The 56,573-nt window shown below is 59.4% G+C and carries 55 protein-coding genes and 1 pseudogene (2 of these 56 running past the window's edge); 19 read left to right on the forward strand and 37 right to left on the reverse strand.

Going from position 1 to position 56,573, the window contains the following annotated elements; genetic code table 11:
- From EIC84_RS02400 to EIC84_RS02415, 4 genes are all read right to left on the reverse strand, one after another.
- Positions 1–250 carry the start of an arylsulfatase gene (locus tag EIC84_RS02400; RefSeq protein ID WP_034363276.1) on the reverse strand. Its footprint begins 1,544 nt before the window's first position, so 250 of the gene's 1,794 nt are visible here — the first part of the coding sequence; the start codon lies at positions 248–250; its stop codon lies beyond the left edge, outside the window.
- Between the two features lie 113 nt (positions 251–363).
- Positions 364–1,338, reverse strand: a complete 975-nt coding sequence (locus tag EIC84_RS02405) for a VOC family protein (RefSeq protein ID WP_003070227.1) — start codon at positions 1,336–1,338, stop codon at positions 364–366.
- A gap of 23 nt (positions 1,339–1,361) precedes the next feature.
- Entirely contained in the window at positions 1,362–3,137 is a 1,776-nt protein-coding gene (locus tag EIC84_RS02410; protein WP_003070222.1) for an FAD-dependent monooxygenase, read from the reverse strand.
- Positions 3,138–3,165: 28 nt separating this feature from the next.
- Complete coding sequence (locus EIC84_RS02415) at positions 3,166–4,020, reverse strand: fumarylacetoacetate hydrolase family protein (RefSeq protein WP_003070221.1); 855 nt, start codon at positions 4,018–4,020, stop codon at positions 3,166–3,168.
- Between the two features lie 115 nt (positions 4,021–4,135).
- Between EIC84_RS02415 and EIC84_RS02420 the strand changes: the two genes are divergently transcribed.
- Together EIC84_RS02420 and EIC84_RS02425 are read left to right on the forward strand one after the other, a co-directional pair.
- Positions 4,136–4,840 (forward strand): GntR family transcriptional regulator, encoded by a 705-nt coding sequence (locus EIC84_RS02420; RefSeq protein ID WP_003070219.1) that lies wholly within the window; start codon positions 4,136–4,138, stop codon positions 4,838–4,840.
- A gap of 218 nt (positions 4,841–5,058) precedes the next feature.
- Entirely contained in the window at positions 5,059–5,553 is a 495-nt protein-coding gene (locus tag EIC84_RS02425; RefSeq protein WP_050789013.1) for a YceI family protein, read from the forward strand.
- Positions 5,554–5,692: 139 nt separating this feature from the next.
- Here the strand turns inward: EIC84_RS02425 and EIC84_RS02430 are convergent, their stop codons facing one another.
- From EIC84_RS02430 to EIC84_RS02455, 6 genes are read right to left on the reverse strand one after another with little or no spacing between them, the layout of a single operon-like run.
- A complete protein-coding gene (locus EIC84_RS02430) occupies positions 5,693–6,673 on the reverse strand; it encodes a tripartite tricarboxylate transporter substrate binding protein (protein WP_003070214.1) in 981 nt (326 codons plus the stop codon).
- Positions 6,674–6,708: 35 nt separating this feature from the next.
- The gene (locus EIC84_RS02435; protein ID WP_003070211.1) at positions 6,709–7,164 is read right to left on the reverse strand and encodes a DUF202 domain-containing protein; all 456 of its coding nucleotides are present in this window, start codon (positions 7,162–7,164) and stop codon (positions 6,709–6,711) included.
- Entirely contained in the window at positions 7,161–7,544 is a 384-nt protein-coding gene (locus tag EIC84_RS02440; RefSeq protein WP_003070209.1) for a YidH family protein, read from the reverse strand. Before EIC84_RS02440 ends, EIC84_RS02435 begins: the two co-directional genes overlap by 4 nt.
- Before the next feature lie 14 nt (positions 7,545–7,558).
- The gene (locus EIC84_RS02445; protein WP_003070207.1) at positions 7,559–8,527 is read right to left on the reverse strand and encodes a tripartite tricarboxylate transporter substrate binding protein; all 969 of its coding nucleotides are present in this window, start codon (positions 8,525–8,527) and stop codon (positions 7,559–7,561) included.
- A 28-nt stretch (positions 8,528–8,555) separates the two neighbouring features.
- On the reverse strand, positions 8,556–9,710 hold the full coding sequence (locus EIC84_RS02450; RefSeq protein ID WP_003070205.1) for an acyl-CoA dehydrogenase family protein: 1,155 nt from the start codon (positions 9,708–9,710) through the stop codon (positions 8,556–8,558).
- Between the two features lie 21 nt (positions 9,711–9,731).
- Positions 9,732–10,541 carry an IclR family transcriptional regulator gene (locus EIC84_RS02455; protein WP_003070203.1) on the reverse strand — a complete coding sequence of 270 codons (810 nt, stop codon included), beginning with the start codon at positions 10,539–10,541 and terminating at the stop codon, positions 9,732–9,734.
- A gap of 145 nt (positions 10,542–10,686) precedes the next feature.
- Between EIC84_RS02455 and EIC84_RS02460 the strand changes: the two genes are divergently transcribed.
- The 12 genes from EIC84_RS02460 to EIC84_RS02515 all read left to right on the forward strand — a co-directional run bounded on the left by EIC84_RS02460 (position 10,687) and on the right by EIC84_RS02515 (position 23,255).
- Positions 10,687–11,898: a CaiB/BaiF CoA-transferase family protein gene (locus EIC84_RS02460; RefSeq protein WP_003070199.1), complete on the forward strand. Its 1,212-nt coding sequence runs from the start codon at positions 10,687–10,689 to the stop codon at positions 11,896–11,898.
- Positions 11,899–11,906: 8 nt separating this feature from the next.
- A complete protein-coding gene (locus tag EIC84_RS02465; protein WP_003070198.1) occupies positions 11,907–12,923 on the forward strand; it encodes a YhdH/YhfP family quinone oxidoreductase in 1,017 nt (338 codons plus the stop codon).
- The gene (locus EIC84_RS02470) at positions 12,920–14,059 is read left to right on the forward strand and encodes a CaiB/BaiF CoA-transferase family protein (RefSeq protein WP_003070196.1); all 1,140 of its coding nucleotides are present in this window, start codon (positions 12,920–12,922) and stop codon (positions 14,057–14,059) included. The genes EIC84_RS02465 and EIC84_RS02470 overlap by 4 nt, the downstream gene beginning before the upstream one ends.
- Positions 14,060–14,092: 33 nt before the next feature.
- Positions 14,093–15,274, forward strand: a complete 1,182-nt coding sequence (locus EIC84_RS02475; protein WP_003070193.1) for an acetyl-CoA C-acyltransferase — start codon at positions 14,093–14,095, stop codon at positions 15,272–15,274.
- Positions 15,274–16,047, forward strand: coding sequence for a 3-hydroxyacyl-CoA dehydrogenase (locus EIC84_RS02480; protein WP_003070191.1), 774 nt, complete (start codon positions 15,274–15,276; stop codon positions 16,045–16,047). The genes EIC84_RS02475 and EIC84_RS02480 overlap by 1 nt, the downstream gene beginning before the upstream one ends.
- A gap of 507 nt (positions 16,048–16,554) precedes the next feature.
- A complete protein-coding gene (locus EIC84_RS02485) occupies positions 16,555–17,745 on the forward strand; it encodes an acyl-CoA dehydrogenase family protein (protein ID WP_003070188.1) in 1,191 nt (396 codons plus the stop codon).
- Positions 17,746–17,759: 14 nt separating this feature from the next.
- A complete protein-coding gene (locus EIC84_RS02490; RefSeq protein ID WP_003070187.1) occupies positions 17,760–18,890 on the forward strand; it encodes an acyl-CoA dehydrogenase family protein in 1,131 nt (376 codons plus the stop codon).
- Positions 18,891–18,932: 42 nt separating this feature from the next.
- Positions 18,933–20,123 carry a lipid-transfer protein gene (locus EIC84_RS02495; RefSeq protein ID WP_003070185.1) on the forward strand — a complete coding sequence of 397 codons (1,191 nt, stop codon included), beginning with the start codon at positions 18,933–18,935 and terminating at the stop codon, positions 20,121–20,123.
- The gene (locus EIC84_RS02500; RefSeq protein WP_003070183.1) at positions 20,123–20,563 is read left to right on the forward strand and encodes a MaoC family dehydratase N-terminal domain-containing protein; all 441 of its coding nucleotides are present in this window, start codon (positions 20,123–20,125) and stop codon (positions 20,561–20,563) included. Before EIC84_RS02495 ends, EIC84_RS02500 begins: the two co-directional genes overlap by 1 nt.
- Positions 20,564–20,576: 13 nt before the next feature.
- Positions 20,577–20,990 (forward strand): MaoC/PaaZ C-terminal domain-containing protein, encoded by a 414-nt coding sequence (locus tag EIC84_RS02505; RefSeq protein WP_003070181.1) that lies wholly within the window; start codon positions 20,577–20,579, stop codon positions 20,988–20,990.
- A gap of 26 nt (positions 20,991–21,016) precedes the next feature.
- Positions 21,017–21,841 (forward strand): SDR family NAD(P)-dependent oxidoreductase, encoded by an 825-nt coding sequence (locus tag EIC84_RS02510; RefSeq protein ID WP_003070180.1) that lies wholly within the window; start codon positions 21,017–21,019, stop codon positions 21,839–21,841.
- A 190-nt stretch (positions 21,842–22,031) separates the two neighbouring features.
- A complete protein-coding gene (locus EIC84_RS02515; RefSeq protein ID WP_003070178.1) occupies positions 22,032–23,255 on the forward strand; it encodes a CaiB/BaiF CoA-transferase family protein in 1,224 nt (407 codons plus the stop codon).
- 460 nt (positions 23,256–23,715) lie between these two features.
- Here the strand turns inward: EIC84_RS02515 and EIC84_RS02520 are convergent, their stop codons facing one another.
- The 24 genes and pseudogenes from EIC84_RS02520 to EIC84_RS26600 all read right to left on the reverse strand — a co-directional run.
- Positions 23,716–24,792, reverse strand: a complete 1,077-nt coding sequence (locus EIC84_RS02520) for a tyrosine-type recombinase/integrase (RefSeq protein WP_003070177.1) — start codon at positions 24,790–24,792, stop codon at positions 23,716–23,718.
- Between the two features lie 410 nt (positions 24,793–25,202).
- Entirely contained in the window at positions 25,203–26,474 is a 1,272-nt protein-coding gene (gene ccmI, locus EIC84_RS02525; RefSeq protein ID WP_003070175.1) for a c-type cytochrome biogenesis protein CcmI, read from the reverse strand.
- Entirely contained in the window at positions 26,471–26,953 is a 483-nt protein-coding gene (locus tag EIC84_RS02530; protein ID WP_003070173.1) for a cytochrome c-type biogenesis protein, read from the reverse strand. Before EIC84_RS02530 ends, ccmI begins: the two co-directional genes overlap by 4 nt.
- Positions 26,950–27,468 carry a DsbE family thiol:disulfide interchange protein gene (locus EIC84_RS02535; protein ID WP_003070171.1) on the reverse strand — a complete coding sequence of 173 codons (519 nt, stop codon included), beginning with the start codon at positions 27,466–27,468 and terminating at the stop codon, positions 26,950–26,952. The genes EIC84_RS02530 and EIC84_RS02535 overlap by 4 nt, the downstream gene beginning before the upstream one ends.
- The gene (locus tag EIC84_RS02540) at positions 27,468–29,474 is read right to left on the reverse strand and encodes a heme lyase CcmF/NrfE family subunit (protein ID WP_003070170.1); all 2,007 of its coding nucleotides are present in this window, start codon (positions 29,472–29,474) and stop codon (positions 27,468–27,470) included. The genes EIC84_RS02535 and EIC84_RS02540 overlap by 1 nt, the downstream gene beginning before the upstream one ends.
- Positions 29,471–29,983 carry a cytochrome c maturation protein CcmE gene (gene ccmE / locus EIC84_RS02545; RefSeq protein ID WP_003070168.1) on the reverse strand — a complete coding sequence of 171 codons (513 nt, stop codon included), beginning with the start codon at positions 29,981–29,983 and terminating at the stop codon, positions 29,471–29,473. Before ccmE ends, EIC84_RS02540 begins: the two co-directional genes overlap by 4 nt.
- Entirely contained in the window at positions 29,980–30,123 is a 144-nt protein-coding gene (gene ccmD / locus EIC84_RS02550) for a heme exporter protein CcmD (RefSeq protein WP_003070166.1), read from the reverse strand. Before ccmD ends, ccmE begins: the two co-directional genes overlap by 4 nt.
- Positions 30,123–30,884 (reverse strand): heme ABC transporter permease CcmC, encoded by a 762-nt coding sequence (ccmC, locus tag EIC84_RS02555; RefSeq protein ID WP_192810466.1) that lies wholly within the window; start codon positions 30,882–30,884, stop codon positions 30,123–30,125. The genes ccmD and ccmC overlap by 1 nt, the downstream gene beginning before the upstream one ends.
- Before the next feature lies 1 nt (position 30,885).
- Positions 30,886–31,482: a heme exporter protein CcmB gene (gene ccmB / locus EIC84_RS02560; protein ID WP_003070163.1), complete on the reverse strand. Its 597-nt coding sequence runs from the start codon at positions 31,480–31,482 to the stop codon at positions 30,886–30,888.
- 53 nt (positions 31,483–31,535) lie between these two features.
- Positions 31,536–32,225, reverse strand: coding sequence for a heme ABC exporter ATP-binding protein CcmA (ccmA, locus tag EIC84_RS02565; RefSeq protein WP_034363270.1), 690 nt, complete (start codon positions 32,223–32,225; stop codon positions 31,536–31,538).
- A gap of 4 nt (positions 32,226–32,229) precedes the next feature.
- Positions 32,230–32,877: a cytochrome c3 family protein gene (locus EIC84_RS02570; RefSeq protein WP_003070157.1), complete on the reverse strand. Its 648-nt coding sequence runs from the start codon at positions 32,875–32,877 to the stop codon at positions 32,230–32,232.
- Positions 32,878–32,901: 24 nt separating this feature from the next.
- Entirely contained in the window at positions 32,902–33,408 is a 507-nt protein-coding gene (locus EIC84_RS02575; protein ID WP_003070155.1) for a nitrate reductase cytochrome c-type subunit, read from the reverse strand.
- 17 nt (positions 33,409–33,425) lie between these two features.
- On the reverse strand, positions 33,426–35,915 hold the full coding sequence (napA, locus tag EIC84_RS02580) for a periplasmic nitrate reductase subunit alpha (RefSeq protein WP_034363267.1): 2,490 nt from the start codon (positions 35,913–35,915) through the stop codon (positions 33,426–33,428).
- A complete protein-coding gene (locus EIC84_RS02585) occupies positions 35,908–36,210 on the reverse strand; it encodes a chaperone NapD (RefSeq protein ID WP_223305786.1) in 303 nt (100 codons plus the stop codon). Before EIC84_RS02585 ends, napA begins: the two co-directional genes overlap by 8 nt.
- Positions 36,203–36,364, reverse strand: a complete 162-nt coding sequence (gene napE, locus EIC84_RS02590; RefSeq protein WP_003070148.1) for a periplasmic nitrate reductase, NapE protein — start codon at positions 36,362–36,364, stop codon at positions 36,203–36,205. The genes EIC84_RS02585 and napE overlap by 8 nt, the downstream gene beginning before the upstream one ends.
- A gap of 750 nt (positions 36,365–37,114) precedes the next feature.
- Complete coding sequence (locus tag EIC84_RS02595) at positions 37,115–37,579, reverse strand: nuclear transport factor 2 family protein (protein WP_003070146.1); 465 nt, start codon at positions 37,577–37,579, stop codon at positions 37,115–37,117.
- Positions 37,580–37,597: 18 nt separating this feature from the next.
- Positions 37,598–38,392: an SDR family oxidoreductase gene (locus EIC84_RS02600; protein ID WP_003070144.1), complete on the reverse strand. Its 795-nt coding sequence runs from the start codon at positions 38,390–38,392 to the stop codon at positions 37,598–37,600.
- A 42-nt stretch (positions 38,393–38,434) separates the two neighbouring features.
- Complete coding sequence (locus EIC84_RS02605) at positions 38,435–38,914, reverse strand: SRPBCC domain-containing protein (RefSeq protein ID WP_003070142.1); 480 nt, start codon at positions 38,912–38,914, stop codon at positions 38,435–38,437.
- Between the two features lie 13 nt (positions 38,915–38,927).
- A complete protein-coding gene (locus tag EIC84_RS02610; protein ID WP_003070140.1) occupies positions 38,928–39,383 on the reverse strand; it encodes a nuclear transport factor 2 family protein in 456 nt (151 codons plus the stop codon).
- A 261-nt stretch (positions 39,384–39,644) separates the two neighbouring features.
- Entirely contained in the window at positions 39,645–40,832 is a 1,188-nt protein-coding gene (locus tag EIC84_RS02615; protein ID WP_003070138.1) for a sulfotransferase, read from the reverse strand.
- Positions 40,829–41,938 (reverse strand): DUF1214 domain-containing protein, encoded by a 1,110-nt coding sequence (locus EIC84_RS02620; RefSeq protein ID WP_003070136.1) that lies wholly within the window; start codon positions 41,936–41,938, stop codon positions 40,829–40,831. The genes EIC84_RS02615 and EIC84_RS02620 overlap by 4 nt, the downstream gene beginning before the upstream one ends.
- A gap of 113 nt (positions 41,939–42,051) precedes the next feature.
- Positions 42,052–43,965, reverse strand: a complete 1,914-nt coding sequence (cysN, locus tag EIC84_RS02625) for a sulfate adenylyltransferase subunit CysN (RefSeq protein WP_003070134.1) — start codon at positions 43,963–43,965, stop codon at positions 42,052–42,054.
- Entirely contained in the window at positions 43,965–45,566 is a 1,602-nt protein-coding gene (gene cysD, locus EIC84_RS26595; protein ID WP_341464745.1) for a sulfate adenylyltransferase subunit CysD, read from the reverse strand. Before cysD ends, cysN begins: the two co-directional genes overlap by 1 nt.
- Positions 45,567–45,719: 153 nt before the next feature.
- A pseudogene (locus tag EIC84_RS26600) lies at positions 45,720–45,884 on the reverse strand (helix-turn-helix domain-containing protein); the annotation flags it as partial.
- Positions 45,885–46,001: 117 nt separating this feature from the next.
- On the opposite strand from EIC84_RS26600, the gene cysQ reads away from it, so the two are divergent.
- Together cysQ and EIC84_RS02640 are read left to right on the forward strand one after the other, a co-directional pair.
- On the forward strand, positions 46,002–46,775 hold the full coding sequence (gene cysQ / locus EIC84_RS02635) for a 3'(2'),5'-bisphosphate nucleotidase CysQ (RefSeq protein WP_034363263.1): 774 nt from the start codon (positions 46,002–46,004) through the stop codon (positions 46,773–46,775).
- 80 nt (positions 46,776–46,855) lie between these two features.
- Positions 46,856–47,827, forward strand: a complete 972-nt coding sequence (locus tag EIC84_RS02640; RefSeq protein ID WP_003070127.1) for a tripartite tricarboxylate transporter substrate binding protein — start codon at positions 46,856–46,858, stop codon at positions 47,825–47,827.
- A gap of 358 nt (positions 47,828–48,185) precedes the next feature.
- Here EIC84_RS02640 and EIC84_RS02645 read toward each other — a convergent pair whose 3' ends face one another.
- Complete coding sequence (locus EIC84_RS02645) at positions 48,186–49,124, reverse strand: LysR family transcriptional regulator (protein ID WP_003070123.1); 939 nt, start codon at positions 49,122–49,124, stop codon at positions 48,186–48,188.
- Between the two features lie 148 nt (positions 49,125–49,272).
- Between EIC84_RS02645 and EIC84_RS02650 the strand changes: the two genes are divergently transcribed.
- Both EIC84_RS02650 and EIC84_RS02655 read left to right on the forward strand, forming a co-directional pair.
- The gene (locus tag EIC84_RS02650) at positions 49,273–49,737 is read left to right on the forward strand and encodes a (2Fe-2S)-binding protein (protein ID WP_003070120.1); all 465 of its coding nucleotides are present in this window, start codon (positions 49,273–49,275) and stop codon (positions 49,735–49,737) included.
- Between the two features lie 17 nt (positions 49,738–49,754).
- Positions 49,755–52,016, forward strand: coding sequence for a xanthine dehydrogenase family protein molybdopterin-binding subunit (locus tag EIC84_RS02655; protein ID WP_003070117.1), 2,262 nt, complete (start codon positions 49,755–49,757; stop codon positions 52,014–52,016).
- 18 nt (positions 52,017–52,034) lie between these two features.
- Here the strand turns inward: EIC84_RS02655 and EIC84_RS02660 are convergent, their stop codons facing one another.
- Entirely contained in the window at positions 52,035–54,422 is a 2,388-nt protein-coding gene (locus tag EIC84_RS02660) for a DNA polymerase II (protein ID WP_370456484.1), read from the reverse strand.
- 548 nt (positions 54,423–54,970) lie between these two features.
- A complete protein-coding gene (locus EIC84_RS02665; protein ID WP_237704517.1) occupies positions 54,971–55,900 on the reverse strand; it encodes a LysR family transcriptional regulator in 930 nt (309 codons plus the stop codon).
- Positions 55,901–55,968: 68 nt separating this feature from the next.
- On the opposite strand from EIC84_RS02665, the gene EIC84_RS02670 reads away from it, so the two are divergent.
- Positions 55,969–56,573, forward strand: the 5' portion of a protein-coding gene (locus EIC84_RS02670; RefSeq protein ID WP_050789015.1) for a tripartite tricarboxylate transporter substrate binding protein. The gene runs 394 nt beyond the window's last position; only the first 605 of its 999 coding nucleotides appear in the window; it begins with the start codon at positions 55,969–55,971; its stop codon lies beyond the right edge, outside the window.

Genomic DNA, 56,573 nt, shown 5'->3' on the forward strand with positions numbered 1-56,573 from the left:
CCATGGCGTTGAGGTTCGGCGTAGAAATTGCATCCTGGCCAAACGGCTCAATGTCGTTGAATCCCATATCGTCGGCCAAGATGACGATGACATTGGGAGGCTTGTTCTGGGTGCTGGTCGCTTTTGCGACCGGAGCAGAAGAGGTCTGCTCAGGCATCGAACTGCCGGTACCGCATCCGCTAAGCCAGGCACAAGCAGAAAGCACGGCAGTGGCGTAAGCGACTTTGCGCAGAGCGTATTGAGCGGGCATGAATAAGCTCCTTTGGACAAAGGTTGGACAGGGGCACCTGTCCCATGACAGGTGCCTCTAGAAGACTGAATGAGAGAGGCGGCCGGTTGACGGCCTGGATGGCGAAAGAGGGCTTAGGCTTCAGTGTTGAAGATGAAGTCCTCCGGCACACTCGGCCCCCAGAGGTAAAGCGAATCTTCCGGAGGAAAGTTGCCGTCTTGCCAGACGGTGCCTGCGGGCACATAGTCGATGTCGAATGAGTACTCGGCAAACGATCCCCATGGGTCCTGCACATAGTGGAAGTAGTTGGAACCCAGCACATGACGGCCTGTACCCCAGCCCTTGGTGTAGCCGGCGTTGCGCATCTGCTCTCCTCCTTCCCCAACGTCGTCGATGCTTGGGACATCCCAGGAGCTGTGATGCCAGCCACGCGCCGTACTGGAGGCAAATGCAACTAGGTGGTGATCGCATCCATGGCGCGCGTGCATGAAGGCCACGACATCCTGAGATCGGTCCGACAAGCGCAGGCCCAATGCATCACGATAGAAGTTGATGGAGCGGTTGATGTCCGAAGTGAACAGCAAGACGTGAGACAGGCGTGTGGGGCGCACGGTTCCGACCTCGCCGCGCATGCTCGCACCACGCCGGCCTGCAGGGTGATACCGCGGCGAGAGGTTGACGAGCTGGGTTGAGGCAGACGCCATGGAGACGGCCGCCGTGGACGGCATGGTTTTGATGCCGACCTTCAGCTGCAGCAGATTGCCATCAGGGTCCAGAAACCAGAAACCCTGTTCCGTGACATGAGCCAGATCCGGCGAAGCTAGCTTGCCGTGGTTGGCAAGTATCTGCTCGCGCAGGCTTTCGAATTCCTCGGCAAAGCAGTTCAGGCTCAGATAGGCCATGCACTTGCGATTGCCTTTGAATAGGCGCCCCCAGACATGGGGCTTGCCTGTGCAGCGCAAAGCTATCTGCTGCGAGCCGATGGCCTCGATATCCAGTCCAAAGTGCTTGTAGAAGTGCTCTGCCTCGGCCAGAGAAGGTACCTGCAAGGCGAAGTGATCTATGGAGTGAACGCCAAAGCGGGATTCATGAGCTTGGTTCCAGGACATGTGTGTCTCCTCTTTTTCCGGGCTCACGCTGCTGCGGAAGCTTTGGCCGGCAATGCCAATATCTGCTGCAGCACTTGCTCCAAGGTCTGAGCGGGCTGAGTACAGGAATCGATCTCGGCAATGCGCCATGCGACGTGACGGTCGGGCCGTACAAGCAAGGCACCGCTGTCGCTGATGTCGCTGAGCTGCTGCCAGCGGCCATATACATCCTGTGCATCGCAGTCCGGGCCACCAATCGAAATCACCTGCAGCGGTACGTCCAGGTTTTTTTGCACCTGAGCTGCAGCCGCGCGCCATGCATCGCCGCCGATACCGACGATGAGCGTGAAGCGGCCCTGTCCAACCAGGTCCAGCGTGGAGAGGCTTTCCTGGCCGCGCTGCAGCCATGCATGGGGGAGGCTGTGCCCGGGAAAGGTACTGGCCTGGTAGTACAGTTCGGGATCGCGCAGCGGCACGGGGGCGGTGCGGCCGTCGGCAACCACAGCATCGGAGGTGTAGCACTGCCCCAGTTCCACGCCGTGGCAATTGAACTGGTAGTTCTGCAACTGCACGGCTTCTTGCAGAGCCTTGCGCCGAGCGCGGCCGCGTGCGCTATTGCTGAACAGTTCATGCACGTTGGCCCAGCCTGCCTCCGTATCCTGTCCTGGGGCAAAACCCATGGCATTGGAGATCGGCAGCATGTTACGCACGGACTTCATGGCTCGCTCCACCACCTTCTGGCCGACGGGCTGGCGCTCTGCACTGTAGGAGTCGAGCAGGGCGGGGCTGGCCTTTCCTTGAAGCACATAGGCCAGCTTCCAGGCGAGGTTGAAGCTGTCCTGTACGCAGGTGTTGGTGCCCAGGCCATTGGCTGGCGGGTGGCGATGCGCCGCATTGCCCGCGATGAGCACGCGCCCCTTGTTCATGGTCTTGGCATGCACCTGATTGATGGTCCATTTGGAGACGGCCTTGATCTTGACCTGAACCTGTGGATCTCCAATGGTGGACTGTGCACGTTCGATCAGCGCCTGTTCGCTCAGGTCGGGCTCGCCCTGGCTGGGGTCGTACATGAACAGCAGCACCCACTCGGTAAACGGCTTGACGCAGATCCAGGTGCCGCTACCCACCCAGTAGTTGTTGCCGGGCTGGGTCATCCAGTACAAGGTGCCGGGGCGGTGCGCCGTGTATTGGGTCAAGTCCGCCTCCAGCCACACATTGATGGCGGCACCCAGGCCCATCTGGCCCTCGGTTTCAAAACCTATGGACTGGCAGACCACGCTGTTGTCGCCGTCGGCGCCAATCGCATATTGCGAGACTATCTCAAACTCCTCGCCGGTGATGCGGTCGCGGCAGACGGCATAGACGCGCTGGGCATCCTGGCGCATGGAGAGCAGCTCGGTATTGAACAGAAACTCGCCACCCAGATCGCGGGCATGGGCGAGCAGGACCGGCTCCATCACATGCTGGGGGATGTTGCACATTGATGAAGGGCTGGCCAGCTCATAGTCCATGCGCCGTTCCGGACCGGAACCCCAGGTTTGCAGGCGCGCGATCTCGGTGCCTGCGAAGCTGGTGGCCCAGATGTTGTTGCTCATCAGGGCGTTGGGCGTGGCCGCGGCCTTGACCTTGTCCTCGATACCCAGGTCGCGGAACACCTCCATGGTCCGTTGGTTGGTGATGTGAGCACGCGGGGAGTTCGCGGTTCCCGGATAGCGGGTGATGGTGAGCGTCTTGACGCCATAGCGGGCGAGGAGCCCGGTGGCGGTGAGCCCCGTGGGGCCAGCTCCGACGATCAGCACCGGAGTTTCGATTTGGCGCATGGTGTCTCCTTTTTTTCTGGCCGCTGGCTCAGACGGCCTGTTCGTCGCGGATGTCGTTGCGCAGCAGTCCCAGCTGCTCGATCTCGACCTCCACCACATCGCCGTGCCTCATATAGAGCTTCGGGGTGCGGCCAAAACCTACACCTGCAGGCGTGCCCGAGAAAATCACATCTCCAGCCTGAAGTGTGATGGCCTCGCTGATCGTGGAAATCACCGTAGCCACGTCGAAAAGCATGTCGCGTGTGTTGGAGGATTGCACCGTCTCGCCGTTGAGCCGGGTTTCGATCTTCAGGCCGCTGCCACCGGGAGGCAACTCATCGGCAGTCACGATGTAGGGCCCGAAGGTGCCGGTGCCATCGAAGTTCTTGCCGACCGTCCATTGTGGAGACTTGAACTGGTAATCACGCACGGAGATTTCATTGCCAACCGCATAGCCGAATACGCAGTCCAGTGCGTTTTCCTTGGAAATATGGCGGCCTCCCTTGGCCAGCACGACGACCATCTCGCCCTCGAAATCCAGCGAATCGCTGACCAGCGGACGCTCAACCACGGCCTGGTGCGCTCCCAGGCTGGTGGCGGCGCGCAGGAACAGCGTGGGGTAGTCGGGCTGGTCGTACGGGCTTTCCTTGGTGTGATCGGCGTAGTTCAACCCGACGCAGAAGGTTTTGGGGGGCTCGGCAATCGGGGTGGCAAAAGTGGCGCTTTGAGGGGCAACGAACTCCGTCGCCTCCGATGCAAGACGCTGGAATTCCGAGAGGCTGGTGCCGGCGCGCAGCAAGTTGCCGATGTCGGCTCCAGGTGCAGTGGGCAGCAGGGCCAAACCTTGATCGGTGAGGGCTGCCGCGTGGCGTGTGCCGTTGACGAGGAGGGTGGTGAGCTTCATGAGAGGTCCTTCTAGCTAGCAATGAGTAAATCATATATTTTTTCAAAAAAATATATATTTTGGTTTTCCCTATATAAAACCTAAAATAGCTAGCACGCCAACGAGCCACTTCAGCATGACCGCAGCCTCGGAAACCTTCAAAACCACGGCATCAGCCTTGGCTAATGGAATACGCGCAGACATCATCAGTTGCACTCTTGCGCCAGGTGCGCGCCTACGCATCAAGGATTTGTGCGAACGCTATGACAGCGGCGCGATTCCTGTGCGAGAGGCGTTGTCGCGTTTGGCGTCCAGTGGGTTTGTGATTGCAGAGGACCAAAAGGGCTTTCGAGTCGCCTCAGTCTCGGTAGATGAGCTGACGGACATCACCAACACCCGTGTCCACATCGAATGCGAGGCTCTTCGCCTGTCCATCGCAAATGGCGGTCTGGACTGGGAGGAGACGTTGGCAGGTGCCTTCTACCGCCTCAGCCGGTTGCCAATGCTTGGCGAAGGGCAGGGAGTCGAGCCAGAGTGGGAGAAGGCGCACGCCGCATTTCATGCGGCGCTTATCAGTGCTTCGGGCTCAAACTGGCTCAACGGGTTGGCAGCCCTGTTGCGTGATCAGACAACAAGATACAGGCATCTGTCGGTCGTCAATCAGCACGCAAACGCTCCCGCAACAGCATTCGAAAGCACGGATCGTGATGTCGCCGGCGAACATCAAAGACTCTTGGATGCTGTGCTGGCGCGGGATGAACAAGCCGCAACGAAGCTGCTTTCTGAGCACCTGTGGTCGACGACGAATCTTGTGCTGGCGCTGACTCAATCAAAGATCTAGCAGCAGTGGCCAGATCTAGCGCTGTCTCTATGGTGTGCTGAAACTAGCAGAGAACTGGTCAGTTTCCCTGTGCCCCTCTATTGGATATCGGATGAACTTTCAATCGTGTAGACAGATGGCCCGTCTTGGCGGCGCGATGGCGTCGAGTCTGTTCCTGGCTTGGGCAATGCCTGCGCTGGCTGCCCCTGCCACCTATGTGATCGATCCCACACACTCAAGTGGACTTCCGCTGGCAACACCTCGGTCTGTCCACTCCTGCAGCGAGCTTTGATGAAGTCAATGGACATATCTCATGGGATGCGGAGAAGCCAGCCAGTTCCAGCGTTGAGGTCAGCATGCCCGTGCGCAGCGTTCGCACGCGAGTTCCTGGCTTTGACGCTGATTTCATATCGTCCGAGTTCTTCGATGCAGCTCAGTTTCCTGACATTCGTTTCTGCAGCACGGAAGTGACACGCGTTGTGCTGGGGAACCGGTTTCGTGTCCGAGGAGAATTGACTGTCAAAGGCATTACGAAGCCAGTCACGCTCGAGGCGGTGTTGAACGGCCAAGGCATTCACCCTATGCTCAAGCGTCCCGTGCTGGGTTTTGATGCATTGGGCGTCATTCGTCGCTCTGACTACGGAATGCCCATCGCATTGCCGGACGTGAGCGACGAGGTGGCCATTCGCATAACCGTTGAGGCTATTGGGAAAGAGGTCAAGATCGGCGAGTAATGGCGACTCATGGTCGGCCGGGCATCTAATGGGCAGAGGCGGACGCTACCGCCTAACGGTAGCTTGCCGATAAGTCAATCACTGAGTGACGTGATCAACTCTATCGGCGTCTGTGAAACTGGGGGGGACTCAAGGAGATTCACTCGGCTTTGGCGCCGGAGAGCTTTACCAACTGCGCCCACGTCGCGACATCCTTGCGTCGCACTGCATCAAAGTCGGCAAGGCTCATCGACGTGGGCATGAGACCCAGATCACTTAGCGTCTTCTTGAAGTCGGCCGATGCGGTAGCCTGTGCCAGCGCCGAACGCAGCTTGCGCTGCACAGGCTCAGGGGTTTTGGCTGGAACAAAGATGGCGTACCAGCTGTCGGTGGACATCGGGATCCCATGTTCAGCCAGCGTGGGCACCTCGGGCATGGCGGACGAGCGCTGGCTGCCAGTCATCGCGATGACGCGTACCTTGCCTGCCTTGTAGAACGGGGCAACCACCAGCGGGTCGGTCACTGCCACGGACAGTTGTCCGGCCAGGACATCATTGAGCGCGAGGACGGTACCTTTGTAGGGGACATGGGTCATGGAGGTGCCGCTTTGGCGGTTCACCATTTCCATCGCCAAGTGCCCCGAGGAGCCGATACCCCAGCTTCCATAGGCACCGCCGTCCTTGGATTGCTTGGCCCAGCGAATGAGCTCGGCGATGCTGTGTACGGGTAGCGAGGGTGCTACCACGATAGGGTTACCGAAGGTCGCGATCTGGGCAATGGGTGCAAAGTCCTTGACCGGGTCATAGCGCAGTTGTGTATAGAGGGCTGGCGCGATGGCATTGGTGACCGAGGCTCCGAGCAGCACGGTGTAGCCGTCGGCGGGGGCACGCGCGACATTGCCCGTGCCCAGCGTGCCGGCAGCACCCGTGACGTTCTCGACGATGACGGGTTGCGCGAGTGCATCCGACAACTGTTTGGCCAGCAGGCGTCCAAGCGTGTCCGTGCCGCCGCCGGCCGCGAACGGTACGACCAGCTTTACAGGTCGCTGCGGATAGTCATCTGCGCGTGCCGGTAGCACGGTGGTCGCGAGTCCGATGGCCAGGAAGGCAAGCAGCGGACGGACTTTTGAACGGATCGACATGCATATCTCCGATGTAGTGATGTAGTCAGTTGGGTTTATCCCATGCTGTTTTCGGTGCGGCAATGTGATGTTTCGCACAGAGAAATGGCGCGTGCTTTCTTGGATCGCGTCATGTACTGGCAGGCGAGTTCCGCGGGCAGGAGGGGCGACCGGATGGCTTGAAGCTGGGGCCGCATGATGCTGGCCGACCAAAGCAGAAACCCAAGGGTTGCCAGTGCCGTGATGGCAATGGCCAACGAAAGCCCGGCTGTCAACAGGCGAGGTGTTTTCCCGCAAAGGAGGCGGGCTTGGCTGCAACGCTGCAGGGTCACTACGGCAACACCTCCTGCGAGCAGGAGCGTCAAGGCGGAAGCTGCTAGCAGTACTGCGCTTTGCTGAGAAATCGCGATACGAAGCAGCAAGAGCGACACGATGCCCTGGCCGAGGCACGTGCGTCGCCAGGCCAGGGCCGTGCGCTCCCGCTGCAGGCCAGCGTCGTAACAAGCTCTCATGCGAACCACATGGCGGCTGTGCTGGAGCCCAATGCCAGGAGCATCCACGCGAGAATGGGCAACAGCCTGGACTGAGGCAATGCGTGGTTATGGCGCATTGCAATTTCATTGGCACGCCAGCGAAAGTAGGCGTTGACCCCCAGACCGCCGGCCAGGAGAGCGAGTGCGCAACTCAGCGCAGCGATGAATGCACGAGGCATCCCCATGCTCACCTGGTGCAACACCAGTGCACCCGCAAGAATGGCCAAGGCGGTCCTCACCCAGGCTAGAAAGGTGCGCTCGTTCGCAAGCGAGAACCGGTAGTCGGGGGTGTTGCCAGATTCGTACCAAGGCTGCTTGCTGGAGACCACCTTGGATCGTGTCGATTTGCTTTCAGGCATGGTTATTCTGGACATCAGTTCAACTCGATGCCGGCCTGTTTGATCACTTTGCCCCACTTGTCTGTCTCTTTGGCGATGAAGGAATCGAATTCACTGGCAGACTGCGGCGCCAGTTCCATGCCCAGGGTGTCAAACTTGGCTTTGACATCAGGCATAGCCAGGGTCGCTGCCATATCGCTGGATAACTTGCGCAGCACGGGCTCCGGGGTCTTGCCAGGGGCAACCAGGCCGAACCAGGTGCCGACCTGGTAGTTGGGCAGCTTGGCGGCCTCGGCAACGGTGGGGAGATCGGGCGCTGCCTCGGCACGTTTGGCCGTAGTAACTGCGAGCGGCCGCAGCTTTCCTGCCTTGGCATACGGCATGGCCAGCGCCGCGGACATTGGCATCATCGCGACGCGGCCCGAAAGAAGGTCGTTCAGTGCATCCGTTTGTCCTTTGTAGGGGACATGCGCCAGCTTGATGCCAGCCTCCTGCGCCAGCAACTCGCCGGAAAGATGATTCGAGGTGCCGATACCGGCGGTGGCATAGGTCAACGGGGTAGTGCTGGATTTGGCCAGCGCCACGAACTCCGCCATGGTTTTGGCGGGCACGCCAGGATGTACCACGATGACATTCGGCACGGTCCCGAATCCCGCGACAGCTTTGAAGTCGCGGACCGGATTCCATGACAGCCCCTTCTGCAGGGTTGGCAGCACGGCATGACTGGGGCTGACCAACAGGAGCGTATAGCCGTCCGCAGGCGACTGTGCGACGTATCCTGTGCCGATGGACCCTCCGGCGCCTGTCTTGTTTTCCACGACCACCGGCTTGCCGTATCGGGACTGGAGCTTGTCGGCGACCACGCGTGCCACGGAGTCGACGATGCCGCCGGCGGAGAAGGGCACGATGATTCTGATGGGTTTGCTGGGATAGTCTGCCTGGGCCATGGCTGGCGCGACACAAGCACATGCGAGCGTTGCTACCAGTGTGCGGATGGTTTTCATGGTTTGTCTCCTGGTATTTTTTATGGGCTTATTCGGCGATTGCGGCCAGTGTTCGCTTGGCGATGTTCCCGATGTGGACCTGGCTGGTGCCTTCGTAGATGCGAAACACGCGCACGTCGCGGTAAAAGCGTTCGGCAACGTTGCCGGCCATATACCCTTGGCCACCGAACAACTGCACGGCCCGATCGGCAACGCGGCCACACATCTCCGACGCAAACAGCTTGCACATGGAGGCTTCCATCGTCACATCCTGGCCTGCATCACGCTTGCGAGCGGTCTCCATCAGCAGCGCACGTGCGGCATGCACTTCCATGTTGCTTTCGGCAATCAGCTGCTGCACGAGCTGAAACTCGGCGATCGGCTGACCCGACTGCCGACGGGAGAGCGCTCGACGCGCCATCTCGTCAACCAAACGGATAGCCGGGCCTATGCACAGGCCGGCGAGGTTGATGCGCTGCTTGTTTAATGCACGCATGGCAGTGCGAAAGCCCTGGCCTTCGAGTTCACCAACAATGGCGCTCTTGTGAACGCGAACACTGTCCAGCAGTACCTCGCCTACCGGGGAGCCATGCTGCCCCATCTTGCGCGGCGGGGTGGGAGTGGTGAGCCCTGGCGTGCCCCGCTCGATGAGGAACGCCGTCAGTCCGTTGGCGCCGCGGCCCTGCGGGTCGGTTCGGGCGACAACGGTAAACAGATCGGCAATGGGGGCATTGGTGATGAAGCACTTCTTGCCTGTCAGGACGTAGTCGTCTCCGTCGCGCACTGCCACCGTCTTCTGCGCGGTAGCATCCGAGCCAGCTTCGGGCTCGGTCAGCGCGAAGCAGCCGGTGACCTTGCCGCTGGCCAGCAGAGGCAGGTACTTGCGCTTTTGCTCCAGCGTTCCATCGACGACCAGCGATTCGGATGCGATGCCGGTGTTGCCACCGAATCGTGCACGAAAGGTGGTGGCGACCTGCGACACTTCAATGTTCACCAGCGACAGCTCCTCGCTGGTGAGGCCCGAGCCGCCATATTCCTCAGGGATGCTGTGGCCGAACAGACCGACTTCCCGCATGCGCTGCACCAGTGGCTCGGGGATGAGATCGTCGGCGTCGATCTGCTCTTCCAGTGGCAGGCATTCGGTACGAACGAAGTGGCGCACATCGGCGAGGAGGAGGGCAAAGGCTTCTGGGTTTCGGATCATGGCAATGTCGATGGTTGAGGGTTAGCGCAGCCCCTGCGCAAATTCAAGCTGCAGTGCAGCGTCTTTCAGCAAGGGAACGACTTCGCGTACCAGGCTGTTCTTATGCACGCGGTAGGCGGCCAGCGTGCAATTCATGGCGAGTGGTGCCTCGCCCGCGGATTGCCGCAGCGGCACGGCCACCGCATGGATGTCCTTCTGCCAATCGCCAAGCGAATGGCAGTAGCCCTGATCATTGAAGAGCTTCAGATCCGTCTCCCAGGAGGCGCGGAACCTGCCATAGAGCTCAGGATCCTGCACCTTCAAGTAGTTCAGCAGTGCGGTGCGCTCTTGCCTGGGGTGCGCGAGAATCAGGGCGCGACCAATGGCAGCTGGCAGTAGCGGTCGCGAGCTTCCGATGTCCGGCAGGTGCTGATTGGCCGTATCGGCACGCACCGAGTCCACGTAGACCACATTTCCGCGATCACGCACGCCCAGGTTGACCGTGCAGCCGGTCTGCCTTGCGAGCGCCTCCATAATCGGTTTGGCTATCTGACGCACCTGCATGCTGGCCAGAAGTGGTTGGCCTAGCGACAGCACGCCCGGACCCAGTCTGAACTTCTGAGAGACGGGGTCGCGGCTCAGGTAGCCAAGCAGCCCCAAGGTGTAGGTCAGGCGCGATACGGTGGGCTTGGGCAGTCCGGTGCGGTCGGCAATCTCCCGGTTGCCCAGCACTGGCGTCGCCGCGGTGAAAGCGCGCAGTACCTCCATGCCGCGCGCTAGGTTCATCGAGAACTGGCGATCGGAGGAAAGGTCGTGCGGGTCGACAAGGCCCGGAAGATGAATAGTGGTCATGGCGTGCTGCTTTCGGCTAGTGGTTGGCATGATTACTCCTGAGGCAAAAGGCGTGAACTGACTGTTTCGCTCTGCGAAATGCCTGCTTCCATGCTGCCACTGCGTTGTCAAAAATGACAGCCTGTTTCAACAACACAGGTTGCTCATGAAAACCACCACTACTCTTGGCGGCGCCCTTCAGGGGGTGCGCATTCTCGATATGGCTACGGTCCTGGCCGGTCCTTCGGGCGCCACTCTGTGCGGGGACCATGGCGCGGATGTGGTCAAGCTGGAGTTGCCAGACGGCAGTGATGCGCTTCGGCACATGCAGCCGGTGAAGGAGGGTGTCCCCCTGTGGTGGAAGGTGGCCAATCGCGGCAAGCGTGGCATCACGCTGGATGTACGCAAACCCCAGGGGCGGGAGTTGTTGCTGTCCATGCTGCCGAGCTTTGACGTGCTGGTGGAGAACTTCCGCACGGGAACGATGGACCGTTGGGGCTTGGATATCGAAACCTTGCACCGTGCCAACCCGCGTCTGGTCGTCATACGGCTCACGGGCTTCGGCCAGACAGGGCCATACCGTAGTCGACCAGGCTTCGCCCGCGTCTTCGAGGCCATGAGCGGCTTCACCAGTCTCACGGGTGAGGCTGGTGGTTCACCGTTGCATGCCAACTTCCCGATAGGCGACTCCGTGGCAGGACTGTTCTGCGCCTTTTCTATCGCCGCCGAGATTGCCAGGCTCCGAGGGGATCCACAAGCCAAGGGTGCCGAGGTCGACCTGTCGGCCACGGAGGCGCTGTTCCGCCTGCTGGAGCCGCTGCCGGTGGAGCACGAGCAACTCGGGCAGGTCCGCCAGCGCACCGGCAACCGCACCAGCTACACAGCGCCCTCCAACATGTACCGCAGCGCCGATGGCGTGTGGTTCTCGCTGGTGGCCTCGTCGCAGGGCGTATACGAGAGACTGTGCCGGGCCGTCGACAGGCCCGATTGGATCACTGACCCCCGCTACACCACCAATCCGCTACGGGTGCAGAACATGGAGGCGCTCGACAACGAACTGGCTGCCTGGTTCCGGGCCCGTACGTTCGATGACATCGCGCAGCGGCTGGAGCAGCACGAACTGCCCTTCACCAAGGTCTACACCATTGCCGACATAGAGGCGGACCCGCATTTCCAGGCACGCGAGGCCATCATCCGCCTGCCCGACCCCGAGTATGGCAGCCTGCCCGCTCCCTGCATCGTGCCCCGCGTGGTGGGGAGGGAGCAGCCTGTGCCGCGCACCGGCCCAGGTGTGGGCGAGCACAACGCTGAGGTGTATGGCGAATTCGGCCTGGGGGCACAGCAGCTGGATGCGTTGCGTGCCGCTGGCGTGATCTGAGGATTGCCATGACGAATGAGTCAATTCCCGCGCAATTTGCTGCGTTGCGCACCCATTGCGCAGACGGACACGTAACCTCTCGCATTGAGCAGCTTGGCCTGCAGGACCTCACGCCGGGTGAGGTGGTGCTGCGCGCTCGCTACGCCGGCGTCAACTACAAGGACTGCCTGTCGATCCATGGCGAAGCCAGGATCATCAAAGGGTTCCCGCGCATTGCCGGCATCGAGGTCGTGGGTGAGGTGCTGAGTTCGTCATGCGAACTGTTTGCACCAGGAACCGAGGTCTTGGTGCATGGCTTCGAGACCGGTATTGCTTTCGATGGCGGTTTCTCCGAGATTGTGCGCGTGCCCGCTGAGCATGTGCAGCGACTGCCTGTGGGACTGACGCCGCACCAGGCTGCCATCCTCGGGGTGCCGGGCTTTACCGCGGCCATGGCCCTGGAGCGCTTTGAGCAACTGGGCCTGACACCCGATTCAGGGCTCGTGGCCGTATCGGGCGCGAGCGGGGCGGTCGGGATGCTGGCCATCACTATCCTGGCCCGTGCAGGCTGGCGTGTCGCGGCGCTCACGAGGCGAATGGAGCAAGCTCCTCTACTGCGAGATCTCGGCGCAGCGGAAGTCATCGATATCAACTCGGCCCTCGAAGCCCCGCGTCCGCTGGAGACAGCGCGCTTTGCGGCAGCCATTGACAACGTGGGAGGCCCGGTGTTGGCGTGGCTACTGCGCTCCATGCAGGACAGTGGTTGTGTTGCCTCAGTGGGGAACGCCGCCGGCAATAGCTACGAGGGCAGCGCGTTGCCATTCATCATGCGGCGCGTGCAACTGTTTGGCGTGGTGGCCAACGCGCCGTGGCCGCAGCGCTTGCGCCTCTGGGAGCGATTGGCAGGCCCACTACGGCCGGACTTCGCGTCGTTGACGGCGCATGTACACCATGTCCAACTGGTGGAGCTCATGGACCATGCTCGGCGGCAACTGCAGGGCAGGGCTGGAGGGCGAACCCTCGTAACCTTTGGAGGTGAGAAATGAAAGGTAAGAGTGGCCCGCTCACAGGACTGCGCGTGCTCGAAATGGAGGCCATTGGCCCCGTTCCATGGGCCGGCATGATGCTGGCTGATATGGGGGCGGATGTCGTGCGCATCGACAGGCCCGAAGCACAGCACATGGGTATGCGGCGTGACGAGCGCTTCCAGTTCAACGGGCGCGGCAAGCGCTCGGTGTTGGCTGATGTCAAGACAGTGGAGGGCCGGGAGCTGGTCCTGAATATGGTCGAGCGTGCCGACGTGCTCCTGGAAGGGCTGCGACCTGGTGTCATGGAGCGCCTGGGCCTGGGCCCCAACGAATGCCTGGCGCGTAATCCTGCGTTGGTCTATGGGCGCATGACCGGCTGGGGCCAGAGCGGCCCGTTGGCCCAGGCGGTCGGGCACGACATCAACTACATTGCCACCACCGGTGTGCTGCATGCTGTGGGCCCGGCTGAGGAGGTACCTCCGGTGCCGTTGAATCTGATCGGCGACTTCGGCGGCGGGGGGATGCTGCTGCTGGCCGGCGTTCTGGCTGCCGCGCTGCATGTGCGCGGTGGCGGCCAAGGGCAAGTGGTGGACGCGGCCATGGTAGATGGCACGCTGGCGCTGATGGCGCCCATCCTGGGTCAATGGCAGGCTGGGGAGTGGTCCGAGCGCAGGCAGTCGAACTGGCTGGACGGCGGTGCTCACTTTTACCGCAATTACGCCACCGCGGACGGCAAGTATCTCGCCGTCGGTGCCATCGAGCCGCGTTTCTATGCTGCCTTGTTGCAGGGGCTAGGCCTAGCGGGCGAACAACTGCCCAAGCAGCACGACCGCTCGGCATGGCCGTCTATGCGCGAGCGCTTGTCGAACATCGTCCGACAGCACTCCTGCGCGCACTGGATGGCCGTTTTTGAGGGCACCGAAGCCTGCGTATCGCCTGTGCTCTCACTGGGTGAACTGGCCAGCCAATCCCATCTGGCCCAGCGCGGCAGCTTTGTGAACGTGGAGGGGGCGTTGCACCCGGCTCCCGCACCGAGGTTCTCGCACACGCCTTCGGCGATCGCCAGTGCTCCGGTGGTGCGCGGCGCAAACGCTGAAGCCACGCTTGCCGATTGGGGCGTGTCGCGGTCTGCTCACCCCGTCCAGCAGGATTGAACCCTCATTTCTTTGTCTTCGAGAAGGAACCTCATGTCTGAATCTATTGTCATAGTGGGCGCAGCCCGCACTCCCATGGGCAGCTTTCAGAGCGATTTTGCATCGCTCAGCGCCAGCGACCTGGGCGGCGCAGCCATTCGTGCGGCGGTAGAGCGCGCCGGTATTTCCGGCGATGCCGTTGGAGAAGTGCTGATGGGCAATTGCCTGTTGGCAGGGCAAGGTCAGGCGCCCGCCCGCCAAGCGGCCCTGAAGGCCGGCCTGCCGCAAAGCGCCGGTGCCGTCACGCTCAGCAAGATGTGCGGCTCGGGCATGAAGGCGGCAATGCTGGCGCATGACATGCTGCTGGCCGGCAGCCATGAGGTCATGGTGGCCGGAGGCATGGAGAGCATGACCAATGCGCCTTATCTGATGCTCAAGGGGCGCGGGGGCTATCGCATGGGCCATGACCGGATCTTCGACCACATGATGCTCGATGGATTGGAAGATGCCTACGAGCCGGGCCGCTCCATGGGTACCTTTGGTGAGGACTGCGCTGCCAAGTATGGCTTTACCCGTGAGGCGCAGGACGCTTTCGCCATTGCATCGGTGACGCGCGCTCGGCAGGCGGGCGAAAGCGGTGCCTTTGCCGCCGAGATTGCCCCTGTTACTGTCAGCACGCGCGCTGGTGAAACCGTGGTTGCCATCGACGAAGGGCCGGGCAAGGTCAGACTCGACAAGATCCCCACGCTCAAGCCGGCGTTCAAGAAGGACGGCACGATTACCGCAGCCGCCAGTTCCAGCATCAACGATGGGGCGGCGGCCCTGGCGATGATGTGCGAAAGCACCGCCGCTCGCCTGGGCGCCCGGCCTCTGGCACGCATCGTCGCACATGCAACCCACGCGCAGGCACCTGCATGGTTTTCTACAGCGCCTTTGGGGGCCACGCAGAAGCTGCTCGCCAAGGCCGGCTGGAAGGTCTCTGATGTTGATCTGTGGGAGATCAACGAGGCCTTTGCCGTGGTCCCGATGGCGCTGATGACGGAGTTGAACATAGACCACGGCATCGTCAATGTGCATGGCGGCGCATGCGCGCTGGGGCATCCGATCGGCGCTTCGGGTGCACGCATCATGGTGACGCTCATTCATGCGCTGCGAGCCCGTGGAGCCAAGCGCGGCGTGGCCACGCTGTGCATAGGCGGTGGCGAAGCCACGGCCATCGCCCTGGAGGTGCTGTGATGGAAGTCGCGAACAAAGTATTCGTCGTCACCGGTGGTGCGTCGGGCCTGGGGGAGGGCACGGCCCGCATGCTAAGCGCCAAAGGCGCCAAGGTGGTGATCGCAGATTTGCAGGCCGACAAGGGTGAGGCGCTGGCCGCCGAGCTGGGTGGCGCCGCGGGCCAGGCGGCCTTTGTGCGCTGCGACGTTAGCAAGGCCGAGGACGGCGAAGCCGTGGTGCGCAAGGCGCTGGAGCTGGGCCCGCTGTTCGGTCTGGTGAACTGTGCCGGCATCGCCCCCGCCGAGAAGACTGTGGGCAAGAATGGCGCCCATGCGCTGGACCTGTTCACCAAGACCATCACCGTCAACCTGGTGGGCAGCTTCAACATGATCCGCCTGTGCGCGGCCGCCATGGCCAACAACGCGCCCGAGCCCACCGGCGAGTGCGGCGTTCTGATCTCCACCGCCAGCGTGGCCGCCTACGACGGACAGATCGGCCAGGCTGCGTACTCCGCCTCCAAGGGCGGCGTGGTCGGCATGACGCTGCCTATCGCTCGCGACCTGGCGAGGAGCGGCATCCGCAACATGACCATCGCACCCGGCATCTTCGGCACGCCCATGGTCTTCGGCATGCCGCAGGCGGTGCAGGACGCGCTGGCTGCGGGAGTGCCTTTTCCCTCGCGTCTGGGGACGCCAGAGGATTACGCGCGGCTTGCCCTGCACATCATCGAGAACGACATGCTCAATGGTGAGGTAATCCGCCTGGATGGTGCGATCCGCTTATCGCCGCGCTGATAGCGGCAAAGCAATGTGGGCCTGAAAGCTCTGTCGCCGATAGGCCCGGTATTGCATTCACCGCAGAAGAAGCGCCTGAGGAATTGGTCTCAAGCCAATAGCGTCAGCGGCTAATTGCTCACCTCGTAATCGGCAGTGGTGTCAGGTATTTGAGACAGGCGCATTCGTTGCGCTTGAAGCATATGCCTGCGCCTATGGAATGCCTGTTCACATAGATGTATCAGAGCAGGCATTTCGACAAGCGAAACGGTCTATTGCTGCTGGTAGGCCCACATGTTGAGATACGTGCATTGCACCTGACAGGAGACGTGCCGTTGTGAATCACGAATTTACAACTGCCTGTGAATGAAGCGATTTGCCATCGCAGCAGGTTACTAAAGCTTCATTGAGATGCACGACCGATTTTCTGAGCAATTTGTTTATCACCCGAATGGTTTGCATGGCCTTCATGTTTACCACAGGTGAATTGATCGACTCGTTTGCCATCTACACGAAAGAAATAAATCCATGGATCTGCGCTTCACATGCGAAGAACAGGCATTTCGCGAGGAGGTTCGTGACTTCCTATCGCGCAAGTTGCCTAAGGACCTGAGTGCCAAGGTGCTGGGGCACCAACACTTGAACAAGGAAGACTATGTCCGCTGGCATCGTATTCTTAGTTCGCATGGCTGGGGAGCCCCCGGATGGCCTACTGAATTCGGTGGTACGGGCTGGAATCCCTTGCAGCGCCTCATTTTCGACATCGAATGTGGGCGAGCCGGAGCGCCTCGATTGCTGGCATTTGGTCTGAACATGATCGGTCCGGTGTTGATGAAGTACGGCAGCCTCGCGCAGCAGCAGCGCTTTTTGCCTCGCATACCTGCTGTGGACGATTTTTGGTGCCAAGGCTTTTCGGAGCCTGGGGCGGGGTCTGACTTGGCTTCACTCAGGACTCGTGCAGTGCGAAAGGGTGATCGCTACGTCGTCAATGGACAGAAAACCTGGACAACGATGGCTCACTGGGCGGACTGGATCTTCTGCTTGGTGCGGACAGATGCTGAAGCTAAACCGCAGGAGGGTATATCGCTCCTGCTGATCGACATGAAAACCCCGGGTATCACGGTCCGCCCCATTAAGACCCTGGATGGCGGATATGACGTGAACGAAACCTGGTTCGAAGACGTCGAAGTGCCGCTGGAAAACCTGGTTGGCCAGGAAAACCGTGCTTGGACATACGCGAAGTACTTGCTTGGACACGAACGTACCGGCATTGCGGGTATCGGCCAATGCCATCGCGAACTGGCGCAACTCAAGCGCTATGCGGCGGCGACCTTCGATGGGGTTGGTCGCCCACTGATCGAGACGCCGCGAGTGCGCGACAAGATCATGCACATCGAAATGGATGTGATGGCTCTGGAAATGCTGCTGCTGCGGGTAGCTACTCAGGCCGCGGGTACTCCCGGACCAGCGGCCTCCATTATCAAAATCCGCGGCTCGGAGCTGCAGCAGGAGCTGGCAATGCTCCAGATGGAGATTGCCGGACCTGATTCTTGGCCTTTTGCCACCGAATGGCTGCATGGGGTTGAACAGCCAGTCAGTGGCCCTGCATGGGCTGCACCTGCGACCTCCACGTACTTCGACATGCGTAAAACCACGATTTTTGGCGGCGCGACGGAGGTGCAGAAGAACATCATTTCCAAGGCCATCTTGGGACTTTGATCGAGGGAATACGTATGGACTTCATCTATAGCGAAGAGCAGCGCATGCTCGCCGATAGCCTTCGACGCTTTATCGACACTGAATATACCTTTGAGAAACGTCGGGCGATCTTGCAGTCTGACGATGGCGTGGATCCGAACATTTGGGCCAGTCTCGCGGATATGGGTATTCAGGGTTTGAGCATTCTTCCTGAATATGGCGGATTTGGTGGCGATGCGGCCTCCCAACTGGTCGTGCAGCATGAGCTCGGTCGGGGATTGGTATGCGAGCCCGTTACCTCGAGTGCGGCGATCGCCTCCACCATCATCCAGGCACATGGGAGTGCGCAACAAAAGGCTGACTGGCTTCCTGGGCTGGCGACAGGCGAGCGCATTGCAGCTCCCGCTTACCTGGAGCAGGGGAGCCGATTTGATCCCGCATCGGTGCAGACAGTCGCCGAGCGAAGGGGCGATGGCTACGTCCTGAACGGAACGAAGACTCTGGTTTGGCATGGAATGGCCGCCGATGCCTTGATCGTCAGCGCAAGGCTTGCAGGAATCGAGGGGCTTACCCTGTTCCTTGTTCCAGCAGACACCCCGAACGGCCTTCATAGGGTCAGTCTGCCCACGGTGGATGGCCATCGAGTGGCAAGCGTCGTCCTGACTGATGTGCACTTGCCAGCTTCAGCGCTTGTAGGCGAGCCCGGAAATGGCTTGGCGGCGCTGCAGTCCGGTCTGGATTGGGGCATCGCTGCGATCTGTGCGGAAGCCGCGGGTGCCATGGAGCGGCTGATCGAGATTACTGCGGAGTACCTGCGCGTGCGCAAACAGTTTGGTGTTCCGCTGGGAAGATTTCAGGCTCTCCAGCATCGAATGGCCGAGATGCTGGTGCAGAAGGAGCTTGCGGTATCGATGTCCTACGTTGCTGCCCGAGCGCTCGAAGAATCAGACAGTGCCGAACGCCAACGCATGTTGTCGGCTGCGAAAGTGATCGTCGCGCGCGTAGGACGCTTCGTCGGTCAGCAGGCGATCCAGCTCCATGGCGGCATGGGTATGACGGACGAAATGGCGGCTGGCGATTACTTCAAACGGCTGACGATGATCGATCCCCTGCTCGGGGATACAGGTTTCCATCTCGATCGTTATTCCGCTGTGTTTCAGGCCTGAGTCGTCTGACCGTGTCTCCATATTAACTACGAGGAAAGCACCATGAAATCCAATGTTTATGTCGCCGGAGTCGGCATGATCCCCTTCAACAAGCCAGGGGCCAGCGCTCACTATGACGAGATGGCGGCTCAGGCCGTACGGCAGGCGCTGGTGGACGCAGGCCTGAAGTTCGAGCAGGTACAGCAGGCCTATGCCGGCTATGTCTACGGCGATTCCACTTGCGGCCAGAAGGCCCTGTACCGCGTCGGCATGACGGGTATTCCGGTGGTCAACGTCAACAATAACTGCTCCACGGGGTCGAGTGCCCTGTGGTTGGCGCGTCAGGCTGTGCGCAGCGGCGAGGCGGAATGCGTTCTGGCCTTTGGTTTCGAGGAAATGAGTCCGGGAGCGCTGAAGACCGCCTTTCCAGACCGCCCGCGTGCCATGGAGCGCGCCAATCTGCTGGCTGAGGAGCTGTTGCCGCCAGCAGACATGCCCAGTCCCGCGATCCGCCAGTTTGGCGGCGCAGGTCTAGCACACATGCAGAAGTATGGCACGCCGCTCTCGACCTTCGCCAAGATCCGGGCCAAGGCGAGCCGCCATGCAGCGCGCAATCCGCTGGCGGTGTTCCGCAAGGAGATGACCGCGGAAGAGGTGCTGAGCGCGCCTTTCGTCTGGGAAGGTGTGATGACTCGGCCGATGGCCTGCCCACCCACCTCGGGTGCTGCAGCGGCCCTGATCGTGTCTGAGGACTTTGCGCGCCGCCATGGCCTGCGCATGGATGTGCGGATTGCCGCCCAGGCGTTGACTACCGACACGCCCAGCACCTACGAGGCGCGCGACATGATCCGGCTGGTGGGGTTCGACATGGCACGCGCTGCAGCCACGAGCGTGTACGAGCAGGCCGGCATCGGCCCAGAGGACATCCATGTCATTGAGCTTCATGATTGCTTTGCGCAGAACGAACTGCTCACGTACGAGGCACTGGGCCTGTGCGGCGAGGGCGAGGGAGCCAAGCTCGTTGACGATGGCGATAACACCTATGGAGGTCGCTGGGTCGTGAATCCCTCGGGTGGCTTGCTGTCCAAGGGCCATCCGCTCGGCGCGACCGGGCTGGCGCAGTGCTATGAACTGACCCATCAACTGCGCGGCACGGCCGAGGATCGCCAAGTGCAGGGCGCACGGAATGCGTTGGCACACAACATTGGTCTGGGCGGCGCCTGTGTGGTGACGCTCTACCAGAAGGCTGGCTGATGCTGAAGCGCGAGCAGATCGGATTGCGCCTACCGGCATTCCAGGCGTGTGCAGATGTTTCGCAGCTACGGCTGTTTGCCAAAGTGGTGGGTGAGACAGACCCTTTGTACTTCGACGAGTCGGTAGCGCGGGCGGCGGGGCACCCATCCTTGCCGTTACCGCCCACGTTCCTGTTCTCTCTGGAGTTGCTGCAGCCGAACACCCAGTGGCGAGAGCGACTGGGCATCGACCCGGCGCGCATCTTGCATGGTGAGCAGTCATTTACGTACCACCGCACGGCCTATGCCGGAGAGACGCTGCTGTTCGAAACCCGGATTGCCGACATCTACGACAAAAAGGGGGGCGCGCTCGAGTTCGTGGTGAAGGAGACGCGCGTCAGCAACCTGGCTGGCGAGCATGTCGCTGACCTGCGCAGCACCATCGTCCACCGCAGCACCTGAGATATCCATGACTATGACCACTTCCTTGGCGCATGCCCAGGTGGGCGAATCGCTGACCCCCTTGGACTGTGCGCCGATCACGCGGACGATGCTGGCGCTGTTTGCCGGCGCATCCAACGACCACAACCCCATCCATATTGACATCGACTACGCACGCGATGCAGGCCTGCCGGACGTGATCGCTCACGGAATGCTGTCCATGGCATCGCTCGCCCGGATGCTCACCGGTCATGTCCCGCCTGGTCGTTTGCGCCAGTTCGGTGTGCGCTTTGTGGGGGTGACCCGCGTGGGTGACCGGCTCACCTGTACGGCCACCGTGCAGGAGCGCTTCCATGCGGATACTGAGGAGCGCGTTCGTCTTCAACTCCAGGCCACCGACCAGAAAGGCGAGATCAAGCTCGCCGGTGAAGCGGTAGTCGCTCTCTAATTCCTTTAATCGACGGAGACAATTCCATGAAAAAACTCGAAGGCAAGATTGCCCTGGTTACCGGCTCGGGACGAGGCATCGGCCGCGCAATTGCCCTCAAGCTTGCCAGCGAAGGAGCACGCATCGTCGTTAATGACCTCGATGCGGAGCCTGCCAACGAAGTGGTGCAGGCAGTGCGCGAGCTGGGCAGCGACGCCGTAGCCTGTGTTGGCAGCGTCACCGATCCCGAATTTGCACCTCGGTATGTCAAGACCGCCGTGGATACTTTTGGTGGGCTGGACATCATCGTCAATAACGCCGGCTATACCTGGGACGACGTGATCCAGAAAATGAGCGATGAGCAATGGGAGGCCATTCTGGACTGCCACCTGACGGCGCCGTTTCGAATCCTGCGTGCCGCGTATCCGGTCATCAAGGAGCTGGCGCAGGCCGAAGCGGCGCAGGGAATCGAGGTGCACCGCAAGGTTGTCAACATCTCGTCGGTGTCTGCCTTGAACGGCAATGTCGGCCAGGTCAACTACGCTGCGGCGAAATCGGGCGTGATCGGCATGACAAGAGTGCTGGCACGTGAGTGGGGGCGACTGAAGGTCAACGTGAACTGCGTGGCGTTTGGCCTGATCCAGACCCGAATGACCGCGGTGGACGCCAATGCGGGAGCTACGGTCAACATCGAAGGGCGTGAGATCCGAGTGGGCATGAATCCCGATGCCATCAAGAATCATGCGCAGCGCAACCCGCTTGGACGAGGCGGTACGCCCGAGGAGGCAGCGGGCGCCGTTTATCTGTTGTGCACGCCCGAAGCGAACTACGTGACCGGTCAGATGCTCACCGTGGCTGGAAACATTCAATAGAGCCCTTCTCGAGTGGGGTTGGGCATGAGATCAAATCTGATTCAGCTTTCAAAGAGCGGTAAAGCGAAGCCTGATGAGATCGGAGTGCGGATACAAGTGCGCAGAGGACTCCCACAGGCCTGTGCGCACTTGGTGCCATCAAAGGCGCTGCCTCCTATCTACCTGGGGCAAGCGTTGACAGGAGAGTGAGATGACTGAGGCTACGAAACTGGGTTCGGGAAAGTTGCCCTTGTCCAGAGTGCGAGTGTTGGATCTGACCAGAGTTCTGGCGGGACCTATGTGCGGAATGGTACTGGGCGACCTCGGCGCCGAGGTTATCAAGGTGGAGCACCCCAAGCGGGGCGACGATACCCGGGACTGGGGTCTGCGCGTCGGTGCAACAGAGACCACCTACTTCAATTCCGCCAATCGCAACAAACGTTCCGTCACCATTGACTTGCAGACCGAGAAAGGGCAGGAGCTGGTGCGCCAGCTTGCTTCTCAGTGCGATGTGGTACTGCAGAACTTCAAGTTTGGCGGCGTTGAGAAGATGGGCCTTGGCTATGAGCAGATCAAAGCTGTGAAGCCCGACATCATCTACTGTTCGATATCGGGGTATGACCGGCACGGCCCCGAGCGCGAGCGCCCCGGTTATGACCTGGTCGTTCAAGGTGAAGCTGGACTGATGTCGATCAACGGCGAGGCAACACAGGAACCATTGAAGTTCGGCGTGGCTATCGTGGACATCATGACGGGGATGTACTCGGCTCAGGCGGTGCTTGCGGCGCTGTATGAGCGGACACATACAGGGCGAGGGCGGCATCTCGAGATGGCGTTGTTCGATTGTGGCTTGATGATCAATGTCTACTTCGGTCTGGATGCGCTTCTGCTCAAAAAGGATCCCACCCGGTTTGGCAACCAACATCCCTCCATCGTCCCTTATGGGGTATTCGAGGCGCAAGGGGGCCCTTTGATCATTGCGGTGGGAAACAGTGCGCAATTTGCTCGGTTCTGCACCGACGTGATTGATCGCCCCGACATCCTGGTGGATGAGCGATACAACACTAATGTGAAGCGTACGGAAAATCGTGACACTCTGGTGCCAGAGCTTCGACGTGAGATTAGCAATCGTCCGCGGGCGCAGTTACTGGAGCGCATGAGTGCCGTGGGTATTCCCTGCGGTGAGGTCCTCGGATTGCACGATGCACTTACCTCCCCGCGGGTCAAACGCAGCGGTCTTGTGACGCAGCATTCCCATTCAATGGGAGGTCAGATGGATGTAATGGCGCCTCCGTATCGCTTCGACGGCGACCGCCTGCCTGTGCGCAGCGCTCCGCCTCGTCTTGGGGAGGCCACCTGCAGCGTTCTGAGCGAGATGTTGGACATCAGTTCCGAGCAGCTCGAGATTCTCCAAAGAGAAGGTGTGCTTGGATAATTCATCTGCTATGGCTCTTGGGATTTTTTAGTCACTGGGCGAAGGCCGCTTCGTCGCGTGGCTGATTTGGCCATGGCGATTGCGTAATCCGCGAACGACGAAAAGGCATTTTCAGTGATTTCACGGAATGTCCGCCTTACTGTCCCTACTAGGGACGAAAAAGCCCAAGCGCTCATATCTCACACTCCAGAGCACTCTCAATTTACCGTTGTGCTAGTTGACGGGGGGATTACCCACCCAAACGGGATGACGGCAGCCAGCCTGAAGCGGTCTCACATGCAGCACTTATGATGGGCAGTTGCTGGTCGAACGCAGCTGGTCACAAGCAGCAGACTGGTCAGGGAGTTTCTTCGCTAGGCTCTTGCGCGCCCGGATTGATAAGGATCCGTTCCCTTACCAAAACGGGGCGTTTCACCTGTTGGCAGAACTTTCTGTCAGATCACGTCTGAACCTCTGCGATTCAGAGACTCAGCTTTTCCAGCGCTTGGCTGCTCACCTCATTGCGCAAATGTCCATAGTGCTTCTCGATCATCTTGACCGAGGTGCCCGATATTTGAGCAACGGTCAGAAGATCAACGCCCTGATGAACAAGGTCCGTGATGGTCGAGTGGCGCAAAGTATAGGTAACCGTTTCTTTTGGCAAACCGGCCTGGGAGGCCGCAAGTTTGATGCGATCTTTCCATGCGTCTTTATGCCAAGCTGCTTGTGTTTGCTGACGAAACAGCGGTGCGCTGGGCTCGGCATTTTGGGCTTGTTCCAGGCAGAGTTCAAAAGCCTGTTTTGACAGTTGTATTTGTCGCCTTTCTTGGCCCTTGTCCATGGGCAAGGAAAGCGTTCTGAGCCTTGCGCTGAAGTCACAGACGCAAATTTTTGCCAAAGTGCCCGGGCGTAAAGGCAGCAGCGAAAGCCCTTTCAGGAAATTGGAAAGATCCGCAGGAGCATGCTCAATGAGACGCCGCCGTTGAGCGATATCCAGATAGAGCTTGCGTTGAGTGTCCGCATTCTCAACCGGCAGCAGCTTCTTCTTCCATGCAAAGTCCGAGGTAACGTGGCCATCCCCATATGCATGATTGAGGGCGGCCCTCAACGGCGTCATATCTCGGTTCAGGGTGCTGTCGCTGCGTTTTTGCCCCTTGTTTTTTCCGCTGGTGACAGGCCGGTCGCGAAGGCGGCGGCGCCATGCTTCAAGGTGCGCCGGTGTTAATTTGGTGAGCTCTACATTGGAAAATTGCGGGTCGTCCAAGACATAGCTTGCAAAACGTGTCTTGGCATCTGCAGCAGAAGATTCCTTGCCTCGACTGATGAGGTGGTCCACATATGCATCACAGGCACTGGCAACGGTGTAGGTTCCTATCGCGCCGCCTTTTCCTATGTGAGCAAACCATTCTTCCGCAGCTTTTTTGGCGAGGTCAAAGCGTTCGCTAGGAGAGAACTCAGAAAAGTCCCCCAGTGTCTGGCGATGCTGCTTCTCGGTGATGGGGTCTCGTGAGCGGGCAGTCCATGTGCCATCACTGTCGTGATACGAATGAAATATCAATCTAATTTTTCATACGATCTATAAAAAATCTGCCTCGACATGGTGGGGGCGTTGGTTCGAGTCCAATCGTGCCTACCAAACGTGCAGACGAAACCAGAGTTTGCAGCAAGAAATACCGCCTGAAAAGCGGACATTTCTGTTTTGTCTGTATGACGCCGTTAGCGAAAAACGGCATTCAAACAGACATTTTTTCGCAGCTGTCGATTGATTTCTGCCAGTTTTCAGATCACACATCCCGATCACAGTCCAGAGCGGAGTAGTGGTGCAGGATTGAGCCTACCCCTCGCAACATAGCTGCTCTTGACTCCGTCTTCCGATTCGCTGTCACAGCACATGACGGTGCAATGCCTTCCCGGAGGTGCTAATAACGCACGTTGTCTGCCTAACTGGCTGCAGTCCAGACACACTTGCTAGAAAGCCGGATTCAATTCCAGCAGCAGGTTCGAGGAGCCGGGAGTCACCGAGAACGACTGACTGTAGATATCTCCAGCTTGTGGCATGGCTTGGCCGTCCAGCGACAGCCGCGCCTGCAAACGTAGTTCTGGGTATGACGACAGCGAAACTGCAGGATCGAGCAGGTTCTCCGGTCCCAGCGTGAAATATGCCGGCAGGGAGGTCGCAGGAAGGCGCAGCACTGCCACAGGTCGGGGGTGACCGTCGGCGCGAGCCACGACAAAGACCTGAGCCTTGGCCAACCGGGCTGGTTCAGATGGATTGGTCTTGGAGGCTGCCCATCGCAATTCTCCGCTCAGGCGGCTTTTGGATGCGGCCGCAGTCCTGGCAGTGCTAGCCGAACTGCCTTCGGATGCCAAAGCCTCTAGCTTGAGCAAATCATCTTGCACTCGCAGTGCTATGTCCGATCCTGGTTCCAACTGGCGCAGCAGGGCTTGCCAGTTCTTTTGTGCCTCATCCAGCTTGCCGTGGCGCGCGGCGGCACTCCCTGCAAGTGCCAGGGCCTTGGGTTGATCGGGCTGCAACATCAGTGCCTGCTTTATGGCCTCGCCGGCTTCGCCATCCAGGCTACCGCCCTGGGCCGATGCCAGCGCGTCGGCCAGATCGGCCCATAACCTCGCCTGGACTTCCTCATCCATCGCGCTACGCCGCGCCTCCTGCAAAGCCCGCTGGTATGCCTGGGCCGCAGCGTCAAATCGCTCCAGAGTTTCATAGGAGCGGGCCAGCATCACCCAGCCAGGCAGGTTCTGGGGTTGCTCCTCAAGGCGCCGGGCCAGCCCGTCCACCATGGCTTGCACCTGAGCATCCCCCACGCCGTCTCCGTGCGCGCCTGGCTGCTCCTGCGCCAGTTGCGCTGCAGCCTTTGGGTCACCCACCTGCAGGTACAAAGCGAACGCGGCGACAGGGAGCAGCACCGCCAACAACAGCGCGCTGCCACGGCGCAGCCATGGACTTTGGCGCCAGGCAACCGATGCTCGGGGTCTGTCCAGTTCGTTGAGCAGACGCCGCTGAAGTTCTTCGACCGCTTGAGCATGGTCGGTCTCGCTCAGGCGCCCGCCTGAGCGCTCCAGCTTCAACTCGGCCAACTGGGCCTGGTAGAGGCGGCGCAGCGCTTCATCAGGATCGCTGGCGGGCAATGGGACCTCGGCCAGCAAAGGCGGCAGCAGTACCGCCAGGCTCAGCAGCATCAGGGCGATGGCACCCAGCCACAACCAGTGCATCGCAGTCATGAGCTCTCCTTCTTTGCGGCCGAGTCCAGCCACTGGCGCGCACGATCACGCTGCTCAGGGGTCAGCGGGACATCCGGCACGAGCCTGCGGCGCAGTGTTCTGCGCAACAGCACAAAGCCTCCCAGCGCGGCCAGGAAGGGGCCGCTCCACAGCAGCCAGGTCGACGGCTTCCAGGGCGGGTTGTAGCGCACAAAAGCACCGTAGCGCTGCTCGAAGAAGGCGATCACCTGGTCGTTGCTTTGCCCCTGCTTGAGCTGATGGCGGATTTCCCGGCGCATGTCCTCGGCCATGGGCGCGCGCGATTCGGCCACGGTCTGGTTCTGGCAGACGACACAGCGCAGCTGAGCTGCCAGCGTCATTTCACGATCCAGCAGTTCCTGGTCTTGAGCGGTCTGCACTATCTGCCCGGCCTGGGCCAGCATTGCCATGCAGGCCAGCAGGGCCACTGTGCAGGCTGCGCCGGTGCTTCGCGGTTTCATTGGAGACTCCTGATGACCGGCAGCAGCCGATCGCGCCATATCTCTGCGGTTACCGGGCCTACATGGCGATAGCGCACGCGGCCCTGGCCGTCAATGACAAAGGTTTCCGGCACTCCCTGGATGCCGAAGTCCATGCCCACGCGGCCATCGCCGTCCATAGCCGAGGCGCGGTAGGGGTTGCCCGCCACTCGCAGCAGCGCGCGGGCCTTGTCTGGCTGGTCCTTGTAGTTCAGGCCGTAGACGGCGACCGCGTCGCGCTTCGAGAGTTCGGCCAATACGGGGAGCTCCTGTCGGCAGGGTGCGCACCATGAGGCCCAGACATTGAGCAACCATGCCCGGCCTCGCAGGTCCTGCAGATGCAAGACCTGCTGCGGGTCTTCGAGCAGAGGGCGGTCTATGGCCGGTGCGGGCTGTTCCAAAAGTGCTGAAGGAAGGGCCCGTGGGTCACGCTGCAGGCCAAGCCCGAGCATGATGGCCAAGCCTAAAAATATTGCCAGAGGCAGGACAAAGCGCATCAGGCAGCTCCCTGCAGGGCCGGAGCGCCGGACTGGCGGTGCGCTCGCTGCTTGGCCGTACGAAAGCGCCGGTCCATAAGGCTCAGGCCCGCGCCCAGCGCCATCATCAGTGTGCTTATCCAGACCCAGTCCATGAAAGGCTTGACCTGCAGGCGCACGGTCCAGCGCAGGCCTTGATCGTCCAGTGGATCGCCCAGGGCCACGAAAACGTCGCGCGTCCAGCCGCTGTCAATGGCGGCCTGGCTTAGCGCCATGCCTTGAGCCCGATAAACTCGTTTCTCGGGAAACATGCTCCAGCTATCCCGCCCCGCTCGGCTGACGGTGAATTGGGCACGCTGCGCGTCATAGTTGGGGCCGGTGGCCGGGCCAAGGCTGTCGAAGCGGAAGCGGTAGCCACCCACCTCGGCAGTCTCACCCTGTGCCAGCGTGGTTTCGTGCCGGCTCTCCAGCCCGTCGGCCAGGCTTACCGCCAGCACGAACACGCCGGCACCGGCATGGGCCATCAGCATGCCCCACCAGCCCCAGGGCTGGCGCGACAGGCGCTGACCCAGATGGCCGATTTCCAGGCCTTGTCCCAGACGCTGCCAGATATGTGCCAGTGTGCTGAGCAGGCACCACAGGCCCAGGGCCAGGCCTAGCAAGGTGGCCGGGGAAAGGCGCACACCCATCCAGCCGCCTGCCAGTGCCAGCACTGCCGCGCAGACAAGGCTCAGCACAAGGGCTACGCGAAGGCGCCGCCACAGCTCGCCAACCAGGCTGCTCTTCCAGCGCGCCACTGTGCCCACGCCCATCAGTGCCAGTGCCGGCAGTACCAAGGGCAAAAAGACGGCCTGGAAGTACGGCGGTCCCACGGAGATCTTCTCGCCGCTCAGCACATCGAGCGCCAGCGGGTACAGCGTGCCTATGAGTACCGCCAGCGCGGCGGCTGTGAAGAGCACGTTGTTGATCAGCAAAAAGGTTTCGCGCGAGAGCATGGCAAATTCCCCGGAGCCGCGGCCCAGCTCCGGTGCGCGCCAGGCGAACAGCCACAAAGAGGCACCCACAACGGCCACGATGAAGCACAGGATGAAGAGCCCCCGCCCTGGGTCCACGGCAAAGGCATGAACCGAGGTAAGTACGCCTGAGCGCACGAGAAAGGTACCCAGCAGGCTCAGTGAAAAGGCGCAGATGGCCAGCAGGGCGGACCAGCTGCGGAAGGCTCCGCGCTGGTCGGTCACGATCAGCGAATGCAGCAGGGCCGTTCCCACCAGCCAGGGCATGAAAGAGGCGTTTTCCACTGGATCCCAGAACCACCAGCCTCCCCAGCCCAGCACGTAGTAAGCCCAGGCGCTGCCCAGCAGAATGCCCAGCGTCAGAAAGCCCCAGGCCGCCAGCGTCCAGGATCGCGACCAGCGCGCCCAGGCAGCCCCCAACTCGCCCGAGATCAGTGCCGCCAGCGCGAACGCAAAAGGCACGGCAAAGCCCACATAGCCCATGTACAGCAGCGGCGGATGCAGCACCATGCCGGGGTCTTGCAGCAAGGGATTGAGGTCCTTGCCTTCGGCCGCTGCGGGGATCAGGCGCGCAAACGGGTTGGAGAGAAACAGCAGGAACAGCAGCAGGCCCACACTGATCCAGCCCAGCACGGCGAGCACGCGCGCCACGAAGGCCGGCGGCAGGTCTCGGCTGCGCCAGGCCACCGCCAGGGTCCAGCCCGAGAGCATGAGCTGCCACAGCAGCATGGAGCCTTCATGCCCACCCCAGAAAGCTGCCAGCTTGTAGGCCATGGGCAGGTCGCTATGCGAGTTTGCCGCCACATACAGCACCGAGAAGTCTTCGCGCCAGAAGCACCAGAACAGGCTGGCCGAGGACAGCACGCACAGTACACATAGCAGCAAGGCCGCAGGCCGGGCCAGCTTTACCCAACTCGCCAGTCCCCAGTGGGCTCCGGCCAGTGGCAGCACCGCCAGCAGGACTGCCGTGACCAGGGCCAGTACCAGAGCGAACACACCGAGTTCAGCGATCATGTACGGCCTCCCTTGGTAGCGGTATGGGCACTGTCCTGGCCGGTTTCCTTGACAGTGTCATCCCCGGCAGATTTTTCTGCTGGCTTTCCGGCGGCGTTTTTCAAGGCATGGGCCGCTTCGGGTGGCATATAGTTCTCGTCGTGCTTGGCAAGCACCTCGGAGGCCTGGAAGGCTCCGTCCGCCTGCATACGGCCCGATACCACCACACCTTTGCCCTCGCGGAACAGGTCGGGCAGCAAGCCTCGATACTGCACAGGCACACTGCGCACTTCATCGGTTACGGCAAAGCGCAGCAGCATTCCGTCGCCGCTGCGCTGCAGCGAGCCTTGCTCCACCAGGCCCCCCAGGCGAAAGGCTGCACCATGCGGAACCTCGCCCGCGTGAACCTGGCTGGGGCTGTAGAAGAACATCACATTGGAGTTGAGTGCTCGCAGCACCAGCGTGACGGCCACGGCCACCAGCGCAAGTCCTGCCAACACCCACAGCAGGCGACGCTGGCGCGGCTTCATGGGTTCTCCCAGGTTGCGAGTCCGGATGAGGCTTCAGCCTTCAGTCGACGGCTGCGCACATAAATGCTGACCAGCTCGATACACAGCGCCATCGCGCTCACACCGTAGGCCAGAGCAATGAAAAAAGCATGATCCTGCATTACATACTCTCCTCGCGGGCTCGCTCCAGAATCAGGCAACGTGCCCGCACCAGGGCGACGGCCAGCGTATAGGCCCAGCAGGCCAGCGTCATCAGAAGCATGCCGGCCAGCATGGTGTGCGTCATGCTGGGAGCCGCATCCATGCGAATGCTTGCGCCCTGATGCAAGGTGCTCCACCACTGCACCGAGAAATAGATGATGGGAACATTGACCACGCCAGCCAGCAGCACGATGGCGCCGGCACCGTCGGCCCGACGCGAATCCTCTATGGCCGAGACCATGGCCATATAGCCCAGATACAGGAACAGCAGGATCAGCTCCGAAGTCAGTCGGGCATCCCACACCCACCAGGCTCCCCAGGTCGGCTTGCCCCAGGCAGCCCCGGTCCACAAGGCGATGGCCGTGAACAACGCACCCGTAGGTGCCAGGGCCCTTGCCAGCAGGGGCGAAAGGCGGGTGCCGTAAATCAACCCCAGGGCGGCATGAACCGCAGCCACCAGATAGATGAACATGGACATCCAGGCTGCCGGCACATGCAAAAAGATGATGCGGTAGACCTCGCCTTGCTGATGATCCGTAGGTGCCAGACCAAATCCGACCCATAGACCCGCGGCGGCCAGCACGGCAGCCAGCACGGCCATCCAGGGCCAGACTCGACCCGCCCAGTGGTAAAAAATCGGAGGTGAGGTCAGTTGGCGCCATTTGCGGCCGCTGGACCCTGCTGCAGGCGTCGGTGATGCATTGGAAGTAAGGGAATTCATATCACTCCAGCGCGAGGCGCAAGGCAGCTGCTATAGCCCAGGGACCGGCCAGTAACGCCAGGCACAGGCAGGCACCCAGCAGATTGAGTGCAGGCGCTGCACTCAGCCCTTGCTGCGCCTGGGCCACGGCATGGCTGCCAAAGATCAGGATGGGCACGCTCAGCGGCAGCACCACCAGAGCCAGCAGCAACTGCCCCCGCACACCCAGTGTCAGTGCCGCGCCCAGAGCGGCCAGCAGGCACAGGCTGGGCGTTCCCAGGGCCAGCGATGCCAGCAGAACGCCGACCACCGCTTGATCCAGGCCATACTGCCAGCCCAGCAAGGGAGCCACCAGCAACAACGGCAACACGCCCAACAACCAGTGTGCGGCCACCTTGAGGCCCACCAGCAGCGAAAGGGGCGCCGGCGCCAGCAACCACTGCTCCAGCGACCCGTCGGCCATGTCGCTCTCGAACAGCCGGTGCTGCCCCAGCAGCACGGCCAGCAAGGCTGCGACCCACACAATGCCCGGCGCAATCTGCCTCAGCAAGGCAGCGTCAGGCCCCAAAGCCAAGGGGAAAAGACTGCCTACCAGCACGAAGAAGAACAGCCCGCCCAAGGCATCTGAAGGCCTTCTAGCGGCCAACCTCAACTCTCGTGCACACACAGCTATCAGCAAGCAGCCACCTGCTCATTCATTGCCGTCCTGATCACGGAGCGGGATAAATCCAGCACCGACACCCGGGGCGTGGGCAGCACCAGGTTGCGGTGCGAAGCCACCACGGCCATTCCTCCGGAGGCCAGATGCTGCTCCAGTGCCTCGCCCAGATATTGTTCGCCTTGGACATCCAGGCAGTTGTCGGGTTCGTCCAGCAACCACAGCGGACGCTCGCCCAGCAAAACACGGGCCAGCCCCAAACGCCGACGCTGCCCCTGGGACAGGCGGCCAAAAGGCCGTGCGACGACTTCCGTCAAAGACAAGGCCTGCAAAACGGCTTGCACGCATGCTTCATTCCAGCTCACTGCCATCAGGTCCAGCGCAAAGCGCAGATTCTCCATCCCTGTCAAGGCATCGCTCATTCCTGCCTGATGTCCCATATAGGCCAGTTGCCGCTGGTAGGCCGGATCCTGGGGGGACAGCGTACCGCCGCACCACTGGAGGCTTCCAGTGCGCCACGGCAGAAGGCCGGCCAGACAACGCAGCAGGCTGCTCTTGCCCGCGCCGTTATGACCTCTGAGCATCAGCAGCTGACCGCCACCGAGTTCCAAGCCCTGATCGCGCAGCACCACCCGGCCGCCGCGTATACAACCCAGGCCGGATATACAAAGCAATCTGGAAGCAGCCGTGTCCAAGCCATTCATCCCGCTACTGCACCGACGCAACCGAAGCCTCAGCTGGCCCCGGCACTTTCTGACCTGGCGTGTCGCTGGGGCCCTGTCCGGGAGGGATGTGAGGCAGCTTATGGGCAATGCCCTTGTGGCAGTCGATACAGGTTTTTTCCTTGCTGGCCAAATAGGTGCTGTGCATGTTCTGTGCACGCAAACTCTGCCGTGTCATATCCATGGAGTCGTAGTTATGGCAGTTGCGGCACTCCAGCGAATCGTTGGCCTTGAAGCGAGCCCACTCGTGCTGCGCCAACTCCAGCCGCTTGGCTTCGAACTTTTCAGGCGTGTCGATCGTGCCGAAGATCTTGCCCCACACTTCCTTGGAGGCCTGCATCTTGCGAGCGATCTTGTCGGTCCAGTCGTGCGGCACGTGACAGTTGGAGCACACGGCGCGTACGCCCGAGCGGTTGGTGTAGTGGATCGTGCTCTTGAGCTCGGCAAACACGTTGTCCCGCATCTCATGACAACCCGTGCAGAATTTCTCCGTATTGGTCAGCTCCATGGCGGTATTGAACGCGCCCCAGAAGAGAATGCCGCCGATGAAGCCGCCGATGGTCAGAAAGCCCAGGCTGAAATGTACGCTGGGGCGGCGGATCACCGCCCAGTAGCGCTTGAGAAGTGTCAACATAGATGAGCCTCGTGCGCCGCAGCGTCAGTTTTTCTTGGATGCCTTGCCCGACTGGGACTGCAGGGCCTTCAGAATCACGGTATCCACGTCTTCGAAGGTGTTGCTGACCAGAGGGCGGACGGCATCCTGGGCCACATGGCATTGCTGGCAGAAGTAGCGCCGCGTGGATACCTGCCCCAACATGCGCCCGTCGCGATCCATGTAGTGCGTGACCGATACCGGCACGGCCTGCGAGATCTCGGCCTTGGTTCGCGAGTGGCAGTCCATGCATTTGTTGAAGTTCTTGTCTACCTGGTAGCCGTCCACGCGATGGGGAATCGTGGGAGGTTGCCAGGTGTAGTTGCGCGTGCGGCGCACGTCATCGTTGACGGCATTGCCAAGCACTGGTGGCTTGGTCGCCTGCATGATGGGTGTAGGGCCGCGCGCCGAGTCATAAAAGGTATCCGCGATAGCGGCTGGCGTCCAGGCCATACCTATATTGAGCATGAGCAGCATGCCCACAAGACGGACGAATTTGCGGACGAAGTTCATGGTCAACCTCTCTTTCGTCAAACCTTGGTGACCTTCACAGCGCACTTCTTGAAGTCCGTCTGCAACGAAATCGGGTCAGTAGCATCCAGCGTCACCTTGTTGATCAGCTGGCTGGCGTCGAACCAGGGGACATAGACCAATCCGCGCGGTGGCTTGTTGCGGCCGCGGGTCTCGACGCGCGTGCGCATGGAGCCACGCCGCGAAGACAGCTCCACTTCGCTTCCGCGGCGCACGCCCAGCGCCTTGGCGTCATCAGGATGCATGTAGCACAGTGCGTTAGGCACGGCACGATGCAGCTCGGGTACGCGCCGGGTCATGGATCCTGAGTGCCAGTGCTCAAGCACTCGGCCCGTGGAAAGCCAGAACGGATAATCCTTATCCGGAGCCTCAGCTGGTGGTTCATAGGGCAAGGCAAAGATGTTGGCCTTACCGTCGATATTGCCGTAGAACTGGTAGCCCGTGCCTGCCTTCACATAGGGGTCCGAGCCTTCGCGGTAACGCCAGAGCGTTTCCTTGCCGTTGACCACGGGCCAGCGCATGCCGCGCACCTTGTGGTACTGGTCAAACGGTGCCAGATCGTGGCCATGGCCACGGCCGAACGAGGCGTACTCCTCGAACAGACCTTTTTGCGGATAGAAGCCAAAGGCCTTGGCTTCCTCGTTCTCATAGGCGGGATCCATATCGGCCAATGGGAACTTGTCCACGTTGCCGTTGCGGTACAGCACCTCGAACAGGGTCTTGCCGCGCAGCTGGGGCTTCTTGGCCAGCAATTCTTCGGGCCAGACTTCCTCGACCTTGAAACGCTTGGAAAACTCCATCAATTGCCATAGGTCGGAACGCGCCTCGCCAGGAGCCTTGACCAGCTGGTGCCAAAAGTGGGTGCGGCGCTCTGCATTGCCATAGGCGCCTTCCTTCTCGACCCACATGGCCGACGGCAAGATCAGATCGGCGGCCACGGCCGTGACTGTGGGATAGACATCGGAGACCACCACGAAATTGTCGGGATTGCGGTAGCCTGGATAGCCTTCCTGGGCCAGGTTGGCGCCAGCCTGAATATTGTTGTTGACCATCACCCAGTAGGCATTGAGCCTGCCGTCCTTGAGTGCACGGTTTTGTTCCACGGCGTGGTAGCCGGGCTTGGGGGGAATCGTGCCTTCGGGCAGTTTCCAGATGGTTTCCGCAGTCTTGCGATGCTCTGGGTTCGTCACCACCATGTCCGCTGGCAGGCGGTGGGAGAAGGTGCCCACCTCACGCGCCGTTCCGCAGGCCGACGGCTGTCCCGTCAGTGAGAACGGGCTGTTGCCGGGTGTGGCGATCTTGCCCAGCAGCAAGTGAATGTTGTAGACCATGTTGTTGGCCCATACACCGCGTGTGTGCTGGTTGAAACCCATGGTCCAGAACGACACCACCTTGCTATTGGGGTCTGCATAGAGTTCGGCAAGGGCCTTGAGGCGGTTGGCCGGTACACCCGTGAGCTTGGTTGTGTACTCGAGCGTATAGGTGGATACGAACTTAGCGTATTCCTCATAGTTTATGGACTTGGCACCGTTGGGATCCTTGGCGTTCTTGGCCGCCTTCTGCAGAGGGTGCTCGGGACGCAGCCCGTAGCCGATATCGGTGTTGCCGAGCTTGAAATTGCAGTGCTTGGAGACGAAGTCCTTGTTGACCCTGCCCGTGGTGATGATGTGGTTGGCGATGTAGTTGAGTATGGCCAGATCGGTCTGAGGCTTGAAGGTCAGAGACATGTCCGCCAACTCATACGAGCGGTGCTCGAAGGTGGACAGCACGGCCACCTTCACGCCAGGTGTGGACAGGCGCCTGTCGGTCACGCGAGTCCACAGCACCGGATGCATTTCAGCCATGTTCGAGCCCCAGAGCACAAAGGCAGTCGCGGCCTCGATGTCGTCATAGCAACCCATGGGCTCGTCCATGCCAAAGGTGCGCATGAAGCCGGCAACTGCCGAGGCCATGCAGTGGCGTGCATTGGGATCAATGTTGTTGGTGCGAAAGCCCGCCTTGAACAGCTTGGAGGCTGCATAGCCCTCCCATACCGTCCACTGGCCGGAGCCGAACATGCCCACTGCGTCGGCCCCCTTGGCCTTGAGCGTCTTTTTGAACTGCTCTGCCATGACGTCGAAGGCCGTATCCCAGGAAACCTGCTGGAACTCGCCATCCTTGGCGTAGCGACCATTCTTCATGCGCAGCAACGGCTTTGTCAGACGATCACCGCCATACATGATCTTGGACAGGAAGTAACCCTTGACGCAGTTCAGTCCCCGGTTGACCTCGGCCTCAGGGTCACCCTGGGTGGCCACTACGCGGTTGTCCTTGACGGCCACCATGACGCCGCAACCTGTACCGCAAAAGCGGCATGGCGCCTTGGACCACTTCAGGTCGGCAGCCATTGCACCTGCATCCTGGGACAGAACTTCTATGGGTATGCCTGCAACGGCCCCTGCGGCTGCGGCTGCAGATTGACGGACAAAATCACGCCTAGTGCTAGTCATGTGTTACCTCTTGGTTTAGCGACTGCCAGTTCTCAACATGCTGATAAACCAGGGATGCGTTGATTACGCCATCGAGCAGCTCAATCTGAGACACGCAATCAAGTATTTCCCTTGCATGGGGCGCTTCCAAGGTCACCACCAACTTGCCGGCCGGATGACTTCCATGTATTTGGGCGCCTTTGATCGTGACGATGCCAGCAGCTACTTGTGCCAATGCTTGAGGAAGCACATGCACAACCAGGCTGGTGATATGCAAGTCGGTATGAGTTTCAATGGGCTCAGATTCTTCATGCATGTGGAGGGCCACCGATGATCATCTGATAAAACCAGATCGCAAAGCCGTAAGACGCAATCAGTACAACGGCCAATATAGGTGCCATAACAACTGCGAGAAATGCGAAGCTGCGCAACTCCTCGGTACGAGTCGATTCAGGCTGAGGTTCTGTCATTAGCAATCCCCCTTGGCTTGGATGCCTGAGCATCCATGGTTTGGCGATAGAGATCCGATAACGAACTTTGCCACGAGATTACCTACAAAATTGACTTGCAACAAGGTTCTTCTCGATTCGTTGCTTTACATCAATTCCTTCATTAAGATTTCATTAAGTCAATTGACATTAAAGTAAATGCCTCGGGCGTTGACTAAATAGTCGGCGGAATCAAGCGTGGCTTGGATCAGCCCTCTGCAAACTGAATTCGCGCCTCAATCTCGCACTGACCCATTGAAGTTGAGGCGTGAAATCTGGCCTGAAACTGATAGCCGCCGCCTGCTGCTCGCTTGAAGGCCGTCACTGGATCACTTGACCTCCATGGAGAGGTAATCGGGGTATTGTGCAGCCGTAATCAAGGATGGCAATCAGCGGGAGAAAGCCAGTCCTGCACAAGAGATTGCAGCAGATCGTGGATTTGGTGGCTCAAGAGAGCGCAGGACCTCGCGGCATTCAAGACGCGCTCCTCTCGGCCAGACAGGAAGCGATAACGAGGCTCATGCGAGCTCAACCTGGATTTGTGCAAGCTCAAAGCATCACCGTGCCGAGCACGATGCGCATCGAACCAAAAAGCGCTCCACAAAAGCGCTTTATAGGACCAAAAGGATCTAGGGGCAGAGCTCCGCTCTTGCTCGTCCATCAACTCACATTGGACTGTCCCCAGGCATGTCTACCTGCTAAGGGAAAGTCCAATCGCAATCCCAGTGTCACCTATAAGCTGCTCGTAATAGGTTGCGATGTGATGCGGCAACCACTGCTCAGAGGCTCAATCATCTCCAGCAGCCGCTTGTAGCCCGTGCGCTGCACCCGCCACTGACCGGCGACCCGGGTATAGCAGTCCTCGTATAGCGCACTGCCGGTGAGTATGGTCTGCTCATCCAGATTGATGAACAGATCATTGAGGTACCAGATGCCGGTGGCCGTGTCACCGTCGACCTTGATTTCCGGTGTATGCCCGTTGTGCATGCCAAAGCGTCGATGAGTGAAGGCATTGCGGTAGAAGTTCATGGCTTCATCAATGCCATTGATCTCATACTGGTAAGTCGGGCTGTCGAAGCGGATATGGACATCATCGGCCAGAACTGTTTTCAGAAGCTCCAGATTGCAGGTGTCGATGCCGCGAAAGTAGCGCGCCTTGAGCTGTTTGATTTCTTCAATATCCAGAAGAGTTTGCATGCTGTTCCCCGCTGGAGTTTAGTGAGGCAGGTAATGGCCGCCACTGACGTCCAGTTGGGCGCCGGTCACCACGCGCGCATAGTCGCTGGCCAGATACAGCGCGGCAGAGGCGCAATCGGCATCGTCGGGGATCTCGTTGCGCAAGGGAATCTGCTGGGCAATCACATCGACCAGCGATTCCATGGAAACGCCCTGGCGCTTGGCTTCCGCCTGGAAATAGCCTTTGACCGGTGCGCCCCACATCCAGCCGTTGTAGGTGCTGTTGACGCGGATGCCGAAGGGCCCCAGGTCTTCTGCCAGATATTGCACAGCGGTCTTGAGCGCGCCTTTGGATACTGCGTAACCGGCTTCGAGCTGATTGGGGCGGCGCGTTGCCATGGTATTGATCATCACAATGCTGCCGTCTTTTTGCTTTTTCATCTGCGGCACCACGGCCTGGGTCATGTTCATGGAGCCGTAGAGATTGACTTCCATGACCTTGCGCCAGTCATCCATGGACGAGTTGCTCGAAGATCCCCAGGTCCCGTGTGCATAGGCCGAGTTGATCAGCGCATCGATGCGGCCGAACTTGGCGATGGTTAGCTCTGCAAGCCGCTGGCATTGCTCGGGCTGGGAGATATCGGTGGCGACTTTGAAGACTTCGCAGGAGTAGCCTGCATCACGAATGGCTTGCTCTGCCTCATCGAGCATGGACTGCGTGCGGGCAGCCAGCACCACGGCTTTGGCCTGATATTCCGCCGCGCGCAGGGCTAGCTTGATGCCCATGCCGGGGCCGATGCCAGAGATGATGATGACTTTGTTCTTCAAAAGCATGATGGTTTCCTTGGATCTATAGGCTTGGAAATTGGCTGTCTTTCAGAATGCAGCCTTGGTGCGGGCGAAATGCAGTTCCTCTGAGCGGTTTTTGACATCGACCGCCACCTGATCAAAGGCGACCTTTACCCAGGCACCATGCTCGCGCATGATCGTGTCAGCGTTCAGTCCCAGGAACTGGTCGGTGGTGAAGTAGGTGCAGCGGTTGGCGTCAATTGCCTCTATGTATTGATCGCGGCGTGCGGCATCCTTGTTCTCAGGCACTGGGCGCTGCTCCCAGGACAGCAACTGCTCGGGTTCAAACGCGACCAGATACTCGTTGACGGGCCAGACTTCGCCCGTCAGCGGGTGGCGGGTTTTCATCTCGACCAAGTCATTGAGCTTGAGCCCACAGCGGATGTCGGGGCAGAAGCGATTCCAGAGGTGATAGTTTTCCAGGTCCGCAAGCACTTCCCAGACCACGCTGGCAGGTGCATTGATTTCCACTTTGATGGAGGTGACGAGATTGGCAGCTTTGGTCATCTTGGATGTCGCTTCAGTTGATGGGCTTGGAGGTGATCTGCAACTGCTCGCTCAGCGGCTCAACGGTCTCGAGCAGAGTCTTGTATCCAGTCTCCGCAATCCACCAGCGGCCATCGCGCTTGAAATAGCGGTCTTCATAGATGGCACCGCCGTGCATATGCGTTTTCTCTTCGAGGTTGATGAAGACGTAGTTCAGATACCAGAGCGCGGTAGCTTCGTCTCCCTTGACCTCGATCTCCGGCGTGTGGCCGTTATGCATGGCCAGGCGGGTTTTGGTGAAGGAGGTTTTGTAGAAGTCCAGCGCCTTGTCTATGCCCTCCAGATGGAATTCATAAGCAGGGCTTTTGAAAGCCAGCTTGATGTCTGATGTCAGCATGCCCCTCAGCAACTCCAGGTTGCAGGTATCGATGGCGCGAAAGTAGCGCGCCTTGAGCTGTTTGATCAGCTCAATGGCTTCTAAGTCCAACATATGTTTTGTCTCCTTTTGTGATGAGCCGGTCTTGGGCGCCGACTTGATAAAAGCTGCATGAGGATGCAGTCCGGGCTTCTGAAGTCCATGATGAGATCCTCGGATTCGGACAGGTATTGCTGCCGCCGGCGCAACAGTTCTTCATCCCCTTGGGCGTCATGGAAGCCATCAGCACTGCCAATGAGGAACTGGCGCCAGCTGTCAGCCGAATGTCGCTCGGGGCGCCGCGGACTGAACAGGATTTTTCCCTAGAGCCACCTCTTAGCTTTGGCTTTGCAGATGCCTGGCTCGATATAGCGCGTAGTCGCTTCGCATCTGCTGCTCGCTCAGACCAAAGGTCTCCAGGCTGTAGTCATGGCTCGCACGCTTTTCACGGCCATTGCTGGAAAGCCATTGCTGCGCGTCGGCACGGGCTTTATCTGTGAATGGCATATTGGCGAACTGATAGACAGCCTCCAGTACTTCCATGGGCTTGGCCACGGTGTCCGAGAAGTGGATATCCAGAAAGCGCCGGCTGTCCTGCTGGTCGCGGACCTGCATGGTGTGATGAATGCCACGCGCCATGCGGCTGCTCCACTGCCGGCCTGCTGAACTCGGATCTGGCTGATCGCTGTAGATCTGCCACAGCGTATGCGCCATGCTGGCCATGGATGGGATGGTCTGAGCGGGCTCGCGATGGGTAAGAATGACCTGAGCTCGGGGAAAGACGGACAGCAGAATTTCCAGCGTGTGCAGATGCTGCGGGGCTTTGAGCAGCCAGCGCTGGCCCTGTGCCTCGCCGCGCTGGCTCTTCTGCCATTGCAGAAACTGGAGCATCTTCTTGAGCTGCACATAGACAGGGCGCTGATCCTGCTGATCGAGCCAGGAGGTGTAGCTGGGCACATCGGCGTAAGCGTCCATGGCGCAGAGAAAGGAATGCTCCATGAGCATGAATTCCTCGTCGCACAGCGTGGCGCTCATGGGGTGGATGGACAGAATCTGGGGAATCGCCTCAATCGTCTGCGCTACTTCCGCCTTGGCCATTGCAATGCGGTTGGCGCAGTCCTGCGGGCCTTCGCCGGTCAATGGAGCAGGGTAGCGGGTCTCCCACCAGGCAGCAGAGTAAAAGCGCGGGTCTACGGCCAGTGTTCGCTGCAGCATGGTGGTGCCGGTGCGCGGCAGGCCCACGATGACCAATGGGTCTTCGATCTCGATCTTCGAGATTTCGGGGAAGCGCTGGAGATAGTCCTCCATGAGCAGGCGATTGACCAACTGGCCCACGAGTCGCTCGTGCATCATGGCAATGCCGGTTGCCGACAGCTTGGCTTCGGTGTTCAGGGCTCGCGTCAGAACTTCCAGCGCTTGCCGGTAGTTGTCGTTGCCAAAATCTCTGAGGCCTGGTGCACGCTCACATGCTGCTTGCAGCAGTTCTTCGACGTGCAGAGTTTGGGGTGTCACAGGGGCATTCATACAGTCTCCAGCAACTGGTCTATCGAGATCACTTTGGTGGTGGGGTGGCACTGCTCCTTGGCGCCAACCCAGCGCAGGCACATGGTTCCCTGGCGTACGCCGGCGGTTTGCAGCCAGTTGGCAATGCCAGGGTCTTTTTCGCTCAGCACCAGAGTGACGCCGCCGTTTTCGTCGTATTGCGCCTGGTGCTTGTTGATGCAGATCTGGTGGTAGCGGTAGTCCAGAGACTCCAGCCAGTAGTTATTGATCTGCAGATTCCAGAACGAGCATTCCGGCACCTTGTCGATATGAATGACCAGGGCCTGGTCCTCGCGCAGTTCCCAATGCGAGTGGTAGTAGAAAATATTGGGATCACCGCCCACGGACTGGCAGTAGGCCTGATCGGCTGGCGGCAACTGATTGCTATGTGGAAGATAGCTTTGTGCCCAGTCGGCAAATAGCTTCGCCGTGTTCTCGACAAAAGACGTTACGTGCTGCAGCGATTGCGCCAGAACCAGGGGATCCAGCGGGCCGGGGGTGTCCGTGGTGCCAATGCGCTCGATGGCGAGCTTGGCGGGCACTTCGCTCTTGCGATCCATGAAGGTTTGGCGCACCAGCAGCGACACCGAGGCATCCTCCATGGGTAGCCAGTTGTCCGGCTGCGGGTCACGGCTGACGATGAGTTCGAAGTCACCGTTCTCGTCAGTCTTGAGTTGTGTGGCGTCGATAAACCCGGTGACAACCATGCGGCCATCGGTTTCATAGCCGCCTTTTTGCGTGCAAAAGCTCAGGTACGAAACCGTGCCTCGGTTGCCATGAATGCGGTATTTCATGGACCCGTTGAGGCGCGAGTATTCGTAGATGTTGTCCGGGTTGTCCGCGCCAATCTTGGCGGTTTCGTGCGAGGTCTTGAAGAAGCTGGGAAACGCCGGGTCGGCGAATTCCACATGCATCTCCAGCGCGATGCGCAGCAGTCGGGTCAGATAGCGATAGCCTTCTGCCCGCGTTGCGGGGTCGGCAGGGGTCTCGGGACGCAGAATCTGCTGGCCGCAGCGTTTGAGGTGATCGCAGAACTGAGACCAGGTTTCGCCGCTGAGCAGTTGCTCATTAATGGTTTGGGTATCCATGATCTGGCTTTCTTTGTGTGTCGCGCATTGCCAGGTGGTGGCTGTGTGCGGTGGGTGAAAGAAGAAAGAGGGGCGTTGCAAAGGCTGGCAACGCCACAGTTCATCCAGTTGCTTTAGTCTTCCGCGGCGATGATTTCGCGGGCCACCAGTTCGGCGATGATCTTGTCCACCGCCTCTTGCGCAGTCATCGCGGGGGTGGAGATATGAATGTCTGGAGACTCCGGCACTTCAAACGGTGAGTCGATCCCCGTGAAGTTCTTCAGCTCACCACGGCGCACTTTCTTGTAGAGGCCCTTGGGGTCACGCTCTTCGGCAACGGAAAGCGGTGTGTCGATGAATACTTCGAGGAACTCACCATCCTTCACCAGCTTGCGCGCCATTTCGCGTTCTGCCTGGAATGGCGAAATGAAGGCGGTGATGGCAATCAGCCCGGCGTCCACAAACAGCTTGCCCACTTCAGCGACGCGACGAATGTTTTCGACGCGGTCTGCATCGGTGAAGCCAAGGTCGCGATTGAGGCCGTGGCGCACGTTGTCGCCGTCGAGCAGATAGGTATGCCGGCCACGCGCATGCAAACGGGTTTCGAGCAGATTGGCAATGGTGGATTTGCCAGCGCCCGACAGACCGGTAAACCATAGCAAGGCAGGTTTTTGATGCAGGCGTTCGGAACGCGCTTCCTGGTTCACATTCACATGCTGCATATGAATGTTCTGCGAGCGACGCAGCGAAAAGTCGATCAGACCCGCGCCCACCGTGGCGTTGCTCAGACGATCGATCAGGATGAAGCTGCCTGTTTCGCGATTGTCCTTGTAGGCATCGAAAGCGATAGGCTGGCTGCTGGACAGATTGCAGACGCCGATTTCATTGAGCGCCAGTTCCTTGGCGGCCAGATGCTCCAGCGTGTTGACATTGATCTTGTACTTGGGGGCGGCGAAGGTGACGGGAATCGTCTTGCAGCCGATCTTCATCAGATAGGGACGGCCGCCGAGCATGGGCTGCTCGTGCATCCAGATGAGCGTGACCTGGAACTGATCGGCCACATCGGAAGGTGCATCCGCAACCGCAATCACATCGCCCCGGCTGCAGTCCACCTCGTCGGCCAAGGTCATGGTAACGGACTGGCCAGCAACCGCCTGCTGCAGATCTCCATCCTGGGTAACGATGCGCGCAACCTTGGTCACGCGTCCGCTAGGCAGGATGCGGACGCTGTCTCCGGGGTGAATCTGGCCGCTAGCAATGCAGCCCGCAAAGCCGCGGAAGTCGAGGTTGGGGCGATTGACCCATTGCACAGGCATGCGAAACGGCAGCTTTTGCTGGCGCGCTTCGTCGATTTCCACCGTCTCCAGATAGCCCATGAGCGTGGTGCCGCGGTACCAGGGCATGTGCTCGCTCTGCTCGGTGATGTTGTCACCACGCAAGGCCGACATGGGGATGGCCGTGATGTCTTCCAGATTGATCTTCTTGGCGAATTCGCGGTAGTCGGCCACGATGTCGTTGAAGATCTTTTCGGAGTAGCCCATCAAGTCCATCTTGTTGACGGCCAGCACGATTTTGCGGATGCCGATCAGCGATGCAAGATAGCTATGGCGCCTGGATTGCGTCAGCACACCGCGGCGCGCATCGATCATCACCACGGCCACATCGGCGGTGGAGGCACCAGTGACCATATTGCGGGTGTACTGCTCATGGCCGGGCGTGTCGGCCACGATGAACTTGCGCTGGTCGGTCGAGAAGAAGCGGTAGGCCACATCGATGGTGATACCTTGCTCGCGCTCTGCGGCCAGACCATCGACGAGCAGCGCGAAGTCCAGCTCGCCGCCTTGCGTGCCGACTTTCTTGGAGTCCGCGACCAGTGCTTCCATCTGGTCCTCAAACAGCATCTTGGATTCGTACAGCAAGCGTCCGATCAGCGTGCTCTTGCCGTCATCCACGCTGCCGCAGGTGATGAAGCGCAGCAGGCTTTTCTGCTCGTGCGCCTTCAGGTATTTCTCGATATCTTCAGAGATGAGTGCGGATACATGTGACATCAGAAATACCCCTCTTGCTTCTTCTTTTCCATGGATGCGGCCGAGTCGTGGTCGATCATCCGGCCCTGTCGTTCCGAAGTACGGGTCAGCAGCATTTCCTGAATGATCTTGGGCAAGCTATTAGCGTCGGATTCGACGGCACCCGTCAGGGGGTAGCAGCCCAGGGTGCGAAAGCGAACATTGCGCATCATGGGAACTTCGCCACTCTTGAGCGGCATGCGCTCGTCATCGACCATCAGCAGCGTGCCGTCTCGCTCCACCACTGGGCGAGGCGCTGAAAAATAGAGTGGAACGATGGGGATGTTTTCGAGATAGATGTATTGCCAGATATCCAGCTCGGTCCAGTTGGACAGCGGGAACACTCGGATTGATTCGCCTTTGTTCTTGCGTGTGTTGTACAGATGCCAGAGTTCTGGACGCTGGTTCTTGGGATCCCAGCGGTGCTGGTCCGAGCGGAAGGAAAAGATGCGTTCCTTGGCGCGAGACTTCTCTTCATCGCGGCGCGCGCCACCAAAGGCGGCGTCGAAGCCATACTTGTCGAGAGCTTGCTTCAGGCCCTCGGTCTTCATGACGTCGGTATGAATTTGCGAGCCATGCTTGAACGGGCTGATGCCCATTTCAAGACCTTCTGGGTTGATGTGGACCAGCAGGTCCATGCCCAGCTTGGCTGCCATCTGATCACGAAAGCGGTACATGTCCTGAAACTTCCAGGTCGTGTCCACATGCAGCAAGGGGAAGGGCGGCTTGGCGGGGTAGAAGGCCTTCATCGCCAGATGCAGCATGACCGCACTGTCCTTGCCGATGGAGTAGAGCATGACGGGGTTTTCTGCCTCGGCAACAACCTCGCGCATGGCCTGAATGCTTTCGGCTTCCAGCCTTTGCAAATGAGTCAGCACCACAGATTTCTCCTTGGTTTTTTGTTTTGGGTGCTGCCAACTGTAGGAGTCCGTTAAATCAAATCTTTGCGCGAATTGATGTTTTAGAAGTTGCTGCGCCATGCTCGCCATAGGGTCCAGCTTCGGTGGCGTTGGGGTTCTGACGGCGGTGTTCTTCGGCGCCAGCGATACGTCTTGCGCAGTCTTCAAGATGCTGCTGGCCAATTCGTTCGACTGGCTGAGCATCTCTGTGGCAGCAGGCAGATGAAACAGGCGCAGCCGGTCGTGGCTGTCGCTGGCAAGCGATGAAAAGGTGGCTGCGCGTTGCCACTGCATGGCGGCAAGCAGGGCAAAGATCTTGCCCTCGCTGGAGCACCTGAGGCGATCAAAAAAATCTTCCAGATGTGCAGCGCACAGGCTGCCTTCATACGGTTGCCAATACACCTTGCCGCGGTTGTTGACGGCACGCAAGATGCCATGCCTCAGGCGTCCGGGGCAGTTGTTGTGGGCACCAAAATCATCGATCCAGACAATGCTGGCGCTCTCTTTTCTTGCTTGCTCGCAAATATCCAGATAAGTGGTGGCATACCAGCGCTGCACATTGCTGGATGCCTGCTTCATGCGCTTTGCAGGACGGTCGGCATTCAGGTTCCAGCGCTGCAGGTACTGGGCGTTGGTACGCTCGGGCAAGTCAAGCTGCTGGCGCTGCAAGATCAGTTGCTGCATGGCTTCCAGCTGCCACAGCAAAAACGGCAGGCCATGGTCGGCGGGCTGGGTGCTGACCAGTTGCACATAGATGTCCTGCTCCTGTATGGCCGACAAGGAGCGGCCTTCGCCAGGTTTGCGGCCTCGCTCGCGCACAAGGACAGCGCTCCATCCCCCTTCCAGCCAGGCTTTGTGGGCGGCAATGATGGTTGGTGTGGACAGGCCGGTCGCCTTGCCGACCTCTTTGAGCGTTTTGCCTTCAAGCCGCAATTTCACGGCTTGAATTCGCAGTGGATTGATTTCCTGGACACTGAGTTTCTTACCAACAGCCATGCGCATTCCTGTTAAACATTCACTCGCTTATTCGCGAAGATCCGGACGCATTTACTGTCGGCCTGTCCTCTGATCGGCGCATAGGCCAAACGGACCACATGAATAACAAAACAGGAGATTTTTGTGACTCAGACTCGAAGCGCACTGCTTGAAGACGTAATGGCCATCACCCGTGAAGCGGGTGCTTTAATCATGAAGATCTACCGCTGCGACTTTGAGGTACGGGGCAAGCAGGATGCATCGCCCGTGACTGAAGCCGACGAAAAGGCCGAGCGCCTGATTCTTGAGCGTCTGGGCGCTTTGCAGTCGCAGTTTCCCGTCGTCTCCGAGGAGGCGGCTGCAGCGGGATATGTGCCTGAGATGGGGCAATGCTTCTGGCTGGTTGATCCTCTTGACGGGACCAAGGAATTCATCAACCGCAATGGCGAGTTCACAGTCAATATCGCGCTGATCGAAAATGGAACCCCTGTGCTGGGTGTCGTTTTCGCTCCAGCGCTGGATCGCATGTACGCGGGAGCCATGGGACTTGGCGCATTGCTGGAGGTGCAGGGAAAGCGCCAAGCCATCGAATGCAGAAGCATTCCGGAGGATGGCCTTGATGTGGTGGCCAGTCGTTCACACGGCGATGCCGATGCGCTTGATCAGTTTCTCAATGGGCGCTTGGTGCGGTCACTCAAAAGTGCAGGCTCATCGCTCAAGATTTGTCTGATCGCAGAGGGAGAGGCTGACCTCTATCCACGCTTGGGGCGCACCATGGAATGGGATATCGCTGCGGGTCATGCGGTGCTGGCCGCGGCAGGCGGCCAGATTCATGCGCTCAATGGAGATGTTCTGAGCTACGGCAAGCGAGATTTGAGTAACCCTCATTTTTATGCCTGCTCGGCAGATTACCGCTGATTTCAAGCTTTCGCACAGCATTGCCTCCCGCCCTGAATGCCCTGAGTGCGAGCACTCAAAACCTCTCTGTTCTCCGATAGATGAACTTCGCTGCGACGCTAATTCGAGCTTGCCTGCTTTGCGGGCTGCTGATGAGTGCAGCTTGTGCCGACAAGGCTGCGTCTCGCCAACCCGTCAAAATCGTTGTCGGATTCGAAGCCGGCGGTGCGATGGATACCTTGGCGCGCGCGTTTGCAACCCAGCTCTCAGCGCGATTGCAGCGTTCCGTCTATGTGGAAAACAGAGTGGGGGCAGGTGGAGCCATTGCCGCGAACTATGTTGCGAAATCCAGGCCTGATGGAAATACGTTGCTCTTGGCGTCGCCTGCCGAGATCTTCATCAATCCCATTTACACCAGAAGCCAGGGGTCGGGCGAAGTCGCTGACATGGTGCCGGTGGCCAAAATTTCCTCTGCTCCTATTGTTCTTGCCACGCGTAGCGACTCCGCAATACATCAACTGAGTGATATCGCAGCTGCAGCACAAAAAAATGCCTGCTGCCTGAGTTTCGCATCCTCAGGAATTGGCAGCTTGCAGCATTTGGTGGGAGAGAGCTTGGGCAAAGCCCTGGGTGTGGAGCTATTGCATGTTCCATACGGGGGAGCTGCTTCCGCAACTGCAAGCCTGATGAGCAATCAAGTGGACCTGCTCTTTGCGGGGCTTGCTCCCCTAGCCCCCCATCTGCAAAGCCAAAAGATGCACGCAGTGGGCATTGCATCGGCCCACAGGTCTAGGCGTTTCTCCGATATTCCTACGTTTCAGGAGAAGGGGCTCCAGGGCGTCAGCTTTGAATACTGGCAAGGAATCTTTCTTCCAAAGGGAGCGTCCTCCGAACTGGCTCTATTTCTATCCGCCGAGATCAACAACGTGATCAAAGACACGGGCTTTGTGGATCAACTAGAAAATACAGGCTTTGAGGTTGCATACAAGGACTACAAGCAATTCAAAGCATTTTTGCAAGCTGAAGATCAGAGCTACCGAAGCTTCTTTGAGAGAGACGGTTTTTTATATTGACCCCATGAATTCTTTTGGGGCTCAAACTTAACTAGATCATTGGATGTAGAAATCGTCGCGCAGGATCTGCTCTTGCTCAGTTTGAACGGCAGCATGGAGTCTGCTGTGCTTGTTCCAGAGCCCTGAAGGCGGACCTCAAGCAAATAATCGGGCTGGAACTGACATTCATGGTCTCCTGCTGGCCAGAAACCTGGCGTTGACGGTAGCTCGCGATGCGGACATGAGCAGCAACCATCGTTGCCAAGCTACGGCAGGGGGATTTCCGTCCTTTGAAGAATATCCGGCGATGGGACATGAGGCTTAAACGAATAAATGACGGGAAGTCGCTGATCAAGAAAGACATCAGAAGCAGCCGCGATCAGGGCCTCATTTGCCCGCGGGTTGTTTCGGACAAGCCATTGCGCTGCACATGCTGGACCAGAAAATCAAGAAATATCCGGGTCTTGAGAGGCAGATGTGTGCGGTGTGGGTAATAGGCATAAAAGCCAGGAAAGCTTGCCCAATAGGGTTTCAGCACTTCAATCAACTGGCCTGTTTTGAATGCGTCGGTCATGGATTCGCGCCAGCCGGTAATCACCCCGATGCCATCAAGGGCCGCGCGCATGGCCGTGTCGCTATGGTTGACTGTCAGTGGCCCGCTCACGGAGCGCTCGCTCAGTTTGCCGTCGATATTGAATTCCCACTTGTAGAGTGCGCCGCTGCTGCTCATGCGGTAGTTGATGCATAGGTGCTGCTCCAGCTCGTCGGGGTGCTCGGGTGTGCCGTGTGTCCTGAGGTAAGCAGGAGATGCACCGAAACACATGGTCAGATCCTGTGTGAGTGGCACGGCAACCATATCGCCCTCCAGCGACTCGCCATTGCGTATGCCGACGTCAAATCCTTCTCGCACGATGTCCACAAAGCCGTCGTCATAGACCAGCTCGACGTGAATGTGCGGATGCAGTGCAAAGAACTCGGCGAGCATGGGCTCGACGAGCACCTGGCCTGCAGGGTGAGAGATGGTGAGGCGCAGCGTGCCGCCTTCGACGCCAGCTTGGAGCTGAAGATCCTCGGTCGCTTCGCGCAGATTGGTGAGAGCCGGGGAAATGCGTTCCAGATAGATTCTTCCGGCTTCTGTCAGGTTGAGGCTGCGCGTTGTTCGATCGAACAGGCGTACATCCAGACGGGTTTCCAGCTTCTTGATCGTCTGGGACAGGGCGGCTGGCGTGACCCCGATGGCGTGGGCGGCGTAGGTCAGACTGCGATGCTGAGCTACCTGCTCAAAGGCAGCCAGATAGGCGAGTATTTCGGGCTTCATGTCCTCTATTTTTAAGTAAAACTTAATAACTTAAATAGTCTGCTTGACTTTTTCTTTTGCATTGCCTGGCGCACACTGCCTCTGCTTCACGCGCTGCCCAGGTGCCTGCAGCAGTCACCGTGTCGAAAAGCAAACAAGAAAGCCCCCCATGCCTGTCAAATTCACTCTCAACGGCAAGCCCGCATCGGCTGATGTGGATCCTTCAACGCCCATCCTCTGGACCCTGCGTGACACACTGGGTATGACAGGGACCAAATTCGGTTGCGGCATGGCCATGTGCGGGGCATGCACTGTGCATCTGAATGGCCAGGCCATCCGTTCTTGCATCACGCCCATATCGGCGGCGCAAGGGCAAAAAATCGACACCATCGAAGCGCAGGCCGCAGACAAGGTGGGAAAGGCTGTCGAGGATGCGTGGGTTCGCAACGATGTGGCGCAATGCGGCTATTGCCAAAGTGGGCAAATCATGAGTGCGACCGCGCTGCTCAAAAGCAATCGCCAGCCCAGCGATGCGGATATCGATGCAGCCATGGCGGGCAATATCTGCCGCTGCGGAACCTATACACGCATTCGTGCAGCCATCCACGATGCTGCCAAAAACCTGTCGGCCTAAAAGAAGGAGCACATCCCATGCCTATTCCCAACCATCTTTTTGCCGATCTGCCCAAAGGTCTGCGTGCGCTGGCGGCTGACTCCATAGATGCAGGCCTAAAGCTCGAGCGGCGCGATTTCCTCAAGCTGGCGACGGCCTCGGGTTTCGCGCTGGGTGTATTTCCCGCGGCTGTGTCGGCACAAGCGAAGGGTAACGAACAGGTTTCTACAAGCGCACTCAAGCCTTACCAGCAGCCATCGGCTTTTGTGAAGATTGACCGCGATGGAGCGGTGACTATCACCATCAACCGTCTGGAGTTCGGCCAAGGCGTGCAAACCGGCCTGCCCATGGTGCTGGCCGAAGAGCTGGACGCCGATTGGTCCAAGGTGCAGAGCGCGCACGGCAATGCCGATCCCGCATATCTGGATCCGGTCATGGGAATGCATCTCACGGGCGGCTCCACTGCCATCAAGAACTCGTATGTCCAGTATCGTGAACTGGGGGCGCGTACTCGCTCCATGCTGCTGGCCACGGCTGCCAAGCGCTGGAGTGTAGACCCGCAGTCCTTGCGCACTCAGGCAGGACAGGTGATCGGGCCTCGGGGCAAGAAGCTGGGCTACGGCGAGTTGGCGGATGAGGCCATGAAGATGCCTGTTCCGCAGCAGGTGAAGCTCAAGGACGCCAAAGACTTTCGCATCATCGGTCATGCCACGGGACGGCTCGATGCACGCGCCAAGTCCAGCGGCAGACAGTCATACGGCATCGACATGCATCTGCCGGGTATGTTGACCGCAGTTGTGGCGCATCCGCCGGTGTATGGAAGCAAGATTCAATCGGTGGACGATGCGGCAGCCAAAGCCATCAAGGGTGTGCGTGCAGTGCTTCGTGTGCCCAGCGTGTGGGGGGGCGAGCTGGTTGCGGTGCTGGCCGATGGTTACTGGCCAGCCAAGCAGGGTCGCGATGCCCTGAAAATCCAGTGGGACAGCGCAGCGGTTGGCAAAGTCGATTCGGCTCGGCAACTGGCGCAGTATCGTGAATTGGCCAAGAAGCCGGGCGCACTCAAGTTTGATGCCGATGTTTCGGCACTGAACGGTGCTGTTCACAAAATCAGTGCCGAATATGTCTTCCCCTACCTTGCCCATACGCCGATGGAGCCGCTGAACTGCACGGTGCGTGTGACAGGTGCAGGAAAGGATGCCAAGGTTGAGCTTTGGTTGGGCACACAGGCTCCGGGCTGGGAGGTTGCAACCGCTGCGCGCGTGCTTGGCGTGGCTCCTCAGAATGTTCGAGTCAATGTTCAGATGGCAGGGGGCGGTTTCGGCCGCCGCGCCAACCCGCGCAGTGACTACGTGGCCGAAGCCTGCGAGATTGCCAAGGCTGCCAGAACATCTGGTATTGAGGCACCGGTGCGCATGATCTGGAGTCGCGAGGACGATGTCAAAGGTGGCTATTACCGACCCATGCATGTGCATCGCGCCGAGATAGGTTTTGACGGTAAGGGAAAGGTGATCGCCTGGGATCATGTGATCGTAGGCCAGTCGCTTGCCAAAGGCACGGCGTTTGAAGGCTTCATGGTCAAGAACGGAGTGGACACCACGACGGTTGAAGGAATGAAAGAGCCGTACGACCTGCCGATGCGACTCTCGGTGCATCACCCCGAACTCAATGCGCCGGTTCTGTGGTGGCGCAGCGTGGGCTCCACACACACCGCTTATGTGATGGAGACCTTGATGGACGAAATCGCCCGAGTTGTAAAGCAGGATCCTGTCGCATACAGGCTGCAGCAGTTTGGCGACAGGCATCCGCGTCACAAGGCCGCGTTGCAACTGGCAGTCGAAAAGTCGGGCTACGGAAAGCGCCAACTGGCCGAAGGCAGAGCCTGGGGCGTGGCCGTGCATCAGTCTTTTGATTCGGTGGTTGCCTATGTGGTCGAGGCATCGATGAAGGACGGCACTCCCAAGCTGCATGCGGTTACAGCTGGCGTGCATTGCAATCTGGCGGTGAACCCTCGAAGTGTCGAGGCCCAGGTGCAGGGTGGTGCCTTGATGGGTCTCGGCATGTGCTTGCCTGGCGCGGCCATCACATTCAAGGATGGGCAAGTGGAGCAAGGTAATTTCAATGATTACACTGTGGCCCGCTTAACCGATATGCCCGCGATCACCGTGCATATCGTGCCGAGTGCCGATGCACCCACAGGTATGGGTGAGCCGGGTGTGCCGCCATTGGCCCCCGCTTTTGCCAACGCCATCGCCAAGCTGAGCGGTCATACACCACGCGAGCTGCCTTTCCCGAAAGCGTAAGAGCATGAGCTTGGATCGCTAGAAAAGCTCCTGCTGAGAAGATGTCAGAGTGACGAAATCCTCTCCGAGGGGGATCAAGATCGAGTCGGCAATCGGCTTGATCTGCTTCGCCAGATAGTGCTCGTAGTCGATGCGTGAGCGGCGGATTTCCAAAGGCTCAGGGCCATTCCTGGTCATGACGTATTGGATCCAGCCGCCGTTCTGGTACTGCCTGGGTCGCTCCACGCGATCGTTGTACTCATCGGCAATGCGGGCGGCACGGACCTGTGGTGGCACATTGGCCACGTAGGCATCCAGGCGATGTCGCAGGCGTTTGCGGTAGATGAGCAGATCATCCTTCTTGCCCGCCAGTGTCGAATGGGCGTACTCGATGACGAACTCGCGGTAAGGGGCACCTTGGAAGACGCGCGAGAGCAAGCCCTCCTGGAACTGCCGCGCCAGCGGTGTCCAGTCGCTTCGCGCCATTTCAAGGCCGCGGTAGATCATCGATTCGTTTCCGGCGGCGTCTACACTCAGGCCGGCATAGCGCTTCTTGCTGCCGACGTCCGAACCGCGGATGGTGGGCATGAAGAACTTCTTGTAATACGTGTCGAACTCGATCTCAAGAAAGCTCTTCAGGCCTTGCTCTTGCTGGAGGGTTTGAATCCACCACGCGTTGATGTCCCGGGCCAGCTTGGCTGCCACGGCATATGCCTCTTCGGTGCTATGGGGCCTCTTGAGCCAAATAAATATGGAGTCCGTGTCTCCATAAATAACCTCGTAACCGCGCTCTTCAACCAGATCCCTTGTGAGCTTCACCATTTCGTGGCCACGTAAGGTAATGGCTGAGATCAAATCCGGATTGAAGAATCTGCATTCTGACGCGCCTAGTACCCCTGCGAATGAGTTCATCACCAGCTTGAGCGCTTGCGACAGTGGTTCGTTCCTGGCGCGTTTGGCCTCATCTCGGGCCTGCCAGAGGGTAGTCACGATTTCCGGAAGACAGTGTTTCTCGCGAGAAAAGAGCGTGCCCCTTGGGCCTTTGATCAAGAGCTCGGAAGAGCTCGCATGTCGACCCTCTACCAAACCCACGGGGTCAACGAGGAAAGTGCGGATGATTGATGGATAGAGACTCTTGTAGTCCAGAACCACGACGGAGTCGTAGAAGCCAGGCTTGGAGTCCATGACGTAGCCACCGGGGGATGACTTTCCTTGAACATCGCCCACGTTGGGCGCGACATACCCCATGCGGTGCATGCGTGGCAAATAGTGATGGCTGAATGCAGCAATGGAGCCACCGAACTGGTCGAGCTGCAGGCCCGTGGTGTGGGCGCGCTCCATCGCAAACTGCAGCAGCTTCGCCTTTTCGAAGATTCGTAGAACCAGCTCGCAGTCGCGTATGTTGTAGGCTGCAAGAGCGGGCTTGTCTAGCTGGTAGCGCCGCTCGATTTCGGCCATCTTGTCGTATTCGTCTCCGATGTCCTTGCCTTCGCCCAGAAGCTCTTGCGCGACGTTCTCGAGGCTGAAGGACGGGAAGCTCCAGACCGCGGCCCTGAGCGCTTCAATCCCGTCAACGACAACTCGTCCTGGCATGGGAGCAAACAGATAGCCTTGTTTGCCGGGATGGGTTCGCCATGCAATGGGCTTGCGCTCACGCCCAAGGAGTAGCGGTGTTGCACATTCGTCTGCAGTTTTCTGCAGCACACGAAGGTCGAACTGAATGACATTCCATCCAATGATCACGTCCGGATCATTGCGTGCAAACCAATCGTTGAGCCTGTCAATCATGGCTTTGCGTGTTGTGCAATGAATCAGCTCGAAACCAGGCGTTCTTACGGGTTTGGCAGTAGGCTCACCCAGCATGAAAACGACGCGCTCCGCCATGCCGTCCAGTGCGATCGAATACAGATCTTGGTGCTGACTGGTCTCGATGTCCAATGACACGACCTTCAGAACCGGCCGGAAATCGGGCGCAGGAACAAGCTTGCAGTTCACCAGCGTCGCATGTTCTGTCCGCCCGCCTTGCAGCGTGACGCCCGCCGTGATGAAGCGCTCCATCAAGTAACGCTCATGTGGTCGAACATCAGCTTCAAGAAGGGGAATGCCTAGTTGCTGGAGAGTGCGTGCAAGTCGCCGTAATTGACGAAAACTCCTGGCATAGATACCCAAGACGGGCTCTTGCTGAAAACTCTTCAGTCCCAGTTCCCGCAATTCCGCTCCAGCCAGGGGCGGGAGTTGCGCTTCTACCGCTTCTCTGTGCCGGGCCTCGACGAAAGCCACAGATTTCTGAGCAGTCAGGAGAACCTTCAGGGGGCCGCTATCGGTAGCCAGCCAATACTCAAGCTCGACGCCCGCCGGTGTGTCTCGCCAATTGCGAGTAAGGATGAATCCCTGGCGTTCTGGAGATAGCACGAAAGATGAAGTCAAGCGAATGTGACCGTCTTGAGCCGGAGTTCAAGGCCCTGGCGGTATGTGATGACATGAGCTTGCAGAGCAAGCCACATGCTTCGAAAGAGGTGCCAATGAAATGATACCCAGCAATCATGATCGCGTTTTGCCAACAGAGCCATGTCAACAGCACTCCAGGCGTTCCGCGGATCCAAAGCGGATGGAGCGAATAGATGGAGTGACGCCAATGTTCCGTGAGGGCTGAAAGCCGTCATCAAGTTGTTGCCAGTCGATGGCTGCCCATATCGATAGCAGGCATTACGAGAGGCTTGGTCTGCAATTCCGAGCTGGCGTGAGAGTTATACGAGAGGCCGCGCAGTTCACACTCTCGCTGAAATGCTTAGCGTATGTATTGCATTGATCGGTTGAGCTTGCCAGCGGTTGCTATCTGTCTTAGTCGTCTCACGATCGAGTGCTCACGGTTGCACCGCAGTCTGAGCGTAGAGTTCAGCAGAGGCCAGTGTTTGAGTTTTCAGGCAATGTGCGAGGACGTATGGATCCTGAAGATGAAAAGGGAGGCGGGGGCGTTAAGCCAGATCATCTGACATGGCAATATGCATTTTCAGAGCTTCTATGAATTGAGTCTCGGCAAGCTGTCGATCTGCGCCTCGCCGCAGTGCGACGTACATGTTCAGATGAACGGCTGGTTCGGCCAGCATCGCAATGTTCAAGCCGTGCTGCCGACATTCCTCCATCATGAAGGAGGGTATGACCGCGTTGCCCAGACCCGCTTTCACCATGCCAATCATGGTGCCCAGGAAATTCATTTCTGCCCGCTCTTCCTGGCTTGCCTTGGCGTTGGGAAGGTGTTTGTCAATCAAGGCCTGAATCGGGTTGGAGATCGGCAGAGCAATCATGGGCAGGCCATCCAGAGATTTCCAGCTGCGGTTCTGGATATGTTTGCTGCGCCGCCTCTCTCCAGGGCTGATGCTCATGAGCCGGAATCGGCACACCGATTCTCTGAGCAGGCCTGCGGCAGGTTTCACGAAAAAGGCCATACCCATGTTGGCATGTCCTTCAAGAACCGCTTGCCGCACGGTATCGAGGCTGCCATCCATGACCTGGATCCGAACCTCGGGATGTTTGCGTGCAAATTCGGCCACAACTTTCGGCAATAGGCAGGTCGCGATCACAGGCGTGGCGGCAATGGTCAGGGTTGACCTAGAGGCCGAGGAACTGCCTTGCAAGGCCAGACCCAGTTGCCGCAGTTCCGTCACGACCCTCTCGGCATAGGGCTGCAGCAGTCTGCCAGCGTCGGTCAATGCCACTGCACGTGTGGTTCGCTCGAAGAGCCTGACTCCCAGCTGGCGCTCCAGCTCCTTGACCAGCATGCTGACTCCCGACGGAGACAGATGAATGCGCTCTGCCGCTGCAGCAAAGCTGCCGCACTTACATATCTCGAGAAACGCCTGCAGTTGACGACTTCCAACATTAATCAGCTTTACTGATGAATTCACCAAAAATTCCCGTTTGATTCAAATCAATGGACGCGGTGCAATTGCAGCACAAAACACAAGGAGACACCATGCTTATATCTTCAGCAGAAGGGTTGGCCTTCAGCCGCCGCAAGGCACTTCTTACCCTGGCGGCCGCAGCAGCTGCGGGTACCCCCGGGCTTTCGGCATTCGCGAATACGCAGGCTCCTGTGCGGCTGGTTGTGCCATTCACGCCAGGCACGGGCATCGATCTGATTGCCCGAGTCATCGGTCCCAAGCTCTCGGAGCGCTTTCAGCGCCCCTTCATCGTGGACAACAAGCCAGGGGCCTCGGGCAATATCGGTACTCTGGAGGTGGTCCGCTCCACTCCCGATGGAACGACTTTGCTTGTTACCGTGAACACATTGGTGATGAATACCGAGCTATACCCCAAGATGGGATATAGCCCGGTTCGCGATCTCATCGCCATCAGCCAGACCAGCGTAGGTCAATTGGTGCTGGTCACGGGCTCTCAATCCCGGATAACGGATCTGAAGGAGCTCATCAGCTATGCACAGAAAAATCCTGGCGTGCTGAACTATGGCTCGCCCGGTGCCGGAACCCCTCATCACCTGGCAACAGAGCTGCTCAAGAGCAAAGCCAGGATATCGCTCACACATGTCAGCTATCGCGGCACGGCCCCGGCCTTGACGGA

This window comes from Comamonas sp. A23 (genome assembly GCF_004522605.1).
GTDB lineage: Bacteria > Pseudomonadota > Gammaproteobacteria > Burkholderiales > Burkholderiaceae_C > Comamonas > Comamonas thiooxydans.

What these genes read in the sequence shown, in the direction of transcription:
- ccmE (WP_003070168.1), bottom strand. Translation starts at nt 29,983, where the DNA reads ATGAAGCCGCGCCAGCGTCGCCTGCTGTGGGTGTTGGCAGGACTTGCG.
- EIC84_RS02500 (WP_003070183.1), top strand. Translation starts at nt 20,123, where the DNA reads ATGCTGAAGCGCGAGCAGATCGGATTGCGCCTACCGGCATTCCAGGCG.
- EIC84_RS02615 (WP_003070138.1), bottom strand. Translation starts at nt 40,832, where the DNA reads ATGAATGCCCCTGTGACACCCCAAACTCTGCACGTCGAAGAACTGCTG.
- EIC84_RS02640 (WP_003070127.1), top strand. Translation starts at nt 46,856, where the DNA reads ATGAACTTCGCTGCGACGCTAATTCGAGCTTGCCTGCTTTGCGGGCTG.
- EIC84_RS02595 (WP_003070146.1), bottom strand. Translation starts at nt 37,579, where the DNA reads ATGCAAACTCTTCTGGATATTGAAGAAATCAAACAGCTCAAGGCGCGC.
- EIC84_RS02465 (WP_003070198.1), top strand. Translation starts at nt 11,907, where the DNA reads ATGACGAATGAGTCAATTCCCGCGCAATTTGCTGCGTTGCGCACCCAT.
- EIC84_RS02510 (WP_003070180.1), top strand. Translation starts at nt 21,017, where the DNA reads ATGAAAAAACTCGAAGGCAAGATTGCCCTGGTTACCGGCTCGGGACGA.
- EIC84_RS02460 (WP_003070199.1), top strand. Translation starts at nt 10,687, where the DNA reads ATGAAAACCACCACTACTCTTGGCGGCGCCCTTCAGGGGGTGCGCATT.
- EIC84_RS02410 (WP_003070222.1), bottom strand. Translation starts at nt 3,137, where the DNA reads ATGCGCCAAATCGAAACTCCGGTGCTGATCGTCGGAGCTGGCCCCACG.
- EIC84_RS02645 (WP_003070123.1), bottom strand. Translation starts at nt 49,124, where the DNA reads ATGAAGCCCGAAATACTCGCCTATCTGGCTGCCTTTGAGCAGGTAGCT.
- ccmD (WP_003070166.1), bottom strand. Translation starts at nt 30,123, where the DNA reads ATGCAGGATCATGCTTTTTTCATTGCTCTGGCCTACGGTGTGAGCGCG.
- ccmI (WP_003070175.1), bottom strand. Translation starts at nt 26,474, where the DNA reads ATGACTGCGATGCACTGGTTGTGGCTGGGTGCCATCGCCCTGATGCTG.
- EIC84_RS02610 (WP_003070140.1), bottom strand. Translation starts at nt 39,383, where the DNA reads ATGTTGGACTTAGAAGCCATTGAGCTGATCAAACAGCTCAAGGCGCGC.
- EIC84_RS02405 (WP_003070227.1), bottom strand. Translation starts at nt 1,338, where the DNA reads ATGTCCTGGAACCAAGCTCATGAATCCCGCTTTGGCGTTCACTCCATA.
- EIC84_RS02535 (WP_003070171.1), bottom strand. Translation starts at nt 27,468, where the DNA reads ATGCGCTTTGTCCTGCCTCTGGCAATATTTTTAGGCTTGGCCATCATG.
- EIC84_RS02475 (WP_003070193.1), top strand. Translation starts at nt 14,093, where the DNA reads ATGTCTGAATCTATTGTCATAGTGGGCGCAGCCCGCACTCCCATGGGC.
- EIC84_RS02515 (WP_003070178.1), top strand. Translation starts at nt 22,032, where the DNA reads ATGACTGAGGCTACGAAACTGGGTTCGGGAAAGTTGCCCTTGTCCAGA.
- EIC84_RS02570 (WP_003070157.1), bottom strand. Translation starts at nt 32,877, where the DNA reads ATGTTGACACTTCTCAAGCGCTACTGGGCGGTGATCCGCCGCCCCAGC.
- EIC84_RS02605 (WP_003070142.1), bottom strand. Translation starts at nt 38,914, where the DNA reads ATGACCAAAGCTGCCAATCTCGTCACCTCCATCAAAGTGGAAATCAAT.
- EIC84_RS02575 (WP_003070155.1), bottom strand. Translation starts at nt 33,408, where the DNA reads ATGAACTTCGTCCGCAAATTCGTCCGTCTTGTGGGCATGCTGCTCATG.
- EIC84_RS02440 (WP_003070209.1), bottom strand. Translation starts at nt 7,544, where the DNA reads ATGCCTGAAAGCAAATCGACACGATCCAAGGTGGTCTCCAGCAAGCAG.
- EIC84_RS02455 (WP_003070203.1), bottom strand. Translation starts at nt 10,541, where the DNA reads ATGACCACTATTCATCTTCCGGGCCTTGTCGACCCGCACGACCTTTCC.
- EIC84_RS02435 (WP_003070211.1), bottom strand. Translation starts at nt 7,164, where the DNA reads ATGAGAGCTTGTTACGACGCTGGCCTGCAGCGGGAGCGCACGGCCCTG.
- EIC84_RS02530 (WP_003070173.1), bottom strand. Translation starts at nt 26,953, where the DNA reads ATGAAACCGCGAAGCACCGGCGCAGCCTGCACAGTGGCCCTGCTGGCC.
- EIC84_RS02585 (WP_223305786.1), bottom strand. Translation starts at nt 36,210, where the DNA reads ATGCATGAAGAATCTGAGCCCATTGAAACTCATACCGACTTGCATATC.
- ccmA (WP_034363270.1), bottom strand. Translation starts at nt 32,225, where the DNA reads ATGAATGGCTTGGACACGGCTGCTTCCAGATTGCTTTGTATATCCGGC.
- EIC84_RS02420 (WP_003070219.1), top strand. Translation starts at nt 4,136, where the DNA reads ATGACCGCAGCCTCGGAAACCTTCAAAACCACGGCATCAGCCTTGGCT.
- cysN (WP_003070134.1), bottom strand. Translation starts at nt 43,965, where the DNA reads ATGTCACATGTATCCGCACTCATCTCTGAAGATATCGAGAAATACCTG.
- EIC84_RS02430 (WP_003070214.1), bottom strand. Translation starts at nt 6,673, where the DNA reads ATGTCGATCCGTTCAAAAGTCCGTCCGCTGCTTGCCTTCCTGGCCATC.
- cysD (WP_341464745.1), bottom strand. Translation starts at nt 45,566, where the DNA reads ATGCAGCAACTGATCTTGCAGCGCCAGCAGCTTGACTTGCCCGAGCGT.
- EIC84_RS02505 (WP_003070181.1), top strand. Translation starts at nt 20,577, where the DNA reads ATGACCACTTCCTTGGCGCATGCCCAGGTGGGCGAATCGCTGACCCCC.
- EIC84_RS02485 (WP_003070188.1), top strand. Translation starts at nt 16,555, where the DNA reads ATGGATCTGCGCTTCACATGCGAAGAACAGGCATTTCGCGAGGAGGTT.
- EIC84_RS02490 (WP_003070187.1), top strand. Translation starts at nt 17,760, where the DNA reads ATGGACTTCATCTATAGCGAAGAGCAGCGCATGCTCGCCGATAGCCTT.
- EIC84_RS02495 (WP_003070185.1), top strand. Translation starts at nt 18,933, where the DNA reads ATGAAATCCAATGTTTATGTCGCCGGAGTCGGCATGATCCCCTTCAAC.
- EIC84_RS02445 (WP_003070207.1), bottom strand. Translation starts at nt 8,527, where the DNA reads ATGAAAACCATCCGCACACTGGTAGCAACGCTCGCATGTGCTTGTGTC.
- EIC84_RS02450 (WP_003070205.1), bottom strand. Translation starts at nt 9,710, where the DNA reads ATGATCCGAAACCCAGAAGCCTTTGCCCTCCTCCTCGCCGATGTGCGC.
- napE (WP_003070148.1), bottom strand. Translation starts at nt 36,364, where the DNA reads ATGACAGAACCTCAGCCTGAATCGACTCGTACCGAGGAGTTGCGCAGC.
- EIC84_RS02470 (WP_003070196.1), top strand. Translation starts at nt 12,920, where the DNA reads ATGAAAGGTAAGAGTGGCCCGCTCACAGGACTGCGCGTGCTCGAAATG.
- EIC84_RS02655 (WP_003070117.1), top strand. Translation starts at nt 49,755, where the DNA reads ATGCCTATTCCCAACCATCTTTTTGCCGATCTGCCCAAAGGTCTGCGT.
- EIC84_RS02540 (WP_003070170.1), bottom strand. Translation starts at nt 29,474, where the DNA reads ATGATCGCTGAACTCGGTGTGTTCGCTCTGGTACTGGCCCTGGTCACG.
- ccmC (WP_192810466.1), bottom strand. Translation starts at nt 30,884, where the DNA reads ATGAATTCCCTTACTTCCAATGCATCACCGACGCCTGCAGCAGGGTCC.
- EIC84_RS02620 (WP_003070136.1), bottom strand. Translation starts at nt 41,938, where the DNA reads ATGGATACCCAAACCATTAATGAGCAACTGCTCAGCGGCGAAACCTGG.
- EIC84_RS02600 (WP_003070144.1), bottom strand. Translation starts at nt 38,392, where the DNA reads ATGCTTTTGAAGAACAAAGTCATCATCATCTCTGGCATCGGCCCCGGC.
- napA (WP_034363267.1), bottom strand. Translation starts at nt 35,915, where the DNA reads ATGACTAGCACTAGGCGTGATTTTGTCCGTCAATCTGCAGCCGCAGCC.
- EIC84_RS02650 (WP_003070120.1), top strand. Translation starts at nt 49,273, where the DNA reads ATGCCTGTCAAATTCACTCTCAACGGCAAGCCCGCATCGGCTGATGTG.
- EIC84_RS02480 (WP_003070191.1), top strand. Translation starts at nt 15,274, where the DNA reads ATGGAAGTCGCGAACAAAGTATTCGTCGTCACCGGTGGTGCGTCGGGC.
- EIC84_RS02415 (WP_003070221.1), bottom strand. Translation starts at nt 4,020, where the DNA reads ATGAAGCTCACCACCCTCCTCGTCAACGGCACACGCCACGCGGCAGCC.